This is a genomic window from Methylobacterium sp. J-090 (assembly GCF_022829345.1).
GTDB lineage: Bacteria > Pseudomonadota > Alphaproteobacteria > Rhizobiales > Beijerinckiaceae > Methylobacterium.
On sequence record NZ_JAKSXV010000085.1, the window covers coordinates 1 to 47,686 of the forward strand.

Annotated in this window: 38 protein-coding genes, 1 tRNA gene and 1 pseudogene; 21 read left to right on the forward strand and 19 right to left on the reverse strand. The window is 66.8% G+C overall.

Annotation, left to right across the window (positions count from 1 at the left end; translation table 11 throughout):
- The coding region (locus MKK49_RS14295) for an FCD domain-containing protein (RefSeq protein ID WP_244029507.1) at positions 1 to 241 on the forward strand (241 nt) is incomplete at its 5' end.
- Between the two features lie 42 nt (positions 242 to 283).
- On the opposite strand, the gene MKK49_RS14300 is transcribed toward MKK49_RS14295, so the two are convergent.
- Positions 284 to 1,330 (reverse strand): threonine aldolase family protein, encoded by a 1,047-nt coding sequence (locus MKK49_RS14300; RefSeq protein WP_244029509.1) that lies wholly within the window; start codon positions 1,328 to 1,330, stop codon positions 284 to 286.
- 136 nt (positions 1,331 to 1,466) lie between these two features.
- Here MKK49_RS14300 and MKK49_RS14305 point away from each other — a divergent pair, with 136 nt between their 5' ends.
- The 6 genes from MKK49_RS14305 to MKK49_RS14330 all read left to right on the forward strand — a co-directional run bounded on the left by MKK49_RS14305 (position 1,467) and on the right by MKK49_RS14330 (position 11,603).
- Positions 1,467 to 4,412 (forward strand): FAD-binding and (Fe-S)-binding domain-containing protein, encoded by a 2,946-nt coding sequence (locus MKK49_RS14305; protein ID WP_244029511.1) that lies wholly within the window; start codon positions 1,467 to 1,469, stop codon positions 4,410 to 4,412.
- Positions 4,413 to 4,889: 477 nt separating this feature from the next.
- On the forward strand, positions 4,890 to 5,807 hold the full coding sequence (locus MKK49_RS14310) for a LysR family transcriptional regulator (protein ID WP_244029513.1): 918 nt from the start codon (positions 4,890 to 4,892) through the stop codon (positions 5,805 to 5,807).
- Positions 5,808 to 5,917: 110 nt separating this feature from the next.
- The gene (locus tag MKK49_RS14315; protein ID WP_244029515.1) at positions 5,918 to 7,135 is read left to right on the forward strand and encodes a CaiB/BaiF CoA transferase family protein; all 1,218 of its coding nucleotides are present in this window, start codon (positions 5,918 to 5,920) and stop codon (positions 7,133 to 7,135) included.
- The gene (locus MKK49_RS14320; protein ID WP_244029517.1) at positions 7,132 to 8,052 is read left to right on the forward strand and encodes a hydroxymethylglutaryl-CoA lyase; all 921 of its coding nucleotides are present in this window, start codon (positions 7,132 to 7,134) and stop codon (positions 8,050 to 8,052) included. Before MKK49_RS14315 ends, MKK49_RS14320 begins: the two co-directional genes overlap by 4 nt.
- Positions 8,053 to 8,228: 176 nt before the next feature.
- A complete protein-coding gene (locus MKK49_RS14325; protein ID WP_244029519.1) occupies positions 8,229 to 9,551 on the forward strand; it encodes an MFS transporter in 1,323 nt (440 codons plus the stop codon).
- 99 nt (positions 9,552 to 9,650) lie between these two features.
- The gene (locus MKK49_RS14330; protein WP_244029521.1) at positions 9,651 to 11,603 is read left to right on the forward strand and encodes an aconitate hydratase; all 1,953 of its coding nucleotides are present in this window, start codon (positions 9,651 to 9,653) and stop codon (positions 11,601 to 11,603) included.
- Between the two features lie 670 nt (positions 11,604 to 12,273).
- On the opposite strand, the pseudogene MKK49_RS14335 reads toward MKK49_RS14330, so the two are convergent.
- Positions 12,274 to 12,429, reverse strand: a pseudogene (locus MKK49_RS14335) (transposase); the annotation flags it as partial.
- 428 nt (positions 12,430 to 12,857) lie between these two features.
- On the opposite strand from MKK49_RS14335, the gene MKK49_RS14340 reads away from it, so the two are divergent.
- Entirely contained in the window at positions 12,858 to 13,835 is a 978-nt protein-coding gene (locus MKK49_RS14340; RefSeq protein WP_244029523.1) for a hypothetical protein, read from the forward strand.
- Between the two features lie 1,276 nt (positions 13,836 to 15,111).
- On the opposite strand, the gene MKK49_RS14350 is transcribed toward MKK49_RS14340, so the two are convergent.
- A complete protein-coding gene (locus MKK49_RS14350; protein WP_244029525.1) occupies positions 15,112 to 16,284 on the reverse strand; it encodes a hypothetical protein in 1,173 nt (390 codons plus the stop codon).
- 223 nt (positions 16,285 to 16,507) lie between these two features.
- A complete protein-coding gene (locus MKK49_RS14355) occupies positions 16,508 to 17,245 on the reverse strand; it encodes a hypothetical protein (protein WP_244029527.1) in 738 nt (245 codons plus the stop codon).
- A gap of 925 nt (positions 17,246 to 18,170) precedes the next feature.
- Between MKK49_RS14355 and MKK49_RS14360 the strand changes: the two genes are divergently transcribed.
- Positions 18,171 to 18,335, forward strand: a complete 165-nt coding sequence (locus MKK49_RS14360; RefSeq protein WP_244029528.1) for a hypothetical protein — start codon at positions 18,171 to 18,173, stop codon at positions 18,333 to 18,335.
- A gap of 92 nt (positions 18,336 to 18,427) precedes the next feature.
- Here MKK49_RS14360 and MKK49_RS14365 read toward each other — a convergent pair whose 3' ends face one another.
- The 3 genes from MKK49_RS14365 to MKK49_RS14375 form a co-directional block, all read right to left on the reverse strand.
- Positions 18,428 to 24,253: a glycosyltransferase gene (locus tag MKK49_RS14365; protein WP_244029530.1), complete on the reverse strand. Its 5,826-nt coding sequence runs from the start codon at positions 24,251 to 24,253 to the stop codon at positions 18,428 to 18,430.
- A 315-nt stretch (positions 24,254 to 24,568) separates the two neighbouring features.
- Positions 24,569 to 24,853, reverse strand: a complete 285-nt coding sequence (locus MKK49_RS14370) for a hypothetical protein (protein WP_244029532.1) — start codon at positions 24,851 to 24,853, stop codon at positions 24,569 to 24,571.
- Between the two features lie 166 nt (positions 24,854 to 25,019).
- Entirely contained in the window at positions 25,020 to 25,388 is a 369-nt protein-coding gene (locus MKK49_RS14375) for a hypothetical protein (protein WP_244029534.1), read from the reverse strand.
- A gap of 218 nt (positions 25,389 to 25,606) precedes the next feature.
- On the opposite strand from MKK49_RS14375, the gene MKK49_RS14380 reads away from it, so the two are divergent.
- The 3 genes from MKK49_RS14380 to MKK49_RS14390 all read left to right on the forward strand — a co-directional run bounded on the left by MKK49_RS14380 (position 25,607) and on the right by MKK49_RS14390 (position 31,138).
- Positions 25,607 to 27,001 (forward strand): flagellar hook protein FlgE, encoded by a 1,395-nt coding sequence (locus tag MKK49_RS14380; protein ID WP_244029536.1) that lies wholly within the window; start codon positions 25,607 to 25,609, stop codon positions 26,999 to 27,001.
- Positions 27,002 to 27,188: 187 nt separating this feature from the next.
- On the forward strand, positions 27,189 to 29,057 hold the full coding sequence (flgK, locus tag MKK49_RS14385) for a flagellar hook-associated protein FlgK (RefSeq protein WP_244029539.1): 1,869 nt from the start codon (positions 27,189 to 27,191) through the stop codon (positions 29,055 to 29,057).
- A 50-nt stretch (positions 29,058 to 29,107) separates the two neighbouring features.
- Positions 29,108 to 31,138 (forward strand): hypothetical protein, encoded by a 2,031-nt coding sequence (locus MKK49_RS14390; RefSeq protein WP_244029541.1) that lies wholly within the window; start codon positions 29,108 to 29,110, stop codon positions 31,136 to 31,138.
- A 107-nt stretch (positions 31,139 to 31,245) separates the two neighbouring features.
- On the opposite strand, the gene MKK49_RS14395 is transcribed toward MKK49_RS14390, so the two are convergent.
- A tRNA-Leu gene (locus tag MKK49_RS14395) sits at positions 31,246 to 31,336 on the reverse strand.
- A 96-nt stretch (positions 31,337 to 31,432) separates the two neighbouring features.
- Between MKK49_RS14395 and MKK49_RS14400 the strand changes: the two genes are divergently transcribed.
- Together MKK49_RS14400 and MKK49_RS14405 are read left to right on the forward strand one after the other, a co-directional pair.
- Positions 31,433 to 32,734, forward strand: coding sequence for a tyrosine-type recombinase/integrase (locus tag MKK49_RS14400; RefSeq protein ID WP_244029543.1), 1,302 nt, complete (start codon positions 31,433 to 31,435; stop codon positions 32,732 to 32,734).
- Positions 32,734 to 33,096, forward strand: coding sequence for a hypothetical protein (locus tag MKK49_RS14405; RefSeq protein WP_244029545.1), 363 nt, complete (start codon positions 32,734 to 32,736; stop codon positions 33,094 to 33,096). Before MKK49_RS14400 ends, MKK49_RS14405 begins: the two co-directional genes overlap by 1 nt.
- A 76-nt stretch (positions 33,097 to 33,172) precedes the next feature.
- Here MKK49_RS14405 and MKK49_RS14410 read toward each other — a convergent pair whose 3' ends face one another.
- The 3 genes from MKK49_RS14410 to MKK49_RS14420 form a co-directional block, all read right to left on the reverse strand.
- Positions 33,173 to 33,544 (reverse strand): hypothetical protein, encoded by a 372-nt coding sequence (locus MKK49_RS14410; protein ID WP_244029547.1) that lies wholly within the window; start codon positions 33,542 to 33,544, stop codon positions 33,173 to 33,175.
- Positions 33,545 to 33,551: 7 nt separating this feature from the next.
- Positions 33,552 to 33,866: a thermonuclease family protein gene (locus MKK49_RS14415; RefSeq protein WP_244029549.1), complete on the reverse strand. Its 315-nt coding sequence runs from the start codon at positions 33,864 to 33,866 to the stop codon at positions 33,552 to 33,554.
- Positions 33,867 to 33,967: 101 nt separating this feature from the next.
- Positions 33,968 to 34,699 (reverse strand): DUF3750 domain-containing protein, encoded by a 732-nt coding sequence (locus tag MKK49_RS14420; protein WP_244029552.1) that lies wholly within the window; start codon positions 34,697 to 34,699, stop codon positions 33,968 to 33,970.
- 274 nt (positions 34,700 to 34,973) lie between these two features.
- Here MKK49_RS14420 and MKK49_RS14425 point away from each other — a divergent pair, with 274 nt between their 5' ends.
- The 6 genes from MKK49_RS14425 (at position 34,974) to MKK49_RS24525 (ending at position 39,615) form a co-directional block, all read left to right on the forward strand.
- Positions 34,974 to 35,174: a hypothetical protein gene (locus tag MKK49_RS14425; RefSeq protein WP_244029554.1), complete on the forward strand. Its 201-nt coding sequence runs from the start codon at positions 34,974 to 34,976 to the stop codon at positions 35,172 to 35,174.
- Positions 35,171 to 36,076: an NmrA family NAD(P)-binding protein gene (locus MKK49_RS14430; protein WP_244029556.1), complete on the forward strand. Its 906-nt coding sequence runs from the start codon at positions 35,171 to 35,173 to the stop codon at positions 36,074 to 36,076. Before MKK49_RS14425 ends, MKK49_RS14430 begins: the two co-directional genes overlap by 4 nt.
- Before the next feature lie 218 nt (positions 36,077 to 36,294).
- Positions 36,295 to 37,563 carry an MFS transporter gene (locus MKK49_RS14435; RefSeq protein WP_244029559.1) on the forward strand — a complete coding sequence of 423 codons (1,269 nt, stop codon included), beginning with the start codon at positions 36,295 to 36,297 and terminating at the stop codon, positions 37,561 to 37,563.
- Between the two features lie 226 nt (positions 37,564 to 37,789).
- On the forward strand, positions 37,790 to 38,317 hold the full coding sequence (locus MKK49_RS14440; protein ID WP_244029561.1) for an HAD domain-containing protein: 528 nt from the start codon (positions 37,790 to 37,792) through the stop codon (positions 38,315 to 38,317).
- A gap of 252 nt (positions 38,318 to 38,569) precedes the next feature.
- Positions 38,570 to 39,304, forward strand: a complete 735-nt coding sequence (locus tag MKK49_RS14445) for a hypothetical protein (RefSeq protein WP_244029563.1) — start codon at positions 38,570 to 38,572, stop codon at positions 39,302 to 39,304.
- 179 nt (positions 39,305 to 39,483) lie between these two features.
- On the forward strand, positions 39,484 to 39,615 hold the full coding sequence (locus MKK49_RS24525) for a hypothetical protein (protein ID WP_279595531.1): 132 nt from the start codon (positions 39,484 to 39,486) through the stop codon (positions 39,613 to 39,615).
- A 346-nt stretch (positions 39,616 to 39,961) separates the two neighbouring features.
- Here the strand turns inward: MKK49_RS24525 and MKK49_RS14450 are convergent, their stop codons facing one another.
- The 7 genes from MKK49_RS14450 to MKK49_RS14480 form a co-directional block, all read right to left on the reverse strand.
- Entirely contained in the window at positions 39,962 to 40,489 is a 528-nt protein-coding gene (locus MKK49_RS14450) for a cupin domain-containing protein (RefSeq protein ID WP_244029565.1), read from the reverse strand.
- A gap of 25 nt (positions 40,490 to 40,514) precedes the next feature.
- Positions 40,515 to 41,450, reverse strand: a complete 936-nt coding sequence (locus MKK49_RS14455; RefSeq protein WP_244029567.1) for an ABC transporter substrate-binding protein — start codon at positions 41,448 to 41,450, stop codon at positions 40,515 to 40,517.
- Positions 41,450 to 42,553 carry an LLM class flavin-dependent oxidoreductase gene (locus MKK49_RS14460; RefSeq protein WP_244029568.1) on the reverse strand — a complete coding sequence of 368 codons (1,104 nt, stop codon included), beginning with the start codon at positions 42,551 to 42,553 and terminating at the stop codon, positions 41,450 to 41,452. The genes MKK49_RS14455 and MKK49_RS14460 overlap by 1 nt, the downstream gene beginning before the upstream one ends.
- A gap of 23 nt (positions 42,554 to 42,576) precedes the next feature.
- Positions 42,577 to 43,719 (reverse strand): acyl-CoA dehydrogenase family protein, encoded by a 1,143-nt coding sequence (locus MKK49_RS14465; RefSeq protein WP_244029570.1) that lies wholly within the window; start codon positions 43,717 to 43,719, stop codon positions 42,577 to 42,579.
- Positions 43,720 to 44,104: 385 nt separating this feature from the next.
- Positions 44,105 to 45,397 carry a Y-family DNA polymerase gene (locus MKK49_RS14470; protein ID WP_244029573.1) on the reverse strand — a complete coding sequence of 431 codons (1,293 nt, stop codon included), beginning with the start codon at positions 45,395 to 45,397 and terminating at the stop codon, positions 44,105 to 44,107.
- The gene (locus MKK49_RS14475; RefSeq protein ID WP_409565077.1) at positions 45,394 to 45,849 is read right to left on the reverse strand and encodes a LexA family protein; all 456 of its coding nucleotides are present in this window, start codon (positions 45,847 to 45,849) and stop codon (positions 45,394 to 45,396) included. The genes MKK49_RS14470 and MKK49_RS14475 overlap by 4 nt, the downstream gene beginning before the upstream one ends.
- A complete protein-coding gene (locus MKK49_RS14480; protein ID WP_244029575.1) occupies positions 45,846 to 46,085 on the reverse strand; it encodes a hypothetical protein in 240 nt (79 codons plus the stop codon). The genes MKK49_RS14475 and MKK49_RS14480 overlap by 4 nt, the downstream gene beginning before the upstream one ends.
- Before the next feature lie 123 nt (positions 46,086 to 46,208).
- On the opposite strand from MKK49_RS14480, the gene MKK49_RS14485 reads away from it, so the two are divergent.
- Positions 46,209 to 46,460: a DUF6894 family protein gene (locus MKK49_RS14485; protein ID WP_244029577.1), complete on the forward strand. Its 252-nt coding sequence runs from the start codon at positions 46,209 to 46,211 to the stop codon at positions 46,458 to 46,460.
- A gap of 371 nt (positions 46,461 to 46,831) precedes the next feature.
- On the opposite strand, the gene MKK49_RS14490 is transcribed toward MKK49_RS14485, so the two are convergent.
- Entirely contained in the window at positions 46,832 to 47,104 is a 273-nt protein-coding gene (locus tag MKK49_RS14490; protein ID WP_244029579.1) for a hypothetical protein, read from the reverse strand.
- Positions 47,105 to 47,686: the final 582 nt, after the last annotated feature.

Sequence of the window (47,686 nt, forward strand, 5' to 3'; positions counted from 1 at the left end):
CCTGGCGACGACCTACGCCAATTTCGCCGGGCGCTTGCGTCGGGTGCGCTACGCCGCCAACCTCGACAAGGACCGGGATCGCTGGGGTGAGGCCATGCGCGAGCACGAGGAAATCCTCGACGCCCTGCACCGCCGGGCCGGGCCGGAACTCAGCGACATCCTGTTCCGGCACCTGCGCAACAAGCGTCGGGCGGCCGCAACACGGGAGGCCGCCATCGCCCCTGATTCCCCAGACGCGTGACCGGTCGCCATGACAGTCGCCCGGCCCCTCCGCTCCGGATCGTCATTTACGCATCGCAAACAAGCGTTCGGCCTCGGCGCGGATCACCTGCGCGGCCCGGAGGATGCCGGCCTCGTCGACCTCCAGATGCGTGGTCGCGCGGATCTGGTGCGCGCCGATCGCCCGGACCCTGACCCCGTGTGGGAAACAGGCTTTCGCGAAATCCGAGGCTGTCACCCCGAGTGGCTCAACCGAGAAGCACAGGATGTTGGACTGCGCCGCCCCAGCCTCAATGGCGAGCCCCGGCGCCCCCGCGATCCGATCGCACAGCAACGCGGCGTTGGTGTTGTCGCGGGTGAGTTGCACCACATGATGGTCGAGGGCGTAGAGCCCGGCCGCCGCCAGGATGCCGGACTGGCGCATGGCGCCCCCGAGCCGGTACTTCCAGCGCCAGGCCTCCGTGATGAAGGCGCCCGTGCCGCACAGGACGGCGCCGACCGGGCAACCCAGGCCCTTGCTCAGGTCGATCCAGGCGCTGTCGAAGCCTTGCGCGTAGTCCTTCGCCGCGATGCCGGTGGCAGCCACCGCGTTCAGGAGCCGGGCACCGTCGATATGCGCCTTGAGGCCACGTCCCTGGGCAATATCCCGGATGCGTCGCATGTCGCCGAGGGTCCAGACCGACCCCCCCGAAAAACTCGTGGTCTGCTCGATGGAGACCAGGGCCGAGCGCGGCGCGGTGCGGGCGGCCGGTCGGATCGCCGCCTCGAAGGCTTCCGGGGTGTAGACCCCCGCCGGGGTCTTCAGGGCCGCCACGGACACCCCCGCGATGGCCGCCGAGCCGGCCGCCTCGGTGTTGTAGATGTGAGACTGGTCGTCGACGACGATCTCGTCCCCCGGCCGCGTCTGCACCAGGATCGACACGAGGTTGCACATCGTGCCGGACGGCATGAACACCCCCGCTTCCATCCCCAGCAAGTCGGCCACCCGCGTGCACAGGTCCAGCGTCGTGGGGTCGGAATCCGACTGCTCATCCCCCACCACGGCCCCTGCCATGGCCGCCCGCATACCCGCAGTCGGCCGCGTCTGGGTGTCGCTGAACAGGTCGATCATGGGGCACACCCGCTTGCATGCAGAATTCCAGGGGCAGCTTAGCCTCAACCGCCTCGACCGCCACCCTGTTCTGTCCCGCCCCCTTCAACTTCCAGCCGTCGAGCCCGTGCGCGGCTTCACGCGAGGACGATGATTCATGACCGCCACGGCTGAGCCAGCGACCACACCCCGCGCCGCGACCCGCCAGAATGCGGGCCTCGCCCGGCGCCTAGCGGAAGCCCTGCAGGGCGAGGCCCGCTTCGACGCCTTCACCCGGGGCCGCTACGCCACGGATGCCTCGATCTACCAGATCATGCCGGCCGGCGTCGTCCTGCCCCGGAGCACGGCCGACATCGCGGCAACGCTCAGGATCGCGGCCGAGCACGAGATCCCGGTCATCATGCGCGGTGGCGGCACCTCGCAGAACGGCCAGCCGATCGGGCGCGGCCTCGTGGTCGATTGCGCGCGCCATTTCAACGAGGTCCTCGCCTACGACCCGGAACAGGGCACCGTCACGGTGCAGCCCGGACTGGTGCTGGAGCGCCTCAACACGCGGGTGAAGGTCGATGGCTGGTTCTTCCCCGTGGAGCCGTCCACCGCGACCCGCTGCACCATCGGCGGCATGGCGGGCAACAATTCGTGCGGTGCGCGCTCGCTCCGCTTCGGAAAGATGAGCGACAATGTCCTGGCCATGGAGGCCCTGTTCCACGACGGCAGCGCCTTCGGCTTCGGCCTCACCGGCAACGAGCAGACAGGCGTGACGGGCTCCGCGCGGGCCGAGGCCCTGGCCGCCGCGATGCGGGCGTTGGCGGAGGCTGAGCGGGACGAGATCCTGGCGCGCTTCCCCCAGGTGCAGCGCCGGGTCGGCGGCTACAACCTCGATGCCCTGATCGAGCCGCGCCCCAACCTCGCCCACCTCCTCGTCGGCTCAGAAGGCACGTTGGCGGCCACTACCAGCGTGACCTTGAAGCTGTCGCGCCTGCCGGCACACCGGGTCATGGGGGTCTGCCACTTCCCGTCCTTCCGCTCCGCCATGGAGACGACGAAGGCGCTCGTCGATCTCGGTCCCGTGGCGGTCGAACTCGTGGACAACAACGTCCTGGTGCTTGGCGCCGACATCCCGCTGTTCCGTACTACGCTCGCCGACATCACCCGGGGTACGCCGAACTGCCTTCTGCTGGTGGAGTTCGCGGGCGACGACCGCGCCGCGCTCCTGCGCGATCTCAGGCGCCTGGACGCTTGCATGAGCGACCACGGCTTCCCGCACGCCGTGGTGGAGGTGCCAGAGCCAATTCGGCAGACATCCGTTTGGGAGGTCCGCGAGGCCTGCCTCAACATCATGATGTCGATGAAGGGCGACGCCAAACCCGTCTCCTTCATCGAGGATTGCGCAGTCCCGCTGGAGCACCTCGCCGATTATACCGATGCGGTCACGGAGGTGTTCACTCGGCACGGCACGCGCGGAACCTGGTACGCGCACGCCTCGGTGGGCTGCCTGCACGTCCGCCCAATCCTCGACATGAAGCAAGGCGGCGATGTCGCCAAGATGCGCGCCATCGCGGAGGAGGCGAGCGTCGCGGTCCGCCGGTTCAAGGGCTCGTATTCGGGTGAGCACGGCGACGGGATTTCGCGCTCGGAATACATCGAGCCGATGTTCGGTGCGCGCCTGACGCGCGCCTTCGAAGCGGTGAAGGACGGATTCGATCCGGATAACCGGCTCAACCCCGGCAAGATCGTCCGGCCCCTGCGGATGGACGATCGCGCGCTGATGCGGTTTCAGCCAGGCTATGCCGTGACGACGCCCGGCACCACCGCCCTCGATTGGTCGGATTGGGGCGGCTTCGGCCCGGCCGTCGAGATGTGCAACAGCAACGGCACGTGCCGGAAGCTCGTTGGCGGCGCCATGTGCCCGTCCTACCGCGTGACGAAGGACGAACAGCACCTCACGCGGGGCCGGGCGAACTCGCTGCGACTCGCGATCTCGGGCCAGCTCGGCGCGGACGCCTTCACAAGCCACGAGATGAAGCGCACGCTCGATCTGTGCGTCTCGTGCAAGGCCTGTCGCCGCGAATGCCCCACCGGCGTCGACATGGCCAAGATGAAGGTCGAGTTCCTGCACCATTACCATGCCCGCCACGGGTTGCCGCTCAAGGACCGGCTGGTGGCCGCACTGCCGCTCTATGCGGGCACGGCCGCCTGGCTCGCTCCCCTGCTGAACCTGCGCGATCGCGTACCCGCCCTCGCGCGCCTGTCGGAACGGGTCGCGGGTCTCTCGTCGCGCCGGACCTTGCCGCGTTGGCGCAGGCCGTGGAGCGAGGGGGGCGAAGCCGCCCATCCGAGCGACGTCAACGGCGACTTTCGCGACATCGTCCTGTTCGGCGACACCTTCAACCGCGCCTTCGAGCGCGAAAACCTGGAGGCGGCCGAGCGGGTGCTGACCGCGGCAGGCTACCGGCTGCATCGCGTCTTCCCCAATCGTGGCCGGCGACCGCTGTGCTGCGGCCGGACCTATCTCGCCTCAGGCCAGACTGAACGTGCCCGCGAGGAGGCCCGGCGGACGCTCGATGCGCTCCTGCCCTTCGTCCGTGCCGGCGCCCGGATCGTCGGGCTGGAGCCCTCCTGCCTCCTTACCTTCCGCGACGAATTTGCCGCCCTTCTACCCGGCCCGGAGGCCGGCGAACTCGGCAAGGCCAGCCTTCTCTTCGAGGAATTGCTGGCGGGCGATCTCGCGGCGGGTCAGATCGTCCTGCCGCTCGCCGATCAACGGGGGCGGGTGGCGCATCTGCACGGCCATTGCCACCAGAAGGCCTTCGGAGCCATGGGGGCGGTGGAAGCAACGCTGCGCGCGGTGCCGGGGCTCGATGTACGGGTGATCGAGTCAAGTTGCTGCGGCATGGCCGGCGCCTTCGGCTACGGCGTCGACACGCACGACGTCTCCCTGGCCATGGCCGAGCTGTCGCTGTTCCCGGCCTTGCGCCAGGCGGCAATCAACGATCTTGTCGTCGCGGACGGCACCAGTTGCCGCCATCAGATCTACGATGGGCTCGGGATCGAGGCACGCCACGTTGCGCGGGTGCTTGACGAGGCTTTGTCGGATACCTGAGCCCGTCCGGTGATGGCTCGGCGTCTTCCGAGTCATGGGCGCGAAGCCGTTGACCTTCGTTTCTCGCGGAAAGGTCCGCTTCCGCAATGGCGCTTCACTGAAGCAGTCCGGCAAGAAGCTACCCCATCCGGCTGTCGAGCGGACCAGCAGGTGTCGACCCGACTTTGTCATGGACGGGCGTCCTCGCTGCGCCGGGAAGCGGTCATTCGTAGCGCCGCCGATATGCCGCTGAGAGCATGCGTGGAACAATCGCAGGTCAGCGAAAGGGAGCTGGAATCTGGCTAGCCCTACGCATTCAGCACCTCGTTCTAAAATGAGCGTCCAAGTGCGCTTCACGAAGCGTCACGCCGAGTCTGGCCGGCAGACGTTTATCATCCACCTGAGGACATTGACGGCTTCGAACTCGAGCCGAGATACATAATTCGTCGGTTCCTGAGGCATAGAACCACCAACCCACGAAACGCCAACGGAACGGTCATGCCAGTGGGACCCACGTCGTCCAACCTGAACCGCCTCGACCTGAAGACCCTGCGGTTATTCGCGTCGATCTGCGAGGAGGGGACGCTCAACGGCGCGGCACGGCGCGCAGCCATCGCGCCGTCCGCGGTGAGCAAGCGCCTCGCGGAACTGGAGCGCCTGCTCGGGTGCGCATTGCTCACCCGGGATCCCAAGGGGATGCGCCCAACGCTGGCCGGGGACACGCTTCTGCACCACACCCGCCGGATGCTCGCCAGCGCCGAGCAGATCACCCTCGAACTCGCCGAACATGCGCGGGGGGTGCGCGGTTTCGTACGGGTGCTGGCCAACCTCTCGGCCATCGTGCAGTTCCTTCCCGAGGACCTACAGGCGTTCCTGGCGGTCCAGGCCGACATCCGGGTGGATCTGGAGGAGCGGCCGAGCAGCGGCGTCGTGGCCGGCGTCGAGGAGGGCGCCGCCGACCTCGGCATCTGTGCCGGGAACACGGACACGCGCTCGCTCCGCCCCATTCCCTATCGCCGCGACAGGCTCGTCCTCGTCCTGCCCGCAGGACATCCGCTCGCCGGACACGATGCGGTCGCACTCGCCGACACCCTCGACTACGACCACGTGGGCCTGCATCGGGAAAGCTCGATCCACGCCACCCTGCGCGACGAGGCACGACGCCTCGGCCGCCCGCTGCGCCTGCGCATCCACGTGCCGGGATTCGATGCGATCTGCCGGATGGCCCAGGCCGGGATGGGCCTCGGTGTCGTACCCGAACGCGTCCACGCGCTGCTGGGCCCGCAGATGAACCTGACGGCGGTGGCGCTCTCGGACCCCTGGGCCCTACGCACCCTGAATTTGGTCGTTCGACCCGGGGCCTTGGCCCCTGCGGCATCCCTTCTCCTCGATCATCTCCACGAGACGTCCCGGTAACGGAGGGGCGCCGGCGTTCACCTCAGGAGAATGAAGGTTCGCGGATTACGTTTGGACTCAAGACAATCGGCACAATAAATCATCTTCCAACAACGTTGGAGGAAACGCCGATGCAGAATGCAGCCGCCCCGTCGGCCACCGGCCCGCTTGCCGGTATTCGCGTTCTTGAACTGGGTCAGCTCATCGCCGCACCCTTCGCGACGAAGATGCTTGCCGAGTTTGGTGCCGAAGTCATCAAGGTCGAGTCCCCGACGGACGGCGACCCACTGCGCAAGTGGCGCAAGATGCACGAGGGAACCTCCCTCTGGTGGTACTTGCAGTCGCGCAACAAGAAGTCCATCGCGGTCAACCTGAAGTCGCCGGACGGCCTTGCGCTCGTCAAGGATCTCGCACGAAGCGCCGACGTGGTCGTCGAGAACTTCCGGCCCGGCGGTCTGGAGAAGCTCGGTCTCGGCTGGGACGTGCTCTCGGAATTGAACCCGAAGCTCATCATGGTCCGCATCTCGGGCTACGGCCAGACGGGCCCCTACCGCGACCGCCCGGGCTTCGGTGCCATCGGCGAGTCGATGGGTGGAATCCGGTTCACCACCGGCAGCCCGGACAGCCCGCCGGCCCGCGTCGGCGTCAGCATCGGCGACACCCTGGCTTCGCTTCACGGGGTCATCGGCGCCCTGATGGCCTTGCTGCACGTCAAGACCGCGGGCGGACAGGGTCAGGTCATCGACGTGTCGCTGGTCGAGAGCGTGTTCAACGTCATGGAGAGCCTCGTGCCGGAATACGACCTCCTCGGCGAGATCCGTACCCGCACCGGCGGAGCGCTGCCGGGCATCACGCCATCGAACACCTATCCGACCGGGGGCGACGGCTTCGTCGTCATCGCGGGCAACTCCGACCCGATCTTCCGCCGCTTGATGACCGTCATCGGTCGGCCCGACCTCGCCGACGATCCGACGCTGCGCAACAACGACGGCCGCTCGAAGGTCGCCGGCATGCTCGACGGCGTGATCGCCGACTGGACCCGGGCGCGCACCGTCGACGAGGCGCTGGCGGCCCTCGACGCCGCCGACGTGCCTGCGGGCCGGATCTACTCGGTGGCCGACATCGTCGCCGACCCGCACTACCAGGCCCGCGACATGATCCTCAACGTGGAACTCCCCGGCGGCACCCGGGTGAAGATGCCCGGCATCGTGCCGAAGATGTCTGGCACCCCCGGCGCGGTGCGCTGGCAGGGGCCGGCGCTCGGCGCCCACACAGACTCCGTCCTCGCCGCACTCGGGCGGGACGCCGAGACCATCGAACGCCTGCGCCGCGAGGGAGCCATCGGATGACCGACGCCATGCTGATCCAGGAAGTCGCGACCCGCGACGGATTTCAGATCGAACCCCGCTATGTCGAGGCGGCCGACAAGATCGCCCTGATCGACGCGCTCTCGGCCGCTGGCTTCTCGCGCATCGAGGTTTCGTCCTTCGTCTCGCCCAAGGCCGTGCCGGCGCTTCGCGACGCCGCCGAGGTTTTCGCCGGGATCGCGCGGCGGCCTGGCACCGTCTACGTCGCCCTGGTGCCGAACCCGAAGGGCGCCGAGCGGGCCCTGGCAGCGCGGGTCGACGAGGTCAACCTCGTCGCCTCAGTCAGCGAGACCCACAACCGCGCCAACATGGGCATGAGCCCCGACGCTTCGATGGAGGGTTTCGCCCTGATCATGGAGACGGTGAAGGGCGCCGACGTATCGAGCAACGCCACGGTCGCCACCGCCTTTGGCTGCCCGTTCGAGGGCGACCAGCCGGCTGACAAGGTGATGGCACAAGTGGAACGCTACCTCGCCCTCGGGATCACGGGTGTGACGCTCGCCGACACCACCGGCATGGCCAACCCCGTCCAAGTCGAGCGGCTCGTGACACGTGCGCTGGCCGTCGTGCCGGCCGAGCGGCTGACCCTGCACTTCCACAACACCCGTGGGCTCGGCCTGGCCAACGTGCTCGCCGCCTACCGTGCGGGCGCGCGTCGGTTCGATGCCGCCCTCGGTGGATTGGGCGGCTGCCCGTTCGCTCCCGGCGCCACGGGCAACATCTGCACCGAGGATCTCGTCAGCATGGCCCACGAGATGGGCATCGAGACGGGTCTCGACCTCGACGCCCTGATCGGCCTGTCACGCGACCTGCCGCGCCTCGTCGGCCACGACGTGCCGGGACAGGTCGCCAAGGCCGGCCGGCCCTGCGACCTGCATCCGGTGCCAAAGGCGGCCTGACGCCCGCGCGAACCATGCCGCGCCGGCGGCGGGACGCTTATCCCGCGTCCGAGCCCAACGACGCCCAGACCGTGACGGAAGCCCTCGCAAGAAAGGGCTCCGGAAGCCCGTGAGGCCTACGACCCGCGCCACGCGGGCAGGGCGTTCACGGCCCGTCCCCATCCCAGGAGGAAACCATGACCGCCGCCACGACAACCCCGCTCGCGGGCACACAGGACATCACCGAGAGCAGCGTGGTCCGCAAGGTCGCGTGGCGGTTCATGCCGCTGATCATGGTTTGCTACATGTTCGCCTTCTTCGACCGGATCAACATCAGTTTCGCCAAATTCCAGCTCCAGAGTGACCTCGGCTTCAGCAACGTCGCCTACGGGCTCGGCGCGAGCATGTTCGTCATCGGCTACGTGATCTTCGAGGTGCCCTCGAACCTGTTGCTGTACCGGGTCGGCGCGCGACGCTGGATCGCCCGGATCATGGTCTCCTGGGGCATCGCCACGGCGCTGATGATCTTCATCACCACCGAATGGCACTTCTACGTGCTGCGCTTCATCATCGGCGCGATGGAGGCGGGCTTCGCGCCGGGCATCCTGTACTATCTCACCCTGTGGTTTCCGGCATCCTTCCGGGGCCGCGTGACCTCGTTCATGTTCGTGGCCTCCGCCTTCTCGGGCATCTTCGGGGCGCCCGTGGCCGGCCTGATCCTGGGCGGCCTCAACGGCTTCGCGGGCCTGGCCGGCTGGCAGTGGCTGTTCCTCGCCGGCGGCCTGCCCTGCCTCATCCTCGGAGCGCTGGTGTTCTTCCGTCTGGACGACCGGGTCACCGACGCGCGTTGGCTGACGCCGGCCGAGAGGGATCTGCTGTCCTCGAAGATCGCGCACCACAACCGCGACATCGGCGACCATTCCCTGTGGGGGGCGATCAAGCAGCCGGGGTTCCTGCTGATCGGGCTCATCTACTTCCTGCTCCAGGTCGGCTCCTACGGGCTGAATTTCTGGGGTCCGGACCTGATCAAGACTGCGACCGGGGGGACGGCGGCCTCCATCGGCTTCCTCACGGCAATTCCCTATATCTGCGGTGCCATCAGCATGATCGTGATCGGGCGTATGTCCGACGCCTCGGGCGAACGGCCGAAGTTCGTGGCGGGGCTCGCCATCGCCGCGGCCATCGGCTTCTTCGCGGCCGGATTGTTCGACAAGCAGATCGTCCCCCTGTTGTTCGCCCTGGCCCTCGTCGGCGCCGGCATCGTCGCCTCGATCCCGACCTTCTGGACGCTCCCGGCCAAGCTCGTCACCGGCGCCGGTGCGGCGGGAGGCATCGCGCTCATCAACACCCTGGGCCAGTTCGGCGGCATCGTCAGCCCCGTCGCGGTCGGCTGGGTCAAGGACCTGACGGGATCGACCACCCCGGCGCTCTACGCCATCGGAGTGGTCTGCCTCATCGCGGCCGGGCTGGCGCTGTTCGCCATGCCGGACAGCCTGCGTCGCAGCGACCGCCAAGCCTGATCCGGCGGGCCGCGACGCCTCATCACCACCGGCGCACACCCACCCCATGGCGGGCGCCGGTCGAACCATCCTGCATCGAACGGCGACCGGGAGAGCCACGTGGCCCTGAACCTGACCCAGAAACTCGTCCGGTCCCATCTCGCGGAGGGTGACCTCACCCCAGGCGGGGACATCGCCCTCACCATCGACCAGACCTTGCTCCAGGACGTCCTGGGCGGGCTCGTCATGCTGGAACTTGAGGCGATGGGCGTCGAGCGCGTGAAGGTCGGCCTGGCCGCGCAGTACATCGATCACAACCTCGTCCAGAACGACAATCTCAACGCCGACGAGCACATGTTCCTGCGCTCGGCCTGCCGCCGCTTCGGCGTGTGGTACTCGCGCCCGGGCAACGGCATCAGCCACCCCGTCCACATGCAAAGCTTCGGAAAGCCGGGGCAGACCATGGTCGGCTCCGACAGCCACACCCCGGCCGCCGGCTCGCTCTGTATGCTTGCCTTCGGTGCGGGCGGCGTCGAGGTGGCCCTGGCCATGGCCGGCCAACCCCTGAACCTGCGCATGCCGCGCGTCTGGGGCGTACGCCTGACGGGCCGCCTGCCGGACTGGGTCAGCGCCAAGGACGTGATTTTGACCATGCTCGGGCGTCACGGCGTCGAGGGCGGTTTCGGCCGGATCATCGAGTATCACGGTCCCGGCCTCGACCACCTGACCGCCATGGACCGGCACGTCATCGCCAACATGGGCGCGGAAATGGGCGCGACCACGAGCATCTTCCCGTCGGATCAAGCTACGAAAGCGTTCCTCGACGGCGTCGGCCGGGGCGACGACTGGGTGCCGCTCGCCGCCGACGACGGCTGTACCTACGACGACCACGAGGAGATCGACCTCTCGACCCTCGTGCCGATGATCGCCAAGCCGTCGAGCCCCGGCAACGTCGTGCCGGTCTCGAAGGTCGCGGGCACCGAGATCTACCAGAGCTACATCGGCTCGTCGGCCAATCCCGGCTACCGCGATTTCGCGATGGCCGCCGCCATCGTGAGGGGGCGTCAGGCCCACGACCGGGTGTCGTTCGACATCAACCCCTCGACCCGTATCGTGCTGGAGACCCTGATCCGGGACGGACACCTCTCCGACCTCATCCATGCCGGCGCGCGGGTGCATCAGGCCGGCTGCAACGGCTGCATCGGCATGGGCCAGGCCCCGGCTTCAGGCCGGAACTCCCTCCGGACCGTACCACGCAACTTCCCCGGCCGCTCCGGCACGCGCGAGGACAGCGTGTTCCTATGCAGCCCGGAGACCGCCGCCGCCTCCGCCCTGACCGGCGTTATCACCGATCCGCGCACCCTCAGGATCCCCTATCCCCAGATCGGGACGCCGGAGATGGTACGGGGCAACGCGACGATGCTGCTGGCGCCCCTGCCGGAGGCGGAGGCGCGGGAGGTCGCCCTCGAGAAGTCCGCGAACATCACGACGCTTCCCGAACTCGGCAAGCTCGGAGCCTCAATCCGGGTGCCGGTGCTCCTGAAGACCGGCGACGACATCTCGACCGACGACATCATGCCGGCGGGCGCGCGGGTGATGCCCTACTGGTCGAACATCCCCAAGACGTCGGAATTCACCTTCGAACCCCTCGACGATACCTACCCGGGGCGTACGAAACAGGGCGGGCGGGAGCGCGCCGGACACGCCATCGTCGGCGGTAGCAATTACGGACAAGGGTCGAGCCGGGAGAATGCGGCGCTGGCGCCGCGCTACCTCGGGTTGGAAACGGTGCTGGCCAAGAGCTTCGCCCGGATTCACTGGCAGAACCTCATCAATTTCGGCGTGCTCCCGCTTACCTTCGTGGACCCTGCCGACTACGACCGGCTCGAACTCGGCGATGTCATCGAAATCGAGGATGTGTCCGGAGCGCTCTCCAACGGCAACGAAGTCCAAGCCACCCTAAGTGGCGGCAAGGATGGAATCCGGTTGCGCCACGACCTCTCTCCGCGACAGATCGAGATCCTCCTGGAGGGCGGTGTCATCAACTGGGTCCGCACACGGATCAAGGCATGATGCTCCACCGAACGGTTTTTCGATCCTGACCAGTGGTCTTGGAAGACCACAGGGCAAGGGGTTGCCGGACGCTGAGGTCGATGAGCTGCTAAAAGAGCGTACCCTCGAATCTGAGACGGCAACATCCAAATAGAGCTAAACACCGAACCAAAGCGGACAGGCAGTAAAACATCGAGGTTCCGTGAGAACGAGAGAGCAATAGAAAGAAATTCTCTCTGATACCATGAGTTCCGGCGTGATATGCATCCAAATGGCGCCAAAACCATTCTTCACCCCCCATGAATATTTGTTGTTGGGAAAATGTTCACCAATATTGGAGGGCGTCGGCGCTTTTACAGGGCCCGCACCCGTTCCGGCCATAGATCTCTGTCCACCAAACTGCCGGGAAGCGGACCTTCCTAGTGGTTGAGCCCTGACGGTCGAGTTCGTTGGGTGTTTCGGTTTGAGTTCTGTCCTGCGGATTTGGCGGGATGCGAAGTGATATCTCTTTTGCGCTCTCCACCTCGGATCGACGTCGACTCGAATCACTAGTTGCGGATCGAAACACGCCGTAGAAGCACCTCTGGCGCGCCCTTATCGTGCAGGTGAGCGACTGAGGGCTCGGGACGCACGCGATCACGCGTGAGGCGGGCGTGTCCAAGACCGCAGTCTGGCGCTGGCAGAACCACTTCTCCGGCACGCCCATGCCGACGAACTGCTTCTTCCAGCGATAAAAAATCGGCCCGGACATACCAATCTTCCAGCAGACCTCGTCCACCGTTGTACCGTGCTCCGCCTGCCTGAGGGCGAAAGCGCTCTGTTCGTTCGTGAAGGGTTTGCGAGGCATGGCATCCACCCTCCTTCAGGGTTCAGGATCCCAAAAAACTTGCGCTCAGCGCCGATCAGTTTGCGGGGTCAGGGTTACCCTCCTGCGCACGAACGATACGAGCGGAATGAAATATAAACCTAATACACCCATAACTAAGTGAAAACCCATTTTCTTACTAATTTCACCATTCATTTACTTTTGCAGAAGTCCTGTCAATTCGAAACGATTATATTTTATCATGTTTTCGCTTCATGTTTTATTAAATGTCATAGCATGTCGTTCGCACGGTCATGCGATAGATCTTCATCATTGTATGGAATGACGGTGCGTTGATGTCCGTGACTTGGTTGGACTGGTTTTCCTGGACGCGTTGTGCATTGCAACGCCGCGTCTACCGCGAAGAAGGCCGCTCTTTGCCAGTCGGACTAAAGACCACTGAGGGAGCGATGCGCGTCATCACCCAGCAGTGTGCGCTCAAGGTTTTGGACGCACAACGTGAAGGCTGGGCAGTGCCTGAGACTGAGAGGCTTCTCTCAATCTTGTTTCCTTATTTCATGCCCCGGATTCCTACGTCGTTGGGGGAGTCGCCCTGCAACCTGCGCCTAGAGCGCTCCGTCGTAGAGCCACTCCTTCAAATCGCCTCGCGCAATCCCGCCATTACAGACTGGTTGGATGTGTGCCAGGATGTACCACTGATCTACATCGATCTGCCTAGCAATTCATGGATGATTTCGGACTCGGTGCAGGTACAAGCGATTTTTGTTGATAACGGTATTGGCGGTTCAGACGATTTCATGCTCTTCATTGATGAAGAGCCGCGCTCGACCGTGACGGTCCTGCTTGCGCCGAGAGGCAAACGTTGCAAACGCCGGCTTGTATGGGCGATGGGTACCGATAGGTTTCATAACGAGTTGAACGGGGGAACTCCGGACGACCAAGCCGAAACCATTCCGTCTACGCTCGAATTAGTCGCGACGAGTGGACTTAGCGTCCCGGAATTTTGCCGCCTCGTTGAGAGCGTGATCGCGGCTTCGCTTTTCCAGCGTCACTCGCTCCGCGCGGCCATGCTGCCCGTCGCGCACGTCGGCGGTTTGCCGCGCGACTCGGTGCAACGTGCTGCGTACATGCGTGAATATGATGGAGCAGACCGCAGAGCCAGGAACAGGGAAGAGGTACGGTCTTTATTTCGGATCGAGCGCGTTGGGCTTGTACCTGAGGAAGTGCAGCGACGCATGCCCATAGAGGCGGTGAGAACCGGGCATGGTCCTTTGCTCTGCTCCGTGTGGGTGCGAGGCCATTATCGCAATCAAAAGCATGGACCGGGCCTTGGTCTCACGAAGCAAATTTGGATCGAACCTCATCGTAAGGGGCCGGAAGAGGTTTCGCCCCGACACCCGATGAGCTTAATTGGACGAGCGCCATAGCTCCTTCAAGCCGATGCTGTGCTATCGTCGCTCATCATGGTTCGAGACGCGGTCCGGATCGGTCTCGGGGCTGAATGCCTGCAAATCTCTTTGGTTCGCCACGCCCCATCCGCGGGAACACTGGTTCGGTGGGGCGACGTCGATGGTCCCGCCATCGCGCTCTGGACGCTCTATCCCTCTCGCCGACCGATCGGTCCGAACGATTATGTGGCCTACGCCTTTGCGAAAGGTGCTGTCGAAACCGTGTCGATCGGCTTTGCAAAGAAGGTCGCGCGAGGGTATCCGGGTGAACCGCGCGCGGCCCGGCCAAATCTACACGGAGATGTACGCAAGCGGTGAATGACCCGGACGCGTCGATCGCGTGAAGGGCAGCATCCCGACTGGACGCGTTGGAGTGCCCGAAGAGGTCGCCCGCGCGCTCATTTGGCGGCCGGTCCGGCGACCTCGTTCGTCGCCGCCACCTGTCTGGACGTCACGGGCGGCAAGGGATCGCGACTTAATGAACGTCCCAGCGTGCAGCTCGTTGGGCACCGTTTGCGGGAGAGCCCGGTCCGCCGTGAGCTCTCCTGAACCCTCACCCCGCCACATGATGAAGTAAAATATCGTCGAAGCGCCTGTGCCTGCGGTGGTTCTCGTTCCATTATGAGAGAGACGGCGTGGGGAGGGAAAAGGCAGGCCTGATCCCAGAAGGAGATCGTAATACGGCAATCTTCTGAATTCGACGTCTGGCGACACGCCACGACGAACGGAGGGCTTCGGAAGACTTTTACGAGAAGGCTCATGTCGCCGATGGGGATGGCGGCGGGGCGCCGCTGCGGGGGATCTCGACGTCAGAGTCTGGCTGCTCCCGGCTGACAAACTGAACACCCGGGTACTCAGCGATCCAGTGCAAGATCAGGCGCGAGGACGCTGAAGGAGACACCCCTGAAGCATGCAACGGACGCTCGGCTGAGTCGACTTGACCACCGGAGGCGGGGACCGCTTTCGAGAACAGGGCGTGGAACTGATGTTCACACACATCAAGCAGGGCAGGGGGAGTCCGACGGTTCCTGCTAAGCGGCCTCAATCGAAAACAGGGCGAATGCGCGATGGCCTGCACCAATCATAGACTTCTCAAGCTGACGAAGGCCAAGCGCTGAGCGCAAAGTCACCGTTGCGTCTGACCGGCTTCCAAGGCTGATTTCATCGCGCAAACTCCTTTTACTCGGCGGCTTCCCGGCCGAGGCGGGAGGCCGCCCGACACGATGTTTCCACGGCGTCAGTGGATCGCTCGTCATTAGGAACGCCTGTTCGTCCAATCACGAGAATCACGATCTGGCGGGTCACGAGGCTGACGAACGCGATCGAGTGCCAATCTTTGCGTCATATCTTCGATGCGCGCTTTATAGGTCTCGAACCATTCAGCGGTCTTGTCCGATGGGCTAGCGACAGCGTCGGGCCGAACATCCGGCTCCGGCAGCGGCTCGAATTCGAGCGGCGGATCCGCAGAGGCGCTGCTAGCCAAGAGGTCGGTGCCCGGTTCGACCAGGGTGTTCGGCGCAGCCAAAGCCGTATCGGCACGCACCGGCACAACGATGGGTTCAGGTCGCTCCGTTAACTCCCATCCCGATGCTGCACGCGCGTAGTGGGTGCGGGCGGTGCGCATCGAGAGATGGCCGGCGAGCGCCGCGATCTCCTCGGCCGAGAAACCGGATTTCTCCCAGGTCGCGATGGCGACGTGACGAAACGAATAGAGGGCGAGGCGGCGCCCTCCCGCGGCGAGTGAGGCGCGAGCCAGGGATGAGGCGAGACCGTTCCGCCATCGGGCGAAAGCCTGTGGGTTTCCGGGTGCCGGTGCCAGTCGGACCAGGATGCGGATCGCGGCGATGACGGCGTTCGGATAGTTTTTCAGGTCGAGCCGACGCCATCTGTCCTGGCCGTTGCCGAGCTTGGCATTCGGGATAGCGAGGATCGTCCCCTCCACGGTGGCACCGCAAAGTTCGACCGGGCGGAATCCCACGCGTGGCTCGACCAATGTGTAAAGTGCGGCTGCCGCCGCGGTCATGGTCCGGTCGCGCAGCGCGAGCTTTTTGAGGTGAACAAAAGCGAGCCCAGCCTCCACCTCGGTAGGATCCTTGATTCGCCGGCTTGCGCCGCGTGGCTCTGCGGGGCGTCCGCGACGGGACAAAAGCGCTGCTTCGATCCGCATCATCGTCGGCTCGGGTTCGCAGATGGCCCCGGCCCGACGAGCGGCACGGACGATAACGGAGACGATCACTCGCAAATCTTCGAGGTAGCGCCGGGTCGTCGAGGGTCTCAGCTTCGATGCGATATCCTTGGGCGCCCCTTCTACATCTTGCACCAAGGCCTGGAGCGGGCAAACCTGCGGGAAAGCGGCAATCGCGCGTTCCAGATGTTTTCGCCCCTCCAAGTAGTAGCTCGCCCGCGTTGAACTGGAACGCATTTTCACCCGACGGGGTGGTCGTAACATCTACGTTGTCTCCCGTTAGTCGACGGTGCCCCTGCGTTAGTCGACGGCGAGTTCGCGTTAGTCGACGGTTCATAGATCGGATGGATCGCTCCTTGGCCCAGCCTGAGCGCCGCTGATAGGAGTGAAGGTCCATGCCGTCAGGCGACCGCCTCCGCATTGCATACCATGGCACAAGGGGAGACGGATCCGGTCGAGCTTGCGGTTACGGACCGGAGAACGGGGCAGGATCCGAGTGCCCACCGTATGCGCCCGGGATTGCGCTGGGCAAGTTCTCCGGGGCGTCGTCATCCGGCATCGGTGCATCGACGCCACGCCGATCCCCGCCCGCCTCGTCCGAATGCATCCCAACCTCGTGCTCTTGCGCGGGAATCGTGTCCTCGCTGGCGCTGGTGTCCGACGCCGTCTCTCCCGCGGAGGTCTCGCTCGTGGCCGTTTCCGCATCGCGATCGGAATCCGAAAGGCTTGCTTCACCGTGCGATGGCGACGCGATGACGGTCACCCGGCCACCCACGGACTCGACGACGGCACGCACCGCGGCCTCGTCGGACGATCCGGTGAACTCGACGAAATTCGACCCATTGCGCTTGCGGTTCACCCGGAGCCCGAGGCTCACGAGCCGCTGCGCAATGTCGGACATCTGGACGAGGTCGCCCGGGACGCGAGCGACGAGATCGACGTTGGCGTCGTCCCCAGCGATGGCGGGAAGCAGGGACAAACGGATTTCGCGCCCCGCCTCGATCATTTTGAGCTTCTTGGCAGCCGGCAACGAGGCCATGTGCTCCATCAACCCGAGCGCGAAATCCATGTCGCTGAAGGACCGCGCGGCCTTCGTCGCGATGGCCGCGGCAGCGAGGTTCGCAAGCCCCTCGCGATCCTGCAGGAGCACGGCCTTCTTCAAATTCACGCGCTTCAGCGCCTCGGCGGTCTTCGTCTTCGTCATCGTTTCGCTCCCGGTCCACCCTGGATCCGGGATGACCATCCAATGGGTTTGGCAAGTCGTCAAAGACCATTATCCGGCCCAATAGAGGAATTTATTCTTCCAATAGCAAATCGTTCCCGTCAAACTCGAACTGGGTGATCTGGCGGCCTTGGGAGTGGCCCTCAGCACTTTGTTGGATTGACGCAACACTCCAAAACGAATGCGATGGCTCACCGTTTTGCGCCCGCCACCGGGTCGATCTCGGCAAAACCGCCCGTGGACGTTCCTAATCCGTGACCATGGGGAACAGGACCTTGGAACAATGCAGCTGAGAATCGGCTCGGGTGTTCCGGTTGTCTGCGGCAGCGCTATGGAGGAGGTGTTGGGGGATCATAGCCTGTTCCGCGCCGTCCCCCAGTTCGGCGACCGCCGTTGCCGCATCCGTGCAGATCACGGCGGACGCGCCCCTTGTGTGAAGCAGGGGCCGGACACCCATGGGGTCACGCCCGCACGTTGCGGAAATCAAGCCCTTGTTCGCGATCCAAGATCTGGATGTTGCGGGGTTGAGGCTCGCCGACCCAACCTCGCCTTCCGACCTCGCTGTTCCGTTGCCTTGGGTCGGCCGTCCGGTGAACACGCCCCCGAAACCGACCGCCGTCCCTCGGCCCGAGAGGCCAGACGATGAAATCTGCAACGCTCCGATGGTGGGCTCGTAGGCGGTCAATCGACCCTCCCACCGTGGGGATCGCGTTCCGGGCGGCACCTTTCCGTGTCGACGTATCGCGGCAACACGATGCCGGGCCAACGCTGAGTTCATGTCAGTTGACTGCGGGGCGGACCTCGTCGGTCACCTTATGCCAGCCCTCAGGGCTTCTCGTTCCTCCATTTGAGATCACGCGCTCCTGCCCCTGCCGGACGGGGAGTTCCTGTCCGGTGTCGCTAGACTATGGGCGCCGCAACCACCGATCTGAACGAGGATCGCGTGTTCGACCCGGCCGCCTCGCCGACCGAGTTGGTGATTGCGCCCGGCGGAAACTCGGGCGTATCGATCCGCCTACGTTCGTACGCGCCGTTCGCGATCTGCATCGATGCCGGTGATGCATTCTTTTAAGCGAGCCTTAACCGGGCAACACGAACGCATCGAGCTCGCGACGTTGCACGTCGCTCCCAACGCGATGCTCTACCGTATCCAGTGATGATGCTCTACCGCATCCAGCGATCGGGCTCGATTCCATAAGGGCGTTCCGGGCTAAGCCGCTGATCGTACCACCGGCTAGTGAGAAGCCGCGCCTCCGTCCCCGCCAACAGGCCGGTTCGATCGACCGGTAGCAACAGATTCGGCGCCGGTTTCCATACCGTCCGCAGGTAGGGCGTCACCGCGACCAATCTGTCATTTCGAGCGGCATCGAGTCCCAGCAAAATCATCAGCCGGTCCGACGTCAGGTCGTTTCCGTCGACGCGAAGCACGCGTTCGAGGGCAGAGACCCGAATCAGCACGTTGGTCGGGGCGACGACGTCGACGCAGCGCTGGGTGTGGACCTGACCGTGATAGGAATCGGCAAAGGACCGGCCGAGGTTGGGGTCGAGGACGGTCCCTTCTGGGCAGAAGAATGCCCCGGACCATCTGATCGTCCCCCCCGTGGCATCGGTCAGGATACCGGACGCGACGTCGAGGCGGTCGTCCCAAAGCGCCAGCGCCGAGAGTTCGAGGAGATCGGCCGCGTTGGGTTCAGAACCTTCGTGAAGAAACAGCCATTCGGCGCCTGAATCGACGGCGGCGCGCAAGGCCGCGCCGCCGTCAGCCCAAGCCTTTTCGGTGGACAGTTGCCCAACGTTGTCGAGGGACCGACGCGGGCGAAGGGACCACATGCCGGTGTGCTGGCCGCTGTCGTTGGCACGCACCGAGACATCGCCCCCCCGCCCACGTGCCTCGACCAGGCGGTCGAGGACGAACTTTTGCGACGCCACGGCCGCCGGCTTGTCGCCGGTCTCGGCGGAGGCCGTCGAGCCCGGATTGATTCGCCAGGCATAGAGCAGCTCCGGCACATGGACGGGCTCATACCCGGCGGCCCAGGCCCGCCCGATGGCGTCCCAATCATGGCACCAGGTTGCGCGGTCGTCGGCGTAGGCATCGATGTTGACGAGGAGATCGCGGCGCCATGCCATCAGGTGGGTCTGGTAGCAGCAGTTCGTCGAAAGGAACGGATCGAAGTCAGGCTTGAAGAACGGGCTCGCCTTGGCGGAAGCCGGATTCGACTTGAACTCATCGGAGTAGAACACCCGGGCCTCCGGGTACCGCTCGATCCAGTGCGCCATGACCTGGAGGGCGTCGATGGTGAGGTAATCGTCGGCGTCGAGGGGCACGAGAACATCGCCCTCTGCCGCGACGAGCCAGGTCCGGTTGGCGCCGGCGATTCCAGCATTCGTCTCGTGACGGATGACCCGGGCGTGGCCCGATGCCTTGACCTTGCCGAGCCAGGCCAAGGTATCCTGCCGGGTCGAGCCATCATCGACGATGACGATCTCGCGATTCTCGTAGGTTTGAAGCAGGCAGGATTGCAGCATCTCCTCCAGGAACGCGGCCGGCTGGTCGTAGACCGGCACGCACAGGGAGAACCGGATCGCGCCGGTGGCCGGATAGTGCCGGATGCGCCAGGCGATGTGGCGGTCGAGCCAATTTTCAAACGCCGCCGGGTCCGTCTCGATGGAAGCTCGCTCGGGCCGCAAGAGGACGCGGTAGTTGGGATCGCGCTGATCGAATCCTGGATTGAAGTAGGGATCCCGAAGGCTCGGCCAGCGCGCGTAAAGGGCCTCCTTCTCGCAGCGATAGGTGCCGGTCTTCGAAGCGCTCTCGTAGTGGTAGACGCGCACGCCCGGATCGACGACGCAGGTCCGCCCTGATTCGCGCAGGCGCAGGCAGAAATCGACGTCGTTGTAGTTGAGCGGGAAGCGCTCGTCGAAGCCGCCGAGGGCCTCGTAGTCGGCGCGGCGCACGATGGCCATGGCCCCGGTGACGCCGAAGACTTCGCGGCGGCACTGCAGCAGGTTGCCCGTGGCGCCCGCATGGCTCGGGGCGACGAAGAGCCCAGCATGGGACGGGCCCTGTTCGAGCAGGATGACCCCGTTGTGCTGCACGGTGCCGTTCTCGAACAGGCAAAGCGGGCCGATCATCCCGACATCCGGGTGCGACAGGAGGAAGGCGACGAGTTCCTCGCCGCCGCGGTTTGTGATCGCCTCGACGTCGTCGTTGAGGAGGCAGACGAACTCGCCCCCGGCGGCGGCAACGCCGATGTTGAGCTTGCGCGCGATGTTGAGAGTGCGATCCTGATAAGGAACGAGCCGGATGCCCGGTGTCTCAGCGAGCCGCGCCTCCTGCTCGTCGCTGAGATCGCCGTTGTGGACGATCACGTATTCCCGGTTCGGATAGAAGTCGGTGTTCTCGAAGCTCGCGATGCAGTTCAGGATCAGGTTGATGCGCCGGTCGCGCACCACGCGCGACCCCGCCCCCGTGGGGATCACGTAGGACAGGAGCGGCGGAGTGGCCGGCAGGGTGTAGTGCGTACGCCAGAATCCGTCGCCGAAGCCCGGCGAGACGGAGGCCCCGGGATCGCGCGCCCGGGCGAATTCGAGGAGGGAAGCTTCCTGGCGCCCCACGCTGTAGGATTTCGCCTTCATCGTGGTGGCGGTCGAGGTTGGGGAGGCGCGCCAGACGTAACCGATCACCGGCACGTGGATCGCCTTGGCGACATGGCGCGAGGCCCGCAGAACGAAGTCGTAATCCTGGGTCCCGTCGAACTCGGAACGGAAGTCCCCCACGGTGGCGAGGAAATCCCGGCGGTAGACGGCAAGGTGCGAGAGATACATGGTGTTCTCCAACAGCACCGGCGACCAGCCGGGCTTCAGCACCACGTCGTAGAGCTCGCCCCCGTCGGAGATCTTGCACTCGTCGGTGTAGACGAGGTCCGCGTCGGGATCAGCCTGCACGGCCTTCCAGATCGCCTCGAACACGGTGCGTGGCAGGAGGTCATCGTGATCGACCAGCGCCACGTGCGTCCCGTCGGCCTCGGCGATGGCGCGGTTCGTACCGCCCGCGATGCCGAGGTTGCGCTCGGCATACACGACCGTGACGCGCGGGTCCGCGTTCGCGATCCGGCGCAGGGCGCGCAGGGTGTCTGGGCGCTCCGATCCGTTGTCAACGATAACCCAGCGCCAGCCGACGTAGCTCTGGTTCAGCAGGGTCTGGAACAGTTCGCCTAAGTGCGACGGCTCGGTGTTGAAGGCCGGCGTCACCACGGTCGGGCGAAACCCCACGTCCGAGAGCCCGGCGGTGGCTTCAGACCGCGTTGGTTCGCACAGGTCGCGCAGACTGAGCTGTTGGCCGATCCCATGTGGATTCAGGGGTGCTTCACGACCCTCCAGGGTTCCCGTGCGCAGCCAATGCACGAGGGGATTGATCGCGCTGGCGCGAACGTCGGGGTAGCGCTCCAGATAGGTCTGGCCATGGAAGAACAGGGACGGCTCGCGCTCCTGCAAGTGGCCGCTTGTGAGGTAATGGGCGATGGGATCCATGCCGTCGGCGGCGACATCGGGATAGGTCCGAAGATAGTATCCGACGTCGAACAGACCGCTGCGGGCGATGAGCTCATAATCCGAGGCGATGCCGGCACCGGGCGGCACGGCGCCGCGCAGGGGTGGGCGCCGCCCCTCGGAGAGGCCGGTGCGGACCCAGTGGACCAGGGGCGCGGTGTCGGCGGCGTCGGGGTAGCGGGCGTGGTAGGCACGGCCGTCGAAGAATTCCGATGGCTCGCGCCCCTCGCGGAAACCGGAGGTGACGTAGTGGGCCACGGGATCGAGGCCCGTGTCGGCAACGTCGGCGTTCTCGCGCAGGTAGTAGGCCCGGTCGAACAGGCCGCTCTGCAGCGCGACCTGATAGTCAGACCGGATGCCGGCCTCGACATCGCCGACAAGACGGATCGGTGCCTCCCGACCCTCAGCGAGCCCGATCCGCAGCCAGTGGATGAGGGGCGCGATGTCGGTAAGCGCTACGTCGGGATTTCGCGCGGCATAGCCGCGCCCGTCGAAGAACACAGACGGCTCGCGAAGCTCGCGAAAACCCGAGGTGAGGTAGTGCGTCACCGGGTCGAGGCCCGCCGCCGCTACATCCGTGTTCTGCGCCAAGTAATACGCCCGGTCGAACAGCCCGCTCCGGATGGCGGCAAGATAGTCGGAATCAGGCTCGGCCTCGGCGGTCGTACCGCCACGGAACGGCGCTTCGCGCCCCTCACTCATGCCGATCCGGATCCAATGGATCAGGGGTGCGACGTCGGACAGCGCCACATCGGGATAGCGGGCGACATAGCGGCGCCCATCGAAGAATGATGAGGGCTCGCGGTTCTCGCGAAATCCGGAGGTGAGATAATGCGTGACCGGGTCGAGGCCGGCGTTGGCGACGTCGGTGTTCTGCGCAAGGTAATAGGCCGGGTCGAACAGCCCGCTTCGGGTTGCCAGGTTATAGTCGGAATCGTGCCCCTGCTCTGCGGCGGTAGCATGGACGGGCGGGTGGCGCCCCTCACCGATGCCGGTGCGAAGCCAGTGGACGAGGGGGGCGACGCCGGCCAAAACCACGTCGGGATAACGCGCCGCGTAGCCGCGCCCATCGAAGAAAGCGGATGGCTCGCGATCCTCGCGAAATCCACCGGTTAGGTAATGCGCCACCGGATCAAGCCCGGCCTCGGCGACATCAGTATTTCGGTCAAGATAATAGGCCGGATCGAACCAACCGCTGCGGACGACGAGGTCGTAGTCGGAGCCGAAGCCACGATCCTTGGGCACGCCGTCGGCCACGGGAGCCGGGCGGCCTTCATCGGCGCCGACCCGGAGCCAATGCACCAGGGGATTGATGCCGGCGGCCGCAACTTCGGCATGGCGTGCGAGATAGGCATCAGCATCGAAGAAGGCCGACGGCTGCAGCCCCCCGGCATAACCGATTTGGAGGTAGTGGGCGATGGGATCCTGGCCGGTGGCGGCAACGTCCGGGTTGGCACGTAGGTAGTAGGCGATGTCGAAAAGGCCGCTGCGGGCGATCAGGTCGTAGTCGGTGCCGGACACGGGCGCGGCGGTGTCCCGGATCGGCGGGCGACGCCCTTCCGTCTGACCCACCCGCATCCAATGAACGAGGGGGGCTGTTCCCGCCGCCCGAACGTCCGGGTAGCGCTCGGCATAGGCGTTGCCGTCGAAGAACGCGGCCGGTTCCCGCCCCTCGCGAAAACCATCGGTGATGTAGTGGACGATGGGATCGAGGCGGCTCTCCGCGACGTCGGGATTGGTCTCAAGGTAGTAGGCTGCATCGAAAAGGCCGCTGCGAGCCACGAGGGCATAATCGGTTCCTGGCCGGTTCGGCGAAGGCGCGGACCGAACCGGAGCCAAGCGCCCCTCGGTGCTGCCGAGGCGAAGCCAATGGACGAGCGGGTTGACGCGTGCTTCGCGCACATCGGCATTCTCGGCGCGGTAGCGGTTGCCGTCGAAGAAGGCCGAAGGCTCGCGCCCATCGAAATATCCGAACCGAAGATAGTGGACGATGGGATCCTCGCCCGAGGCGACGACATCCGGATTGTTGGCCAGATAGTAGCCGATATCGAAGAGGCCGCTGCGTGCCACCAGGGCGTAATCGGACCGGACTTCGCCGGACATCGACGCGTTGTCCTTTCGGACGGGCGCGGGCCGACCCTCGCCGGCGCCGTCTCGGAGCCAATGGACGAGGGGATTGATTCCGGCGGCCTTGATGGCCGGATCCGACTCACGGTAGCGGGTGCCGCCGAAGAAGGCTGAGGGCTCGCGCCCTTCCAAGAACCCGATCGTGAGATAGTGGGTGATCGGATCCGCGCCGGCCTCGGCGATATCGGGGTTCTCGCGTAGGTAGTAGCCGCTGTCGAACAGGCCACTGCCGGCGAGGAGATCGTAATCGGACTGAATCGTGGGATCGCTGTCGCGGCGGGCGCTGGTGCCGAACAGGGCTTTGATTGATTTCATCGGTTGAGAATATCCAGCAGCCGCACGATTGGACCCAAAGCCTTCGGGATCTGCCTAAGGCCCGAACAGCCGTTGTCGAGAGGTTTCCGAAGCCGGCTGATCCCGCGGAGCCAGACGACGCCCGCACGCGGGAAACGCCACATCATCAATCCGCCGGGGGAGGCCGACGCTTAAAGGACAGGCATTTTTCATCCCCCGTCCGATGTCAAGGGAGCGACATGGACGCTGGGAGGGCAGCAGGCACCAGCGTGACAGACGAACAGGCGGCGATCGCCGCGACCGCGCCGTCGCCCGCCCTAACCTAGATCGAGCCTGTCAACGCGTCCCACGGTAGGGCGCGTGCGCGATGCACAACTCCGACGTGCGGCGATCATCCGATCGCCGGCTCATCGCGGGAGCGTCGTCAGGCTTCGGTAGAACCGGGGCGGAGGGCGGGGCGAGGTCCAGGCCGAGGAAGTAGCGCGCGAACCCGATCCGGGCCGCCTCCGCGTCGGGGAACGGACCAAGGGCGCCCAAGCCGCCGATTTCCTCGATGATCACGTAGAGACCATCGGCGCGTTGCTCGTGGCGCCAGTTCTCGTGAAACAGATCGCCCGCCATCGCCCCGAATCCTTCCGCCGTCTCATGACCTGCCGCCGATACGCAATCCTGATCGACCGGTTCCTGCCTCACCGAACCGGTCCGGACGCGCCGGACACGACGCGGCCGCCTGCATACAGGGCACCCGCATCGATGTCAGGGGCGCGCCGCATGACGCGGGCGGATGCTACTCGGGCAACGGGGGCGCCTCGGCCGGATCGTACATCGGATCGCGCGGCGGCGGTGCGGCCGGCTCCCGGGTCCGCCGCCGCGGTGCGGGGCCGGAGGTGCAATTGCTGCAGATGGAGGAAGTGGCACGCCGGACCCGGTCGTCGAAGGCCTTTTCGCGCACCTTGCGCTCGGCCTCGGCGCGGTCGCGCCGGGCTTGGCCTTCCTCCGGCGTCATCGACGGCGCATCCGACCGGGGCGCAGCGGGTCCGCCCACGTCGGGCCGGGGGGCCACCGGCCGTGGCTTGTAGGGACTCGGGTCGGGCTGCGCCACGGCGCCGAGGGAAAGACAGGTCAGGAGGCCCAAGGCCAGAACGACAGCACGCATTTCGGTAAACCTCACGCCGCCGCATCCCTATCATGCGGCGTCCCGCCCGTCCCCGCCGGCCCGGCACAAAGCGCCGACCGCGCGGCAGATCTTGCCGACATGCACCTTGCAAGGGACCGCAGGACTTTCCCCAAGTCATTGAAAAAACTTACAAATATCGGCGGCATGCGGATTGCTCGTCCAACGGCCAGCGTCACCCGCGGACCCCAAGGCCGATCATGGACATCTTCAGTGCGTTGCAGACGGCGGTGTCAGGCCTCCAGGCCCAGTCGTACTCGCTGAACAACATCTCGGGCAACATCGCCAACTCGCAGACCACCGGGTTCAAGCGGGTCGATACGAACTTCGTCGACATGATCGCCGAGCAGCCCTTGAACAAGCAGGTTTCCGGTTCCGTCGGTGCCTTCTCACGCCTGACCAACACCCTTCAGGGCGGCCTTATCTCGACCGGCATCGACACCAACATGGCGCTGAGCGGACAGGGATTCTTCACGGTCCAGACCAAGACCGGCGACGCGGCGGGTCAGGCGAGCTTCTCGTCGGCCCAGTACTATACCCGGCGTGGCGACTTCAAATCGGACAACCAGGGCTACCTCGTCAACGGGGCCGGCGGCTATCTCACGGGCCAGAGCCTCGATCCCCGGACCGGGCAGACCACCGGGACCGGCCCCATCAAGATCTCGACGGCGTCCCTGGCGGCGAAGCCCACCACCAGTATCGCTTACGCGGCGAACCTGCCGATGACGCCCTCGACGAAGAACGCCGTGGCGGGTAATGCCGATTCGACGCTTCTCAAGACCCTGCCTTCGGGCGCGTACACGCCGACCTTGACCAACGCGGCGACGCCCGCCCTCGGAACGGCGATCAAGGGGAGCGACGCGACGACCTTCATGAACGAGACGCTCTCGGGAGGATCGCTCACCGCCTATACCGAGACCGGCGCTCCCATGACTGTGCAGATGCGCTGGGCCAAGGTGCAGAACGCGGCCACGACCCCGACGGCGCAGAACGATGTCTGGAACCTATTCTACCTCGGCAATTCGAAGGCCGGCGGCACGGACGACGCTTGGCAGAATGTCGGTCAGGCCTTCACCTTCGAGGCGGGACAGCTCAAGGAGCCGACCGCGCCGGTGATCCCGGACCTTACCGTCGACGGGGTCAAGCTCAGCAATGTCGGCCTCAACATCGCCGCCGGCGGCCTGACCCAGTACGCCAACAGCGAGGGCACGGTGCGGACGGACACGGTGCAGCAGGACGGCTACGCCTCCGGCACCCTGACCTCGCTGGCGGTGACGAGCGACGGCAAGGTCACCGGCACCTATTCGAACGGCAACTCGGCGGCCCTCGCCCAGGTCGGCATCGTGCAGTTCAAGAACCCGGATGCGCTGAAGGGCAACACCAACGGCAACTACTCGCAGACCCTCGATTCGGGCGCACCGATCTCCGGCCTGAACGGATCGTCCGTGGTCGGCGGCGAGATCGAGCAGTCGAACACCGACGTGGCCGCCGAATTTTCGAAGATGATCGTCACCCAACAGGCCTACTCGGCCAACACCCGCGTGATGTCCACAGCGCAAACGATGATGAGCGACCTGATCAACATCATCCGATAATCTTCGATCCGGGTGTTAACCAACCAGCAACCATCCAGATCATTTCTTCGGGTACGCCAGTGAACAACCGCTTTTCCCGCCCCGATCTCGGGGCAGGGTGGCGGAAATGGCGCCCGATGCGAGTCGAACGCTCCCCCTACGGTCTCGCGGTCGCGAGGCCCCTGCGCGACGAGGAAGGCCTGTCCCGATGTCGCTGAATGCGATCAACACGGCCACGGCCGGTCTGCAGGCGGTGCAGGCGCAAATCGGCCTCGTTTCGCAGAACATCGCCAACGTCAACACCGTCGGCTACGTCAAGCGGGTCCAGTCACCCGTCAGCCAGAACGACGGGACGGGGGTCAATTCCGGTACGGTCTCGCGTATCCTGAACGCGACCTCGCAGAAGCAGCTGCGCCTGGAGACCTCGGGCGCGGCCTACACCAACACCGCCGCCAACGTGGCGACCCAGCTCGACGCCCTCTACGGGGTGCCCGGTTCCAGCACGTCGCTGGACGGGGTTCTCAACGGCTACACCCAGTCGCTCCAGGCCCTGGCCAACGACCCCTCGGTGAGCTCGGTGCGCGCCACCGTGGCGAGCAACGCCGCGACCCTGGCGGGCCGGATCGGCACCATCGCGGACGGCATCCAGACCCTGCGCACTGGGATGGAATCGCAGATCGCCGGCGACGTGAAGAGCGCCGGCTCCCTCCTCAAGTCCATCGCCCAGCTCAACGTGAAGATCGTGGCCGCCAACGGCCTCGGCGCCAGCCCCGACCTCCTCGACCAGCGCGATCAGGCCATCAACCAGCTCTCGCAGTACATGGACGTGCAGGCGAACGCGGTGGGCGACGGCTCGATCACGGTGATGACCCAGTCGGGCGTGACGCTGGTCGATCACGGCACGGCCGCGTCCCTCGGCTTCGACAGCCGCACGGTGCTCGGTCCCAGCAACCTTTATTCGGCGGATGCGGGCACAAGCGGGGTCGGCACCATCACGGCGACGACGCCCGGCGGCGCCCGGATCGACCTCATCGCCACGGGCGCCCTGCGGTCGGGCTCCCTCGCGGCGGCCGTGACCGCCCGCGACGACACCCTGGTCCAGGCGCAGCGCCAGCTCGACGAGCTGGCGGCGGGGCTGGCGCAGTCCACCACTGACAGGACGGTGAGCGCACCCGGCGGCACCGCCATCGACATCACGGGGCTCAAGGCCGGCAACCGCATCGCAATCACACTCGCGGGCGGCATTCAAGTCTCTCTGGTCGCCTCCGACACGGGAGCCGTGAGCTTCAAACCCGGCGATATCGACAGCACGTCCGCAACGGGTTTCAGCCTTCCGACACCCGCGCAGGTCCAAGCGAACACAACCGACGCCGCCCTTAGCCAAAGCATCACGACGGCGCTCCGTTCGAACACGAATCTGGGCAATGCCTACTCCGCCACCGTGTCGGGCGGAAAGCTCACGATCACCTATGCCGGCACGGCCACGGGAGCAGCGATCGCCCAGGTTGGCGCCACCATCACGGTTCCATCCAGCGCCAGCGACACGAAAAGCACGGCCAACAACGCCGAGATGGCGCTGTTCGTGGATTCGGGCCGGACCAACGGCCTCTACACGGGCAGCTTCGACGGCGGCTCGCAGCTGACGGGCTTCGCTCAGCGCATCGCCCTGAATCCCGCGATCAAGGCCGACACCAGTACTCTCGTCCTGTCGTCCCCCACGACGCAGTCCGGCGACGCGACGCGCCCGCAGCGCATCCTGGCCGGACTGACCACCAACACCCACACCTTCTCGGCCGCTTCCGGGATCGGCGGCGTGCGCGCGCCCTTCACCACCAGCGCGGCCGACTTCGCCCTGCGCATCATCGACGCCCAGGGCGCGAACGCGGCATCGAGCCAGAGCCTCGACGAGGGGCAGCAGATCGCCCTCGCGACGGCCCAGAGCCGCTTCTCCAGCGAATCCGGGGTCAAGATCGACGAGGAGATGGCCAACCTGATCCAGCTCCAGACCGCCTACGGCGCCAATGCGCGGGTGCTCACCGCCGCCCGCGACATGCTCGACACTCTCCTGCGGATCTGAGCCATGCCCGCGCCCGCCACCGTCCGCCCCTCGATCACGAGTTCGCGCCCATGACCATCACCCCCTTCGCGGCCGGCAGCTACAACACCACCCTGAACACGCAGCGCCTGCTCGCGACCAAGGACAAGCTCGACGGCCTGACCACCCAGCTCTCCACGGGCCGGGTGGCGGAGACCTATGGCGGACTGGGGGCATCCCGCACCACGAGCCTCAACGCGCACGCCCAGGTCGCCCGCCTCGACGGCTATGGCGCCAGCATCACCGGGGCCCTCAACCGCATCACCCTCGGATCGGCCAGCCTGCAGAACCTGTCGAAAGTGACCTCCACGACGGTGAGCACCATCGCCACGGGGTTGACCAACACGAGTTCGTCCGCGGCCCGCGACACCACCCGACAGACGGCGGTGGCTAACCTCGACCTGTTCGTCGACACCCTGAACCAGAACTACGCCGGGACCTACCTCTTCGGCGGACGGGCGACCGACACCGCGCCGGTGGCGTCCGCCGGTGCGATCCTCAACGGGGCCGGCGGCAAGTCCGGCCTCACTGCGCTGATCGCGGAGCGCAAGACCGCCGACGGGACCGCCGGGACGGGAAACCTCGACATCCCGGCCACCACCACGGCGACGGTGACGATCGCCGAAGGAGGGAGCGCAGCCGCCCGCGCGAATTTCGGGTTCACCCTCCAGGGCATCGACAGTTCCAATGAGGCGGCGATCAGCGAAAATCCGGTCGCGGCCGTCGCGCCGAAGGCGGCACTCAGTTTCGGCACGCAGCCGAAGGACGGCGATGTCGTGCGGCTCAGTGTCAACCAGACCGATGGAACTCAATCCTTCGTCGATTACACGGCGCGAACGGGCCCCCAGATCGGGCCCAACGAATTCCTGATCGGCCCGGACAGCGGTGCCAACCTCGAACTGGCACTCGGACGGAGCCAGATGACCGCTCCCGCGAGTCTCGCCGCGCAACCCGCCGACGGCGCATCGGTCCCAGTGACCATCGTGCAGCCCGATGGTACGGAAACCGTCGTGACCTACACGGCACGGACGGTCGCAACCGGCGCGGCCAACGAATTCGAGATCGGACAAGATACGGCCGGAAGTCTCGGCAACCTGACGAAGGCCGTCGGGACACGGGGGATCGCCGCCGCCCAGAGCCAATCCCCCCCGGGCGTGACCGTGGCCCTCTCGGGCGGTAACCCCGCCAGCAACGACCTGACGGTCAGCGCCGTCACGCCCCCCAAAGACGGCGATACCGTCACGGTCACCCTCGGCCTGCGGGATGGCACCACGACGACGCTCACGCTGACGGCGAAGACCGTCGCGGACAGCAAGGATCCGTCCGTCTTCGCCATCGGCGCCTCTCCGGAGGCGACGGCAGCGAACCTCCAGAAGGCGCTTTCCGACACGGTGAAGACCAGTGCCGGGACGACGCTGGCGGGATCGTCTGCCGTCCTGGCCTCCAAGGATTTCTTCGCGGGCTCGAAGTCGGCCGCGTTCGCCCCGCGCCGGGTCGACACGGCCACCGGCGGCTTCTCCACGAATCCATCCGGCAAGACCGTGATCTGGTACACGGGCGACGAGAGCCTCGCCGATCCGCGCGGCACGGCGACTGTCCAGGTCAGCAGCGGCCAATCCATCGGCATCGGCGCCCAGGCCAACGAGGCGGGCATCCGCAACGCGCTGTCGGGTATCGCCGCCCTGGCGAGCGAGAGTTTCGCCAGCACCAAGGATCCGAACGACACGACCCTTTCGGCCGCGGACCGGGCCTCGGCAGTGAACGAGCGCAGCCGCTACACCGCCTTGACAGATCGTGTCCGTAACGTTCTTACCCCGAAACAAGACGATCAGGGCATCGCCTCGGTCGCAACCGAACTCAGCCTGGCCGCGGCGCAAATCACGAACGCCAAGGCACAGAACGGCGCCACCCGCGCCCAGCTCCAGAACACCCTCGACGGGACCGATTCGATTTCCACAGAGGAAGTCGCAGCCAAGCTCCTGGCTGTCCAGAACCAGTTGCAGGCAAGCTATCAGGTGACGTCGATGCTCTCGAAGCTCACCCTGGTGAATTACATGTCTTGATCGAGATTCGTGAGATCAGACAACGTGTCCTGTCGACGGACATCTCGGCGTCGCACGCATTGCAATGAAGCGATGGACATCCGCGTGGTCGCTGAATTCACCGAAACTGGCGCGCCCTACGGGAATTGAACCCGTGTTTTCGCCGTGAAAGGGCGAGTTATGAGGGTAATTGACCCTACCTGATACCGCTTGAAACGCCATAATCGTCAATGACTTGCCTCATATGAGCTCATTGCGGATCATCTTGTTTCATGGCATCGTTGTCAACGAATTCGACAACGAAAAGGACTGCCGATGGCCCGCCGAGCCAGCGCGTTCAAGAGCCGGAGCAGCCGGGCAGAACTGCCAGCATCCGACGCGCCGGAATGGGAGTTGATCGGGCCGGGCATCCGGCTCGGCTACCGCCGCGGTCGCGGCACGAGAGGGCAGGGCGGTTCGTGGCTCGCGGCATCGCGAACGTCTCAGGGCAAGCGCGTTCAAACACAGCTCGGCCGCGCCGACGACCTTGTGGCGGCCAATGGTTCGAAGATCCTGACCCTCGAGCAGGCTAAGGACGCGGCGAGGGCATGGGTGAAGTCGTTGCACGACGCCCCGGAAGCACAGCCGGCCCTCACGGTCAGCGAGGCGCTCGACCGCTATCTTGAGGCGCGCACGGCCGAGGGCATGAAGGCGGTATACGATGCGAAGTCCCGCGCTCGCGTGCATATCAGGCCAAAGCTCGGCTCGGCGCTGGTGAGCGAGCTGACGCTGGATAAGCTCCGGCGCTGGCGCGACGCCATGGTGCATGCGCCGAAGCGCTTGAGGACGGGCAAGTTCGCCACGAAGGTCAACACCCGTGAGGTGGACACCACCGACCCGGAGGCGCTGCGCCGCCGGCGCGACACGGCCAATAGGACTCTCACGCTGCTGAAGGCCGCGCTGAATTGGGCCTATCAGCACCAACTCGTCGAAAGCGATCGGGCCTGGCGCTTGCTGAAGCCCTTCCGCGATACCGGCGCGGCGCGCGTCCGATTCCTCGACGCTTCCGAGCAGCAGCGGCTCCTGAACACGACGGAGGGCGAGCTCCGGGACCTTGTTGCTGCGGCGCTGATGACGGGCGCCCGCTTCGGCGAGCTCGCACGGCTGACGGTCCGAGACTACGACCGGGCCAACGGCACAATTTTCGTCGAGAAGAGTAAGAACGGCCGCGCGCGGCATATCCCCCTGAATGCCGGAGGAACTGGGCTGTTTGATCGCCTGACCGCCGGCCGCGCCCCGATGGCGCCGCTACTGACGCGAGAGAACGGCGAGGCGTGGAAGCCCGCCCAATACCAACGCGGCTTCAAGGAGGCGCTCGCGCGAGCGAAGCTGGAAAGCATCACGCTTCACGAACTCCGCCACTCCTACGCGAGCTCAATGGTCCGCAACGGCGCGCCGCTGATCGTCGTCGCCGAGGCACTCGGCCATTCCGGAACTCGGATGGCCGAGAAGCACTACGCACACCTGGCACCGTCGTATGTCGCCGACACGATTCGTCGGACCGCGCCCGACTTGCTGCTTCCGCAGGCCGGACCGACGCGGTTTGGCCTACCCGTACCGACCCGGGCGACTGCGTGATGCATAAGCTGCACGTCGTTTCGGCGTTCTGCGCCGGCCTCGTCCTGTCGGCGCCCGCGCAGGCGGAAGACGGCAACGCCGCCGGCTATGGGCTGCTGAGTTGCTCTGCAGCCAACGAGCGGTTCGTGCAACCGGTCTTCCGGACGGCCTTTCTTGGCTGGGCAATGGGTTTCATGAGTGGGGCCAACATGGCGATGATGAGCACCGTCAGGAGCTATCGCGACCTGTCCAACCTCAACGCCGATTTCGTGATCGGATCCCTGCGCTCGTTTTGCGCGGAAAACGATGCGGCGACGGTGATGCACGGCGTCGAGCAGTTCTACGGCAGCCGGCCAGTGCGGAAGTGGTCACCGCCGCCGTGACAGCCTGCCTAGATGGCAACTATGAAGCTAAGCGCACGGCGCGATCCGACGAAGTGCCGCGTCGGCCCCTTCCGGCTTACCCGCGCGGCGACCGCCAGCCAGCCGTCTTCGCCTCGTCCTCCGAGCAGAACATGCGCTCGCCGGACTTCTCGCTGATCCGGGTCCGCTCGTAATCGCGGGTCCCGGGTACGTGGTAGATCTTGTCGCCCTTGGCGCTGATGTTGCCCTTGATAGCGCACCCGCCGGCGGCCGGAGCCGGGATCGGACCGTCCGGGCCACCGGGAGCTGCGAACCCCATGCCCTTGGCGCGCTCGCCTTCGCGCCAGTCGGACGGCGTCGTGAACGCGCCGGCCCAGATCCCGCGCTTGGCCGCCTTCGCTGCGGTCTCAGCTGCGACGTAGTCGGTGGAGTAGCGCCGGTAGGCGATCGCAAGGCCCTGGGTGACCATTCGGCGTTCAGTTCCTCGCTGCCTTCCGGCACACGGCGACGGTCCGGCCATAGCGGTCGGTGTCGCGCGGTTCGCACGAGATCGGGGATTCGCCGATGCGGTCGGACAGGGCCAGCGCCGCGGCCTGGCCGCAGCGGTAGTCCTTGCCGGCGGCGTCCTGGCAGGTCTGGGCGCTCTCCGGGGCGTCGATGCCGTGCAGGCGGATGCGGGTGTCCCGGATCACCACCGTATCACCGTCGGTGACGCTGGCGCGGCCCACAATGGGCTCGGCGGCGAGGCTACCGGTGGCGCCCGCGGCGATGACGAGAACGGTGACCGCCACTAAACGCGCCGGGGACATACAAACGGCCTCTCGTATTTCGGCGCAGTTCGCCGCGGCTGTGACAATGACGGGGACGGCGGCCCTTCCCAAACCGGGACCAGTCAGATCCCGACGCGACCGAGGCCGGGCAGCTTCAAGCCGGGATGGCGGACATCCACGCCCGCCACCGCGCCAAGGATGTTGACCTCGAGACCTTCGACCCATCCGACCGTCAGGCCGAGATAGCCCCCGAGGTTGATCCGAAAGCCGGTGCCCGACGGCGTCGCGCCGATCCAGCGGCCGTCATAGGGGAAGTCCTTGCCGATGGCCGTGGCCGGCAGGCTCGCCCGCATCTCGGGCACCGCGCCCATCACGGCGGCCACGAAGGTGTTGGAGTTCGGCCCCGGCCAGATCTGGTAGTCGCCGATCCGGGCGTAGCGGTAGCCCGCGATGGTGGCGCGGATGCGTGGCAGCATCCGCTCCGCATCGGCCCCGTCGGCTGCGAAGATCACCTCCGGCGCACTGCCGAACCAGCGCCCGTCTGGCACGAACCGGTCGATCCAGATCGGCATGCCCCAGGCCGTGTAGTCGAACCGCTGATAGGCGCGGTCGCCCGCCCCCTTCACGACGATCCAGCTGTGGCTGGCGACGATGCCGCGCCAACTCACGGTCCGGGCCGAGAACACCCGCACCACGGCCTCGGGATTTCGGCTGGCGGGCGGCAGCAGGCCCGCGCTTGACCGGTCGGCAGAACGCCAGTCGGCGATCTCGTTGCGGAAATAGTAGCGGCCGGCAGACACGGCGATCGGCGCGAGGAACACGACGACGAAGACGAGAAAGACGATGCGGAGCACGGGGGTCTCATGCGGACGAGGCGGGGTGGAATTGATCTAAGATGCCCCGCCGGCCACGGTCAGGGCCGTGCGACTTCATCACGCCTTCGCTGACCCGGAGCCGACACGCCTGCTGGTGGCGGCGCGGAGAGCTTCTTGCGCCAGCCGGGCGCAATGAGCAGCCGGTCGAGGCTGGCGACGACCTAGGGCCTCTGCAGCTCTGCGAAGCGGTTGATGAAATCGACAGGGTCGGTGGCGTGGAACGCGTGATGTTCGGCTTGTCGATCGCTCGCCCATGATCGCCGCGGCGATGCGGGGCATGCTGCAGACGTCGCCCGAGGCCAAAGTCTCCTTCACGGAACCGAACGGTCCCGTCCAGTTTGGGCATGTGACTCTGAAAAGGCGCCCAATGACGTCGATAAGCTTGCAAATGACGATGCCCACCCATGCTTGGGCGACGCGCTCGAAGCGCGACACCGGCGAGGTGACGGCGTGACCGACGGAGCCGGCCGGACCGTCGCATTGGTGGGGGCGACGGGCGATCTGGGCGGTCGCATGCTGGCGGCCCTGGCCCGGCGCCGGGTCGCCGTCCGTGTGCTGATCCGCGCCGGCACGCCCCCCGTCGATCGGGATGTCCTGCGAGCCCGCGGCGCGACGCCCCTGCCCGTCGATTTCGACGACGTGGCCGCGCTCGCGCGAGCGCTTTCCGGCACGGAGTGCGTCATCTCGGTCCTGAACGGGCTGGCGCCGACCCTGCTCGACCTGCAGGGACGGGTGCTCGACGCCGCAGTGGTGGCGGGGGTACCGCGGTTCATCCCCTCGGACTTCTCCCTCGATTTCACCCGGACCCGACCGGGCGACAACCGGAACATGGACCTTCGCCGCACCTTCATGACCCGCGTCGATGCTGCGCCGATCCAGACCACCTCGATCCTCAATGGGGCCTTCGCCGATCTCCTGACCGGGGAGGCACCGATCGTCCTGCGCAAAATTCGTCGCATCCTCTACTGGGGCGACGCGGATCAGGTGTTCGACTTCACCAGCAAGGACGACGTCGCGGATTACACGGCCGACGCAGCGTTGGATCGCGCCGCGCCCCGCTTCCTGCGCATCGCGGGCGACGAGGTCAGTCCGCGTGGCTTGGCCGCCTTGATGACGCGCCTCGACCACCGGGAATGGAAGCCGTTGCGCGCGGGTGGGATCGGTCGCTTGAGCGCCCTGATCGGCACCGTGCGGGCGCTGTCGCCCAGGAGCGACGCGCCGTTCCCGGCCTGGCAGGGGATGCAGTACCTCCGCGACATGTCGAGCGGGCGCGGCAAGCTCTCCCCGCTCGACAACGACCGCTACGGCAAAACCGACTGGACGCGTGCCGACGCCGTCCTGGCCGCCATCGTCTGAACTGCAAACGCCGGACTTCCCCTGCGGTCGGACCGAAGGCGGTCGTCGCGGTGGACGAGACGGGTATGGTCCGTGAGGTCATTCGGGACCCAGGCCCACGGTGACGGCGCTCCCGGCCTGCGGCGTGGTGAGGCGTGTCGGCCCCGTCGGTTGCTGGCAGCGGCCGGAGGGGATTGTTCTCCCAGGGCCGCGACGGGACGTGACCGAGGATCGAATCCATGGGGCGAAGGCCGCCGAGTCTCACGTCGCCAAGCTGGCGGTACGCCCTCTTCACGCTCCTATACCTCTACCAGGGTGTCGTGGCGGGCTTCGCCCTGACGGCGTTGACCAACCATTTCGCCGCCGCCGGTGCCTCCACGGCGGAGATCGGCCGCCACCTCGCCATCATCGGCTTGCCGTGGGTGCTGCAGCCGCTGCTCTGGGGGCCGGTGATTGATCGCGCGACACCCTCCTGCATGGGACCCCGTCGCTATTGGCTCGTCCTCGCCCTAGCCGGCGCGCAGGTCTGTCTCGCCGGCCTGCTCCTGCTCGGCACGACCCCGAGCCTGACGGCCGTCAGCGCCGTGCTGTTTCTGCACAGCCTGGCCGCCTCCCTCGCCGACACCGCGACCGACCGCATGATCGCCGCCAGCGTGCCGGCTGACGAACTGGGACGCACCAGTGCCGGAACGCGGGCTGGGTTCGTGATCGGCAGCGCGGCCGGGACCGCGATCTTCGCCTGGCTCCTGGCGGCGAAAGGCCTGCCGGTGGCGGCCGGATTGCTGCTCATCCTGACGACGCCGCTCGCCCTGGCACCAGTCCTCGTGCGCGAAACGCCCGACGACCGGTTCTTCTCCTTCCATAGGGAAGTTCGGTCGGGCGGCCCGGGGCATGTGTCGGAAGCGGTTTCGTTCGCGCGCGGGCTCTTCGCCGCGTTCCGAACGCGCGAAGCGGCAATCCTCCTGACCCTGTGCTTTGCCATCGATTTCGGGCTGGCGCTGTTCCAGGTGCCCTTCGCCGTCGCGCTGGTGCAGGTCCATGGCTGGGATGCGGGCGATCTCTCGCGCCTTCAGGCCGGTCTTGCGCTCCTGAGCGGGACCCTCGGCGCGGCGGGCCTCGGCGCCGCTGTCGACCGCATCGGACCGCACCGGGCCCTCCGCGCCCTTCTCGTCGCTTGCGCGGTGGCGTTCGCGATCGCGGGATCGCTGATCGGGGCCGGGTTGGAGGCGACGACGGGTCCCGTCATCCTCGGTCTGGCGAGCGTGGTGCCGGCCCTGCTCTACGTCGCCCTGTTGCCGACCGTGCTGCTGGCGAGCCGGGCGGGACGTGCATCGGCGACCCAGTTCCAGGTCTATATGGCGGCGATGAACCTCGGCGACGTCGTCGGCTCTGCGCTGGCCGGCGCGCTCGCCGCTCTTGTGCCACCGACGCTCCTCGCCCTCGGTGTCGCAGGCGTGTTCCTGGTCTGCGCGCGTGCCGCACCGAAGTTCGACCATCGACCGGATTGACGGGCGGATCGGCGCGTCCGCCGGTCTGGCGTCCGCTCCGACATGGACGCTGGCGGCTCGCGGTGCCGCCCTCTCGCTCTATCGCTCTCTTGCCCTCCCGGCGTGATGCCCCGGGGGCCCAAGCCGGTTCGACCGTGGGACGAAGCGCGCGCTGGACGGCCGAGGCATCGCGCGGTAGCCGTGCGCCGGTTGATGCAGGATCGCTGCACGGGACGGGGTCGGCCTCTTGAACGAACATCGAGGCGCCGGACGGCCCACGATCTACCTCGACGTCGACGGGGTCGTGACCACCGTCGGGTTTCAGCGCCGGGCGGGCAGGGACAGGCTCGACCCGGTCCAGGTCGCCCGCGTCGCCGCCCTGGTGCGAGAGTTCGACGCGCGGGTGGTGGTGTCGTCGACGTGGCGCATCGCCGATTGCCGGCCGACCCTCGTCGAAGCCGGCCTGCCCGAGACCTGCTTCCATGCCGACTGGCACACGGCCATCCTGCCGACGAGTCGGGATGCCGCGACGGGCGCAATGCTCCCCGCCGAACGCGCGCGGCGCGGTGACGAGATCACCGAGCACGCGACCCGGAACGGCATCACGGACTACCTCGTCCTCGACGACGTCGAGGTTGGCCCCCGTCATGCGGGCCGGCACGTTCGCCCCGATGCGGAACGCGGGCTCAGCGAGGAGGACGGACACTTGGCCCGAGATCTTCTGGCCCGAGATCTTTTGGCGCGAAATCTCCCGGTGCAAACGCAGGTGGCCTGACGGACCCTGCGTCAGGACAGCGCAGGCGGCCCGTCCGGCGGTTCAGGCTTCCCTAACGCTTGAACTTTCCGGGGCCACGGGTCATTGCATGACGATGGTGTGACGGTCGCGTCGCACTGCTCCCGACATCGACACGGTCATCCTGACCTTCGCCGGACCCTCCCGTCCGGCCTGTCTCCGTGGCGCCGCATCCGTGCGGCTCACGGGAGTGCGTCGCGTCGGGTCGTCGATCGGCAGGAAGGAGTGACTGCGATGCTGGGATTCATGAATCGGGACAGAAGCGCCAGTCCCTCGCTCGCCGCCCTGGGCATCGTCGAACGGTCGGCGGCCAAGGCCTACGATGCTCTGATCGCCGCTGGCTGGGCCGAGATCGGTTACGGTTATCACGGCACCGTCCATGCCCACCCGGACCGCCCGGACCTCGTCGTGCGCCTCGCGCGCAAGGCCGATGGCTTCGGCGACTACGCGGCCCTTCTCAGGAAGGGGTTCGCGGGCTCCAACGGGCCGCATGCCCCGCGGGTCCACGACCTCTGCGTCAGCCGCTGCGGTGCGCTGATGACGGTCGGCACCCGCCTCACCAATCCGGGCCCCGAGTGCTGGTGGCTGGCCTACGCTCATGCGGTCCTGGCGGACCATCCCGGCGTCGCGATGGACGAGGGCGTCCGCGACCGGTTCAGGGCGGAATGGCCCGCGCACGAGCCTAGGCTCGATCATCCGAGCTTCGACGGCATCCGCGAGGATTTCAGGGCCGCGTGGCCCGGTTACGAGGCCTTCGTCGCGACCCTCCGGGCCGCGTCGCCGCGGGCGCTCGACCCAAACATCGGGAACGTGCTCGTCGGCCTGGACGGCAGTCCCGTGGTCAACGACCCGCTCTGCGACGACGGGTTCGGCCTCTGGCGCTCCCCGCTTTCGCGCTTGATGACGCGCCTGACCGCGGCGCTGCGTCGTCTGGTGGGCGAAGCACCGGGAGCCCCGGCGGCCGCCTGATCCGCGCGGACAGCATCCTCCGCAAGGGGAGGCAGACTGACGGAACCCAGGTTTCGCGCGACAGCTTGACAGGCTTGGCATTCGGCCCGGCGGAGACGTCGAGACGCCGTTCCGCGCGGCAGTTCGCGGGCGAGCAGCATACGGTCCTCGTCCACCGTGTTGCGGACGCGGCCAAAGCGATGGACGCCTACCGCACGGCCCTGTTCGAGCGCGCGATCGGCCGGCCTGAAGTCCGGCTATTCGAGGCCCTGGAGCCCCAGGGCGGATGTCGCGCCAAGGGCGATCCGAGCCAACCCGCAGCGTCCCAATGAAACCTGCAACCGTTCGGTACGGGATTTCGAGGCGTGCCGACAGAGCGAGAGCTGCGTCGGTCCGGCTAAAGCCGTCCGGAGCACGAGTGTCGCGGGCCCGCGATGCATCCCTTCGCGGGCGGCAGCCACCAGACCTGCTGAAGAATCAGGGATGCTCGCCGAAACGCGCCCCGATCGCCATCGCCGACACTCGGCCTCTTCGGACCCTACCGTTGGTTTTCGCCCCTGGGAATTACATGATCGGTCCGGGTCGAGCAGGGAACATAAACTCCGCCCGACCCTGGCGGGCCGGTTCTCACCCGATGCCCGGCCAATCGGTTCGGGGGACGATGCCGTCGACTCGTCGTCACGGGTGCTTGTGGATCGGATCGACCCAGTGGACGGTCTCCGGCCGCTCGACGGGATCGACATCGGAAATGTTGACCACCACCGCCTCGTTGTCGGAGCGCACCAGCACGCATTGCAGCGGCTCGTCGGGGGAGGCGTTGATCTCCTGGTGCGGCACGTAGGGCGGTACGAAGATGAAGTCGCCGGGGCCGGCCTCGGCGACGTATTCAAGGCGGTCGCCCCAGCGCATCCGGGCGCGGCCCGAGAGCACGAAGATCACGCTCTCCAGGGCGCCGTGATGGTGCACGCCGGTCTTGGCGTCGGGGGCGATAGCCACGGTGCCGGCCCAGATCTTCTGCGCGCCGACGCGGGCATGGTTGATCGCCGCCTGCCGGAACATGCCAGGCGTCTGCGCCGTGTTCGCATCGAGCTTGTCACCGGGGATCACCCGGATGCCGTCGTGCTTCCAGCGCGCGGTGTCGGCCTGCGAGGCGGACGCCGCGTGCGGATGATCGTGGCCGGAATCGTCGTGGGTCTCGTCGTGCATCGTCGCAATCCTGTTCGCCGGTCGATCATCGCACGGCGGCGGCCTGGGGAAACCCGGTGTCGAAGATCGCCTCGGCCCTCGGTGCCCGCGCCTTCGGGATCAGCCCGGCGCGCACGTAGAGGTCGATGTTGGCCTGCTCGTCGGCGATGACCGCCCCGTCGATGGGCACGGTGCGGTACTGCGCCCGGCCGAACCAGCGCAGGGGCACGGACTCGGGCAGGCCGATGAGCTTCGACCAGACGGCGGCATAGGGGGCAGGGTCGGCGAGGGCCCAGGTCCGCGCCCGCGTGAGGCGTTCGCCGAAATCCGCCAGCACGGCGCGCTTATCCCTAAGCGCCGCAGCGCTCGCCACGGCGAAGGTGAGGCCCGGGGTGATGCCGTTGCCGTCGCGCACCACGCGGGCGATGCCTGCGAGTTCGGCCGTGGAGGTGTAGGGCTCCCAGGTCGCCCACGCATCGACGCTGCCCGACGCGAGGGCGATCTTGGCGTCGGCGGGGGGCAGGAAGCTCAAGGTCACGGCGTCGGCGGGCAGCCCCGCCTCTTCCAGGGCGGCCAGCACCACCTGATGGCCAATGGAGCCGCGATTCGTGGCGATGCGCTTACCCTTGAGGTCGTGCACCGTGCGCAGCGGCGAGTCCTTCGCCGCCAGGATGGCGAGGCCGTCCTGGCGGTTGCGGAAGGCAAGGAAGGCCTTCACCGGCACGCCGGCGGCGGCCGCGAAGGTGAAGGGCGCGTCGCCCACGCCGCCGACATCGATGGCGCCAGCGTTCAGGGCCTCCAGTAGGGGGGCGGCGGCCGGAAACTCGCTCCAGGCGAGTGTGTAGGGCAGGCCGTCGAGGACGCCGGCGGCCTCCATCAGAGCGCGGGCGTTGCCGCGTTGATCGCCGACCCGAAGGACCTCCTGCGCCCAGGCGGGGACGAGGGCAGCCAGGAGCGCGAGCCCCACGAGAAGGGCGCGCATCAAGCGGCCTCCACCGTGGCGGTGCGGCGGGCGAGCTGGCTGCGGAACGCCGGCAGCAAGTCGCGGCCGTACCGGACTGCGTCCTCTAGGGGGTCGAAGCCCCGGATCAGAAAGGTACTCACGCCGAGGTCGTGATAGTCGAGCAACGCTTCGGTGACCTGATCCGGGGTTCCGACGAGGGCGGTTGAGTTGCCGGCCGCCCCGGTTTCGGCGGCGATGGCGGTGTAGAGGCGCCGGTCGAGGCGCGTCCCGCTTGCCGCCGCCGCGAGTAGGCGCCGAGCACCCTCGTTCTGCGGCGGTGCCGCGGGGCCGAGCCCTTGAGCCGACCGCACGGCGCGGGTCCGGGCCAGGATCGCCTCGGCCCGGTCCCAGGCCTCCGCCTCCGTGTCGGCGAGGATCGGCCGGAACGACAGGCTGAAGCGGGGTTGGCGCCCGTGGGAGGCGGCCGCCGCGCGGACGCGGGCGATGAGATCGCGCACCTGCGCGAGCGTCTCGCCCCACAGGGCGTAGGTGTCGGCGTGGCGCCCGGCCACGTCGAGGGCCGCCGGCGACGCGCCGCCGAAATAGACGGGGATGCCGCCGGCCCGCATGGGCTTCACCTCGGAGAAGCCCTGCGCGACCCGGTAGTGCGCACCGACGTAGTCGAACGGCGTCTCGGCGGTCCAGGCGAGGCGGGCGATGTCGAGGAATTCGCGGGTCCGGGCGTAGCGTTCGTCCTTGGTGAGATGGTCGCCGTCGCGGGCGAGATCGCGGTCGTCGCCGCCGCTGATGGCGTGGAGGGCGATGCGCCCGCCCGTGAGCCGGTCGAGGGTCGCGAATTGCCGGGCGGCCACCGTGGGCGCGGTGAAGCCCGTGCGGTGGGCGATCATCAGGCCGATCCGCTCCGTCACGGCCGCAATCCGGGCGGCCAGCAGAAGGGGGTCGGGGGCGGTGGAATAGGCCGCGACAAGGATGCGGTCGAAGCCGCCAGCCTCGTGGGCCTGCGCCAGTCGATCGAGGTAGTCGGGATCGATGGCCGTCCCCTGCGGCGGATGGATCTCGGACGTGAGGCGCGGGGCGGCAAAGCCGATGAACTCGACGGCCTCGTGCGGCAGGTGGCTCATGGAATACTCCTGGGATCGCAGAATCAGAGGCCGAGGGCGGCACGGCCGGCGCCGGCGCGCACGGAATCGCCCTGCGGCCAGTGGATGCGTCCGCACAGCACGTCGCGCAGGTGGCGTTCGAGGGGATTGGCGCGTGACAGGCCGGGATTGCCGGAGAGTTCGACGGCGCGCTGGACGAGACCGATGGCGTTCTCGGTGACGGTGACCTTCAGGAAGCCCGTCTCCCGCGCGTCCGGCACCGCGCCGGCATCCACCTCCGCCGCGAGACCGGCGATGAGCCGTGCGTTGACGCAGAGCAGGCGCTCGTTCTCGCCGATTCCCTCCTGGAACCGGGCGAGGGAGGCCAGCGGCGCCCCGAGGCTGCCGGGCCTGCGCTCGACGACGAAGCGGACGAGCCAAGCCTGCGCCGCCCGCGCGACCCCGTCGTAGAGGGCGGCCAGAAGCGTGCAGCTCCAGGCCTGCTGCAGGGCATCGGGTGCACGCCATGCCTCCAACACCCGCAGGTCGACGGCGTGGTCCGCCGGGACGGCGACGCCCTCGAACAGCACATCGTGGCTGCCGCTGGCGCGCAGGCCGAGGTGGTCCCAGGTCTCGACGATGCGCACGCCCGGTGCCTCCATGGGCACGAGGACGTTGCCGACCCTCGGCTCGGCCTCATCGGTCCGGACGAAGACGAGTCCGTAGGCGAGCGCCGGAGACCCGGTGGAGTAGATCTTCCGCCCGTCGATCCGCCAGCCCGTCGCCGTGCTCCGGGCGGTGGTCTCCGGCAGGCCGCCGCGGGCCGGGGTGCCGAGTTCCGGCTCGACCCGCAGCGCGTTGATGAGGGCGCCGCCCTCGACGGCGGCGCGCCCCACCGCATCGGCTATGGCCCGGGGCCAGACCGGGTTCGTGTGGATCAGGCCGTGCTGGAGCAGGTGCATGGCGAGCACGAGGGTTGTCGCCGGATCCCCCTCCGCGAGGGTGCGCACGATCTCGGCAGCGCGACCGAGGCCGACACCGCCGCCGCCGAGGCGGCGCGGGACCGTTACGCCGAGGAGGCCGGCCTCCCGCAGGGCGGCGATGTTCTCGTGGGCGAAGCTGCCTGCATGGTCATGGCCGGCCGCACGGCCGGAAAAATCGCGGGCCAGCGCGGACACGCTCGCTGTCGGGGCGACGGTAGCGTTCATCCGAGGCGTCTGTCCAATACAGCGGGTTCGACGTCCGGGATCGAGGAAAGTCGTCGAGGCCTATGCAGGGTCATTCCACGCCGTGACTAAGTCAACGAAACCGAATTCTGAATTCGAATGGCCACGGGGATGGATATGCTTCTGGTTCGTGGCATAAGCGCAGAACCCTCCCTCGAAACCGTCGAGGGCACTCCTTCACCCCCTTGTCGGGCCGCTGGATGCTCTTGGGCCCATGCGAGGACTGGGCCTATGCGAGGACGCGTTTTTTCAAATCCCCGCGGCGCGCTGTGGCGCCCCGGGCCAGGACGCTTCGCAGCCGGGATCGGCGAAAACGTCCGGCTCCAGCCCTTTTGCATTCGCAGGATACCCACCGGGTTGGCCGACTTCAGGTGTGCGCCGTTGGCAACTCAGCCACCTGAGTTGTGTAGCGAGGCGAGCGCATCTCGAACTTCGTCGACCACGTCCGCTTCTCCGTGAGCCCCGCGCGCGCCGGCACCACCGACCCCCGTCCGAACCGGCCGTTGCACGCGTCCATCGCTGCCATCAGCGGGTCGCTGCGCTCGCGATCCAGCCGTCCGATCAGAGCGCGAGGCGCGGCCACCAGGGGCATCAGGTCCGTGGTGATGACGCCGGCCTTGCTGTAGCGCCAAGGGCGGTCGCCCGGCGCCTCGCGCCACGTCTTGGCGACGCCGAGCTGCGCGGCCTGGATCAGCACGAGCGAATCGTTCGTCGCCTCGGGCAGCGTCACGGTGGTGGAGACCGAGCGCATCGGGTCTCCGCGGTCGTGGGTGGAGGTATGGTAGAAGACCGTGAGCTGATCGGTGCCGAGGCCCTCACGCCGGAGCTTCTCGCCGAGGCGCGTCGCGTGCGCCGCCACCCCCTGCTCGACCGTGCCGCGATCCTCAACCCGTCGAGAGAACGAGCGCGTCACAGCGCAGCCCTTGCGCTGGGCGGGCACCAGTTCGAGTGGCAGGCACGACAAACCGCGCAGCTCGTGGATGATGCGCTCGCCCACCACGGTCATCGCCTTGCGGACGGGGCGCGGATCGAGGTCGCGCAGGTCCGCCACCGTGTCGACGCCCATGGCTTCGATCTTGGCTGCCGATGCCCGGCCGATGCCCCAGACCTCGGCCGCCGCGATCCGGCAGAGCCAATGGTCGTAGGCCGCCGGGTCGGTCAGGTCGCAGACGCCGTCGAGGGCTGGCTGCGTCTTGGAGATGTGGTTGGCGAGCTTCGCCAGGGTCTTCGTCGCGCCGATGCCGATGCAGGTCGGGATGCCGGTCCAAGTGCGTACCGTGGCGCGCAGGTCCCGGGCGAGCTCGATGCGCAGGTCCGGGTGCACGTCCGACAGGTCGAGGAACGATTCATCGATGCTATAGATCTCCACCCGCGGGGAGAAGTCCCGGTAGACCGCGTTCGTGCGCGCGCTCATGTCGCCGTAGAGGGTGTAGTTCGAAGAGAACACCCGCACGCCGTCGCGCCGGCACTGCTCGCGGATCTTGAAGAACGGGTCGCCCATCTTGATCCCGAGCGCCTTGGCCTCGGCCGTGCGGGCGATGGCGCAGCCGTCGTTGTTCGACAGCACGATCACCGGCACCCGGGCAAGCTTCGGGTCGAACACCCGCTCGCACGAGCAGTAGAAGCTGTTGCCGTCGATGAGCGCGATGGCGCGACTCATCGGACGAGGCCGGCCCGGGCGATGTGCCAGCGGATCGAGAAGCGGACTACGCCCCAGATCTCGCCCTCGGCCGCCTCTTGGACGGCGAAGGCCGGAAGGTCCGGGTTCTCAAACGCCAGGCGCGCGACGTTGCCCTCGATGCGTAGGCGCTTGATCGACATCTCGCCGTCGATCGCGGCCACGACCACGCTGCCGTTGCCCGGCTTCAGGCTGCGATCCACCACTGCGAGGTCGCGATCGAAGATCCCGGCGCCCCGCATGGAATCGCCCGAGATGTTCCAGGCGAACGTCGCCGGTGGGTTTGGTGCGAGCCAGCGCGGCAGTTCCAGCGCGCCTTCGAGGAAGTCGTCGGCCGGTGACGGGAAGCCGGCGCAGAGCGCCTGTCCCATGATCGGGATGCGGACGGCATCCGCGCTGCCGGGGATCAGCTCATCGACGGCATAAGGGCTCACGAAAAGGTGCTCGCCCGCGCCATGGACGCGGTACCGCGGACGTAGCCCCGCGAGATCAGCCGGTCCCGCTGCATCGTCCGGCGCTCGGCCTCCGCGAGGTCGGCCAGCGCATCCTCGACCGCCCGCACCAGCGCGGTCCAGGCATCGCCCCGGGCCGCCCGGTGATACGCGAGCGCGATTCTCTCGGCTTCGGTGAGACGGATCTCGACAGGCGGCTCGTGGGGATGGGCGTGCATCTCGCGTCCGGCTCCTGTTAGAACATATCAGGAACAAACCGCATCTCGGCCCGTGGTTCAATCGATACGGCCAAGCCAGGAAACGTGCCGGTGGACGCCTGTGGAGCGCGGGGTAGAAGGCCAATGCCGACGCGGCTTTACCGCTTCCACTGCACGGATGGGCACGATCTGGTGGTCGATCTGCGCGGGCGGCGCGTTCCGACCGTAGCGCTGATGCGTCTTCACGCGGAGCAGGTTGCCCTCGACCTCATGGCCCGGGGCGCGCGGATCGATTGGTCGGCCTGGCACGTCGAGGTCTACGACGAGAAGGGCCGAGCGGTGCTGGCGAAGGCCTTCACCGACGTTCGGTATGACCGTCGCGCTGGCCGGGACTGATGGGCGGCGGCCGGCCGACGCTGCGGCCTCCGTCCTTATGAGACATGCATAGACGCCGCCGTTGACGCGTGCGTGAGTGCCTTCGTGCAACCGGAGGCCGTGATGCCCGACCCACAACACCTGAAGGATCTGGACGTCGCGACCCGGGAACGCCTGGGCTAACTCACGCTGGCGCTCGCCGAGGACGTGTTCGCGCTCGGCGATCCCTACCTCGACGCGGTCATGCGGGATCTGATGCGTAGGATCGGGCGGGTGATCACCTGGAACCTCGAAAACCCTTAGAGGGGCGGCGGGCGCTGCATAAGTGTTATTTCGAACGAAAAACCCGCCGCGGCTGGAGCCGGGCGGGTCAAGTGGATTGCGCTGCGGCGCTATCGGCCACCGCCGCCCGCGCTGCTGTTCGGTACGGCCTGCTCGGGGCGGCCCGCGTTGCCACCAGCCGCCGAGTTAGATGTCGCCGTATCGGCGCCAGTGGTACCCCGTGAGATCGTACGGTTTCGACGGCCGCCGGTATTGTTCGTCGTGGTGACCAGTCCGGCACCGCGCTTTTTGTAGCGAGGACGGGCGTCGGCGTCGGTGCTTGTCTGCGGCAGCGCGAGCGCGGCCAGGACAAGGGCGCAGGTGGAAAGTGTCAGGGTTCTCATGGATGCTCCTACGGCTTGGTTGAGAACGCCGGACCGCGCCAGAATTTCCATCAGTCTGATTGGCGCCCAATAGGCAACGAAAAACCCGCCTCGGATTGCTCCGGGCGGGTAAAGGTGGAGTCTTGGGAGAGACATGAAGCGCAGATAGGGGAGCACCCCGTCGCTCAGGACTCATCTATTTTATTTGTACCAATGATATATCATCATATGACGGATTGGATTTATTTATAGCCAGATTAAGCATCCGGCCCATAATACCGCAAACGGGGCAAGGGCAAGCAAGGCAACTTCCAAAATTGACCAATCAATATCTACTGGGTTAATTCTTGCCCCCGAAACAATAAGCTTGAATTTTTTGACCGACTTTTGAAGTGCCATGAGATTGCGCCGATTCAGAAATTGGAAATCTCACTGTTCAGTGATTCATGATGTGTCGCATGAATGTAATTACCCACCCCCGTAATCTCGGGGTTCAGGCGCCGACGGTTTTGAGGATGGTGCCGAAGGAGCTGCTGCCTGTGAGGCGCGCGGTATCGACGACGGTGCGGATGGCAGCTTCGCCCTCGGCGGCCCACATCGCGC

Coding starts and splice junctions, on each gene's coding strand:
- MKK49_RS14360 (WP_244029528.1), top strand. CDS start 18,171: ATGGGCGCCGCAACCACCGATCTGAACGAGGATCGCGTGTTCGACCCG.
- MKK49_RS14380 (WP_244029536.1), top strand. CDS start 25,607: ATGGACATCTTCAGTGCGTTGCAGACGGCGGTGTCAGGCCTCCAGGCC.
- MKK49_RS14465 (WP_244029570.1), bottom strand. CDS start 43,719: ATGAACGCTACCGTCGCCCCGACAGCGAGCGTGTCCGCGCTGGCCCGC.
- flgK (WP_244029539.1), top strand. CDS start 27,189: ATGTCGCTGAATGCGATCAACACGGCCACGGCCGGTCTGCAGGCGGTG.
- MKK49_RS14470 (WP_244029573.1), bottom strand. CDS start 45,397: ATGAGTCGCGCCATCGCGCTCATCGACGGCAACAGCTTCTACTGCTCG.
- MKK49_RS14320 (WP_244029517.1), top strand. CDS start 7,132: ATGACCGACGCCATGCTGATCCAGGAAGTCGCGACCCGCGACGGATTT.
- MKK49_RS14375 (WP_244029534.1), bottom strand. CDS start 25,388: ATGCGTGCTGTCGTTCTGGCCTTGGGCCTCCTGACCTGTCTTTCCCTC.
- MKK49_RS14460 (WP_244029568.1), bottom strand. CDS start 42,553: ATGAGCCACCTGCCGCACGAGGCCGTCGAGTTCATCGGCTTTGCCGCC.
- MKK49_RS14410 (WP_244029547.1), bottom strand. CDS start 33,544: ATGGTCACCCAGGGCCTTGCGATCGCCTACCGGCGCTACTCCACCGAC.
- MKK49_RS14340 (WP_244029523.1), top strand. CDS start 12,858: ATGCGCGTCATCACCCAGCAGTGTGCGCTCAAGGTTTTGGACGCACAA.
- MKK49_RS14480 (WP_244029575.1), bottom strand. CDS start 46,085: ATGCACGCCCATCCCCACGAGCCGCCTGTCGAGATCCGTCTCACCGAA.
- MKK49_RS14485 (WP_244029577.1), top strand. CDS start 46,209: ATGCCGACGCGGCTTTACCGCTTCCACTGCACGGATGGGCACGATCTG.
- MKK49_RS14370 (WP_244029532.1), bottom strand. CDS start 24,853: ATGGCGGGCGATCTGTTTCACGAGAACTGGCGCCACGAGCAACGCGCC.
- MKK49_RS14490 (WP_244029579.1), bottom strand. CDS start 47,104: ATGAGAACCCTGACACTTTCCACCTGCGCCCTTGTCCTGGCCGCGCTC.
- MKK49_RS14325 (WP_244029519.1), top strand. CDS start 8,229: ATGACCGCCGCCACGACAACCCCGCTCGCGGGCACACAGGACATCACC.
- MKK49_RS14450 (WP_244029565.1), bottom strand. CDS start 40,489: ATGCACGACGAGACCCACGACGATTCCGGCCACGATCATCCGCACGCG.
- MKK49_RS14445 (WP_244029563.1), top strand. CDS start 38,570: ATGCTGGGATTCATGAATCGGGACAGAAGCGCCAGTCCCTCGCTCGCC.
- MKK49_RS14390 (WP_244029541.1), top strand. CDS start 29,108: ATGACCATCACCCCCTTCGCGGCCGGCAGCTACAACACCACCCTGAAC.
- MKK49_RS14315 (WP_244029515.1), top strand. CDS start 5,918: ATGCAGAATGCAGCCGCCCCGTCGGCCACCGGCCCGCTTGCCGGTATT.
- MKK49_RS14455 (WP_244029567.1), bottom strand. CDS start 41,450: ATGCGCGCCCTTCTCGTGGGGCTCGCGCTCCTGGCTGCCCTCGTCCCC.
- MKK49_RS24525 (WP_279595531.1), top strand. CDS start 39,484: ATGGACGCCTACCGCACGGCCCTGTTCGAGCGCGCGATCGGCCGGCCT.
- MKK49_RS14305 (WP_244029511.1), top strand. CDS start 1,467: ATGACCGCCACGGCTGAGCCAGCGACCACACCCCGCGCCGCGACCCGC.
- MKK49_RS14435 (WP_244029559.1), top strand. CDS start 36,295: ATGGGGCGAAGGCCGCCGAGTCTCACGTCGCCAAGCTGGCGGTACGCC.
- MKK49_RS14365 (WP_244029530.1), bottom strand. CDS start 24,253: ATGAAATCAATCAAAGCCCTGTTCGGCACCAGCGCCCGCCGCGACAGC.
- MKK49_RS14310 (WP_244029513.1), top strand. CDS start 4,890: ATGCCAGTGGGACCCACGTCGTCCAACCTGAACCGCCTCGACCTGAAG.
- MKK49_RS14355 (WP_244029527.1), bottom strand. CDS start 17,245: ATGACGAAGACGAAGACCGCCGAGGCGCTGAAGCGCGTGAATTTGAAG.
- MKK49_RS14425 (WP_244029554.1), top strand. CDS start 34,974: ATGATCGCCGCGGCGATGCGGGGCATGCTGCAGACGTCGCCCGAGGCC.
- MKK49_RS14300 (WP_244029509.1), bottom strand. CDS start 1,330: ATGATCGACCTGTTCAGCGACACCCAGACGCGGCCGACTGCGGGTATG.
- MKK49_RS14405 (WP_244029545.1), top strand. CDS start 32,734: ATGCATAAGCTGCACGTCGTTTCGGCGTTCTGCGCCGGCCTCGTCCTG.
- MKK49_RS14400 (WP_244029543.1), top strand. CDS start 31,433: ATGGCCCGCCGAGCCAGCGCGTTCAAGAGCCGGAGCAGCCGGGCAGAA.